This window comes from Pseudoalteromonas sp. T1lg76, from assembly GCF_002964725.1.
In the GTDB taxonomy this organism is placed as follows: Bacteria; Pseudomonadota; Gammaproteobacteria; order Enterobacterales; family Alteromonadaceae; genus Pseudoalteromonas.
In genome coordinates, this window is sequence record NZ_PQCE01000012.1 from 112,978 (window position 1) to 167,418 (window position 54,441).

The 54,441-nt window shown below is 50.4% G+C and carries 43 protein-coding genes and 3 pseudogenes (1 of these 46 only partly in view); 21 read left to right on the top strand and 25 right to left on the bottom strand.

The window, feature by feature from the left end:
* Positions 1 to 3,613 carry the 3' portion of an EAL domain-containing protein gene (locus C2M35_RS05555; RefSeq protein ID WP_158677921.1) on the top strand. 896 nt of this gene lie to the left of the window's left edge, so 3,613 of the gene's 4,509 nt are visible here — the last part of the coding sequence; its start codon lies off the left edge, out of view; it ends in the stop codon at positions 3,611 to 3,613.
* On the opposite strand, the gene C2M35_RS05560 is transcribed toward C2M35_RS05555, so the two are convergent.
* Together C2M35_RS05560 and C2M35_RS05565 are read right to left on the bottom strand one after the other, a co-directional pair.
* Positions 3,573 to 4,526 carry an ion transporter gene (locus C2M35_RS05560; protein WP_199774392.1) on the bottom strand — a complete coding sequence of 318 codons (954 nt, stop codon included), beginning with the start codon at positions 4,524 to 4,526 and terminating at the stop codon, positions 3,573 to 3,575. The genes C2M35_RS05555 and C2M35_RS05560 overlap by 41 nt on opposite strands.
* On the bottom strand, positions 4,519 to 7,206 hold the full coding sequence (locus C2M35_RS05565; protein WP_105264793.1) for a bifunctional acetate--CoA ligase family protein/GNAT family N-acetyltransferase: 2,688 nt from the start codon (positions 7,204 to 7,206) through the stop codon (positions 4,519 to 4,521). The genes C2M35_RS05560 and C2M35_RS05565 overlap by 8 nt, the downstream gene beginning before the upstream one ends.
* 68 nt (positions 7,207 to 7,274) lie before the next feature.
* Between C2M35_RS05565 and C2M35_RS05570 the strand changes: the two genes are divergently transcribed.
* Entirely contained in the window at positions 7,275 to 7,991 is a 717-nt protein-coding gene (locus tag C2M35_RS05570; protein ID WP_105264794.1) for an SIMPL domain-containing protein, read from the top strand.
* 413 nt (positions 7,992 to 8,404) lie between these two features.
* Here the strand turns inward: C2M35_RS05570 and C2M35_RS05575 are convergent, their stop codons facing one another.
* Positions 8,405 to 8,644, bottom strand: a complete 240-nt coding sequence (locus C2M35_RS05575; protein WP_105199599.1) for a hypothetical protein — start codon at positions 8,642 to 8,644, stop codon at positions 8,405 to 8,407.
* 163 nt (positions 8,645 to 8,807) lie between these two features.
* Positions 8,808 to 9,158 (bottom strand): hypothetical protein, encoded by a 351-nt coding sequence (locus tag C2M35_RS05580; protein WP_105264795.1) that lies wholly within the window; start codon positions 9,156 to 9,158, stop codon positions 8,808 to 8,810.
* A 357-nt stretch (positions 9,159 to 9,515) separates the two neighbouring features.
* Here C2M35_RS05580 and C2M35_RS05585 point away from each other — a divergent pair, with 357 nt between their 5' ends.
* Positions 9,516 to 10,067, top strand: coding sequence for a cytochrome P460 family protein (locus C2M35_RS05585; protein WP_105264796.1), 552 nt, complete (start codon positions 9,516 to 9,518; stop codon positions 10,065 to 10,067).
* A 238-nt stretch (positions 10,068 to 10,305) separates the two neighbouring features.
* A complete protein-coding gene (locus C2M35_RS05590; protein WP_105264797.1) occupies positions 10,306 to 11,361 on the top strand; it encodes a PepSY-associated TM helix domain-containing protein in 1,056 nt (351 codons plus the stop codon).
* Between the two features lie 51 nt (positions 11,362 to 11,412).
* Here the strand turns inward: C2M35_RS05590 and C2M35_RS05595 are convergent, their stop codons facing one another.
* From C2M35_RS05595 to C2M35_RS05630, 8 genes and pseudogenes are all read right to left on the bottom strand, one after another.
* Complete coding sequence (locus C2M35_RS05595; RefSeq protein ID WP_105264798.1) at positions 11,413 to 13,254, bottom strand: DUF885 domain-containing protein; 1,842 nt, start codon at positions 13,252 to 13,254, stop codon at positions 11,413 to 11,415.
* A gap of 99 nt (positions 13,255 to 13,353) precedes the next feature.
* Positions 13,354 to 13,878: a DsrE family protein gene (locus C2M35_RS05600; RefSeq protein WP_105264799.1), complete on the bottom strand. Its 525-nt coding sequence runs from the start codon at positions 13,876 to 13,878 to the stop codon at positions 13,354 to 13,356.
* Between the two features lie 23 nt (positions 13,879 to 13,901).
* Positions 13,902 to 15,038 (bottom strand): radical SAM family heme chaperone HemW, encoded by a 1,137-nt coding sequence (gene hemW / locus C2M35_RS05605; RefSeq protein ID WP_105264800.1) that lies wholly within the window; start codon positions 15,036 to 15,038, stop codon positions 13,902 to 13,904.
* Positions 15,039 to 15,041: 3 nt separating this feature from the next.
* Positions 15,042 to 15,626, bottom strand: coding sequence for an RdgB/HAM1 family non-canonical purine NTP pyrophosphatase (gene rdgB, locus C2M35_RS05610; protein WP_105199606.1), 585 nt, complete (start codon positions 15,624 to 15,626; stop codon positions 15,042 to 15,044).
* A gap of 10 nt (positions 15,627 to 15,636) precedes the next feature.
* The gene (locus tag C2M35_RS05615; RefSeq protein WP_105199607.1) at positions 15,637 to 16,074 is read right to left on the bottom strand and encodes a DUF4426 domain-containing protein; all 438 of its coding nucleotides are present in this window, start codon (positions 16,072 to 16,074) and stop codon (positions 15,637 to 15,639) included.
* An 87-nt stretch (positions 16,075 to 16,161) separates the two neighbouring features.
* Positions 16,162 to 16,695: a YggT family protein gene (locus C2M35_RS05620; protein ID WP_105199608.1), complete on the bottom strand. Its 534-nt coding sequence runs from the start codon at positions 16,693 to 16,695 to the stop codon at positions 16,162 to 16,164.
* Between the two features lie 20 nt (positions 16,696 to 16,715).
* Positions 16,716 to 17,537, bottom strand: coding sequence for a pyrroline-5-carboxylate reductase (gene proC / locus C2M35_RS05625; RefSeq protein WP_105213274.1), 822 nt, complete (start codon positions 17,535 to 17,537; stop codon positions 16,716 to 16,718).
* Positions 17,538 to 17,581: 44 nt separating this feature from the next.
* A pseudogene (locus C2M35_RS05630) lies at positions 17,582 to 18,270 on the bottom strand (YggS family pyridoxal phosphate-dependent enzyme).
* 31 nt (positions 18,271 to 18,301) lie between these two features.
* Between C2M35_RS05630 and C2M35_RS05635 the strand changes: the two are divergent.
* Both C2M35_RS05635 and C2M35_RS05640 read left to right on the top strand, forming a co-directional pair.
* Positions 18,302 to 19,354: pseudogene (locus tag C2M35_RS05635) on the top strand (type IV pilus twitching motility protein PilT).
* A 14-nt stretch (positions 19,355 to 19,368) separates the two neighbouring features.
* On the top strand, positions 19,369 to 20,505 hold the full coding sequence (locus tag C2M35_RS05640; protein WP_105199612.1) for a PilT/PilU family type 4a pilus ATPase: 1,137 nt from the start codon (positions 19,369 to 19,371) through the stop codon (positions 20,503 to 20,505).
* 137 nt (positions 20,506 to 20,642) lie between these two features.
* On the opposite strand, the gene ruvX is transcribed toward C2M35_RS05640, so the two are convergent.
* From ruvX to C2M35_RS05670, 6 genes are read right to left on the bottom strand one after another with little or no spacing between them, the layout of a single operon-like run.
* The gene (ruvX, locus tag C2M35_RS05645; protein WP_105264801.1) at positions 20,643 to 21,092 is read right to left on the bottom strand and encodes a Holliday junction resolvase RuvX; all 450 of its coding nucleotides are present in this window, start codon (positions 21,090 to 21,092) and stop codon (positions 20,643 to 20,645) included.
* Positions 21,089 to 21,646, bottom strand: coding sequence for a YqgE/AlgH family protein (locus C2M35_RS05650; RefSeq protein WP_105199614.1), 558 nt, complete (start codon positions 21,644 to 21,646; stop codon positions 21,089 to 21,091). The genes ruvX and C2M35_RS05650 overlap by 4 nt, the downstream gene beginning before the upstream one ends.
* A 13-nt stretch (positions 21,647 to 21,659) precedes the next feature.
* On the bottom strand, positions 21,660 to 22,613 hold the full coding sequence (gene gshB / locus C2M35_RS05655; protein ID WP_105199615.1) for a glutathione synthase: 954 nt from the start codon (positions 22,611 to 22,613) through the stop codon (positions 21,660 to 21,662).
* 56 nt (positions 22,614 to 22,669) lie between these two features.
* Positions 22,670 to 23,404: a 16S rRNA (uracil(1498)-N(3))-methyltransferase gene (gene rsmE / locus C2M35_RS05660; RefSeq protein WP_105264802.1), complete on the bottom strand. Its 735-nt coding sequence runs from the start codon at positions 23,402 to 23,404 to the stop codon at positions 22,670 to 22,672.
* 36 nt (positions 23,405 to 23,440) lie between these two features.
* The gene (locus C2M35_RS05665; RefSeq protein ID WP_105213268.1) at positions 23,441 to 23,863 is read right to left on the bottom strand and encodes a hypothetical protein; all 423 of its coding nucleotides are present in this window, start codon (positions 23,861 to 23,863) and stop codon (positions 23,441 to 23,443) included.
* A 15-nt stretch (positions 23,864 to 23,878) separates the two neighbouring features.
* Entirely contained in the window at positions 23,879 to 24,769 is an 891-nt protein-coding gene (locus C2M35_RS05670; protein WP_105199618.1) for a DUF350 domain-containing protein, read from the bottom strand.
* A gap of 70 nt (positions 24,770 to 24,839) precedes the next feature.
* Between C2M35_RS05670 and glnE the strand changes: the two genes are divergently transcribed.
* Complete coding sequence (gene glnE / locus C2M35_RS05675; protein ID WP_105264803.1) at positions 24,840 to 27,695, top strand: bifunctional [glutamate--ammonia ligase]-adenylyl-L-tyrosine phosphorylase/[glutamate--ammonia-ligase] adenylyltransferase; 2,856 nt, start codon at positions 24,840 to 24,842, stop codon at positions 27,693 to 27,695.
* 129 nt (positions 27,696 to 27,824) lie between these two features.
* Here the strand turns inward: glnE and lpxL are convergent, their stop codons facing one another.
* A complete protein-coding gene (gene lpxL / locus C2M35_RS05680) occupies positions 27,825 to 28,751 on the bottom strand; it encodes an LpxL/LpxP family Kdo(2)-lipid IV(A) lauroyl/palmitoleoyl acyltransferase (RefSeq protein WP_105264804.1) in 927 nt (308 codons plus the stop codon).
* A 90-nt stretch (positions 28,752 to 28,841) separates the two neighbouring features.
* Positions 28,842 to 30,203: an outer membrane channel protein TolC gene (tolC, locus tag C2M35_RS05685; RefSeq protein ID WP_105199621.1), complete on the bottom strand. Its 1,362-nt coding sequence runs from the start codon at positions 30,201 to 30,203 to the stop codon at positions 28,842 to 28,844.
* A 183-nt stretch (positions 30,204 to 30,386) separates the two neighbouring features.
* Here tolC and nudF point away from each other — a divergent pair, with 183 nt between their 5' ends.
* From nudF to parC, 7 genes are all read left to right on the top strand, one after another.
* Positions 30,387 to 31,010: an ADP-ribose diphosphatase gene (gene nudF / locus C2M35_RS05690; protein WP_105257925.1), complete on the top strand. Its 624-nt coding sequence runs from the start codon at positions 30,387 to 30,389 to the stop codon at positions 31,008 to 31,010.
* Positions 31,007 to 31,462, top strand: a complete 456-nt coding sequence (locus C2M35_RS05695) for a DUF1249 domain-containing protein (RefSeq protein ID WP_105199623.1) — start codon at positions 31,007 to 31,009, stop codon at positions 31,460 to 31,462. Before nudF ends, C2M35_RS05695 begins: the two co-directional genes overlap by 4 nt.
* Positions 31,449 to 32,225: a metallophosphoesterase gene (locus tag C2M35_RS05700; protein ID WP_105213264.1), complete on the top strand. Its 777-nt coding sequence runs from the start codon at positions 31,449 to 31,451 to the stop codon at positions 32,223 to 32,225. Before C2M35_RS05695 ends, C2M35_RS05700 begins: the two co-directional genes overlap by 14 nt.
* The gene (locus C2M35_RS05705; protein WP_105264805.1) at positions 32,210 to 32,779 is read left to right on the top strand and encodes a YqiA/YcfP family alpha/beta fold hydrolase; all 570 of its coding nucleotides are present in this window, start codon (positions 32,210 to 32,212) and stop codon (positions 32,777 to 32,779) included. The genes C2M35_RS05700 and C2M35_RS05705 overlap by 16 nt, the downstream gene beginning before the upstream one ends.
* Positions 32,780 to 32,798: 19 nt before the next feature.
* Positions 32,799 to 34,694, top strand: a complete 1,896-nt coding sequence (gene parE, locus C2M35_RS05710) for a DNA topoisomerase IV subunit B (protein ID WP_105199626.1) — start codon at positions 32,799 to 32,801, stop codon at positions 34,692 to 34,694.
* A gap of 84 nt (positions 34,695 to 34,778) precedes the next feature.
* The gene (locus tag C2M35_RS05715; protein ID WP_105264806.1) at positions 34,779 to 35,873 is read left to right on the top strand and encodes a PQQ-dependent sugar dehydrogenase; all 1,095 of its coding nucleotides are present in this window, start codon (positions 34,779 to 34,781) and stop codon (positions 35,871 to 35,873) included.
* Positions 35,874 to 35,889: 16 nt separating this feature from the next.
* The gene (gene parC, locus C2M35_RS05720; protein WP_105264807.1) at positions 35,890 to 38,187 is read left to right on the top strand and encodes a DNA topoisomerase IV subunit A; all 2,298 of its coding nucleotides are present in this window, start codon (positions 35,890 to 35,892) and stop codon (positions 38,185 to 38,187) included.
* Positions 38,188 to 38,230: 43 nt separating this feature from the next.
* Here parC and katG read toward each other — a convergent pair whose 3' ends face one another.
* Positions 38,231 to 40,393: a catalase/peroxidase HPI gene (katG, locus tag C2M35_RS05725; RefSeq protein WP_105264808.1), complete on the bottom strand. Its 2,163-nt coding sequence runs from the start codon at positions 40,391 to 40,393 to the stop codon at positions 38,231 to 38,233.
* Positions 40,394 to 40,698: 305 nt separating this feature from the next.
* Between katG and C2M35_RS05730 the strand changes: the two genes are divergently transcribed.
* From C2M35_RS05730 to C2M35_RS05755, 5 genes are all read left to right on the top strand, one after another.
* Positions 40,699 to 41,403 (top strand): 1-acylglycerol-3-phosphate O-acyltransferase, encoded by a 705-nt coding sequence (locus tag C2M35_RS05730; protein ID WP_105199766.1) that lies wholly within the window; start codon positions 40,699 to 40,701, stop codon positions 41,401 to 41,403.
* The gene (gene rraB, locus C2M35_RS05735; protein WP_105213260.1) at positions 41,404 to 41,739 is read left to right on the top strand and encodes a ribonuclease E inhibitor RraB; all 336 of its coding nucleotides are present in this window, start codon (positions 41,404 to 41,406) and stop codon (positions 41,737 to 41,739) included.
* 822 nt (positions 41,740 to 42,561) lie between these two features.
* Positions 42,562 to 43,821, top strand: a complete 1,260-nt coding sequence (locus C2M35_RS05745) for an outer membrane protein transport protein (protein WP_105264809.1) — start codon at positions 42,562 to 42,564, stop codon at positions 43,819 to 43,821.
* Positions 43,822 to 43,958: 137 nt separating this feature from the next.
* Positions 43,959 to 44,279: a hypothetical protein gene (locus tag C2M35_RS05750; protein WP_105199632.1), complete on the top strand. Its 321-nt coding sequence runs from the start codon at positions 43,959 to 43,961 to the stop codon at positions 44,277 to 44,279.
* 115 nt (positions 44,280 to 44,394) lie between these two features.
* Complete coding sequence (locus C2M35_RS05755; RefSeq protein WP_158677922.1) at positions 44,395 to 45,192, top strand: hypothetical protein; 798 nt, start codon at positions 44,395 to 44,397, stop codon at positions 45,190 to 45,192.
* A 24-nt stretch (positions 45,193 to 45,216) separates the two neighbouring features.
* Here C2M35_RS05755 and C2M35_RS05760 read toward each other — a convergent pair whose 3' ends face one another.
* The 4 genes and pseudogenes from C2M35_RS05760 to pepA form a co-directional block, all read right to left on the bottom strand.
* Positions 45,217 to 46,545: a mechanosensitive ion channel family protein gene (locus C2M35_RS05760; RefSeq protein ID WP_105264815.1), complete on the bottom strand. Its 1,329-nt coding sequence runs from the start codon at positions 46,543 to 46,545 to the stop codon at positions 45,217 to 45,219.
* Positions 46,546 to 46,750: 205 nt separating this feature from the next.
* Positions 46,751 to 49,597 carry a valine--tRNA ligase gene (locus tag C2M35_RS05765; RefSeq protein ID WP_105264810.1) on the bottom strand — a complete coding sequence of 949 codons (2,847 nt, stop codon included), beginning with the start codon at positions 49,595 to 49,597 and terminating at the stop codon, positions 46,751 to 46,753.
* 23 nt (positions 49,598 to 49,620) lie between these two features.
* Complete coding sequence (locus tag C2M35_RS05770; RefSeq protein ID WP_105199768.1) at positions 49,621 to 50,055, bottom strand: DNA polymerase III subunit chi; 435 nt, start codon at positions 50,053 to 50,055, stop codon at positions 49,621 to 49,623.
* A 116-nt stretch (positions 50,056 to 50,171) separates the two neighbouring features.
* A pseudogene (pepA, locus tag C2M35_RS05775) lies at positions 50,172 to 51,685 on the bottom strand (leucyl aminopeptidase).
* Between the two features lie 247 nt (positions 51,686 to 51,932).
* Between pepA and lptF the strand changes: the two are divergent.
* The gene (lptF, locus tag C2M35_RS05780) at positions 51,933 to 53,045 is read left to right on the top strand and encodes an LPS export ABC transporter permease LptF (protein ID WP_105213256.1); all 1,113 of its coding nucleotides are present in this window, start codon (positions 51,933 to 51,935) and stop codon (positions 53,043 to 53,045) included.
* Positions 53,042 to 54,106, top strand: a complete 1,065-nt coding sequence (lptG, locus tag C2M35_RS05785) for an LPS export ABC transporter permease LptG (RefSeq protein WP_105199636.1) — start codon at positions 53,042 to 53,044, stop codon at positions 54,104 to 54,106. The genes lptF and lptG overlap by 4 nt, the downstream gene beginning before the upstream one ends.
* Positions 54,107 to 54,441 lie beyond the last annotated feature (335 nt).

Below are 54,441 nucleotides of genomic sequence, written 5' to 3' on the forward strand. Positions count from 1 at the left end.
AAGGCTGAGCGACAGCCCTTACAGTCTTTCCGACCCCAGTGTGATCAAAATAGTGGAAACAGAGCTGGGCGATCTGTGGCTGGGCACCAAAAGCGATGGCGCCTTTTTCCTTCCCAACAAGCGCTTTGAGTTTCAAAATATCACAGCCGATAATCTCGGTGGCGATGGTTTGTCCCATCATAATATCTGGAGCTCGGTACAAAGTGGCGACACCCTGTATTTAGGCACTCATAACGGTTTAACCCAGGTCAACCTGGCGACAATGCAAAGTGAGGTGAAGTTTAAAAGTTACCTCAGCGATGAACTCGACAACGTCTTTAGCATTTACACCCTGATCCCTTATCGTCGGCAGTTGCTGATGAATACCACCCGTGGTTTATTTAGCTATAACCAGGACACCGAGGAGTTAACTAAGCTGCAGGCCAGGAAGCAAGAAGATCAGGCCTACCTTGAGGGCTATTTACATGGCCTGTATTTGACCCAGGATGGCCGGTTATACGGAGTCAATCAGAATCAGGGGTTCTTCTATTTTGATCTGGGATCACAGCAGGTGCATCCTTTGGGTGGTGACCTGGACAAGCATGATCCGTTTTTGGCCTTGGGGTTCAGCGCTCCGTTAGCGGATAACCCTCTGCAACCCTTGTTTTTCTCCGGCGGTCAGCTGCTGCGTTTCAATGCCCAAACGCAAACCCTGCAAATGCTTTATCGGGTGCCGCAATCTCATGGCAGTTTGGCCATCAACCTTAATGGTTATGTGGTGGATAACAATAATATCCTGTGGCTGTCGTTTTCCAATCATGGTCTGGTGGCCTTAAACGCCAGCAACTTTAATTTTATTAAACACATAGATTTACAGCGCCGCGGTCCGGGTAACCTTATGTATGATCTGGTGCTCGATGATATGGGTATGGTGTGGATGAGTAGTCATAAGGGCTTATGGCGCTTTAACCCACAAAATGAGCACTTTTTTCAGTTCACTAATCTGGAAGGCCTAGCCACCAATGAATTTAACCTGGGCTCGGTCAGTCGTCGTGACGACGGTCGCCTGGCATTTGGTTCGGTTAAAGGCGCGACCTTGTTTTATCCGCAGCGCAATATACCGCAACGGGCCTTGCTACAAGGGGTTAATTTTACCTCGGCAGAGCTGATGTACCGCGCGCTTGAGTTGCCAACCATGGGGCCTTTGACCCAGGTTTACCTTGACCATGATGATGTCGGCTTAGAGATCACCTTCAGCGCCATGGCCTTTAATTATCAGGACAGGGTTATTTTCGAGTATCAGCTCGATGGCAGCCAGAAAAGCTTTACCCGGGATAATAATCGCGTGGTCTTCCCCAAGCTAAATCCTGGGGAGCATCTGCTTCAGGTGTGGGCGCGGGACCCCTTTACCGGCGAGTCGACCGAGCCAGCACGCTTGAGTATTAGCGTTGCCTACCCGCCGTGGAGCTCGCCTAGTTTTATCACCCTGTATGTGATTATTATCGCCAGCCTGATAGCCATGTGGATGTATCGTCGCAATCGCATTCAAAAGATGCTGATGGCGGCGCATAAACAAAGCAAAGAGTCGGCGGCGCGCCTGAAATTGGCGCTCGAAGGCAGTCACTCCGGGGTATGGGACTGGCATCAGCATGAGAGCAAAATTTATCAACCACGGTTGCGTGAGGAACTGGGTTATAGCTATGAGCATTGTCAGCTGGATCAATATCTGGCGTTGATTCACCCGAATGAAAGACAAAAATTCCGTATCGAATGGCTGGAATTTTTATCCACCGATAAGGGTTACTTTAACTGCGTCTATCGCCTGCGCCACAGCAGTGGGCAATGGCGTTGGTATAAAGACTTTGGCAAGGTGATGCAATGGGAAGGCACCCATCCGGTTCAGGTAGCGGGCACCTATACCAATATGACTCGGGAGCTGGTGTTAGAAGAAAATGCACGCATGTTTGGTGCCGCCTTTGAGCAGGCCAGCGACTGGCTGATTATTTTTGACTCCAAGCTGCGCATCGTTGCCACCAATCAGGCGTTGCGGGAAAATTTTGATTACCCCACCAGTAGCCCATCCTCACGACGTCTGAATCTGGGGCTGTCGAAAAATGTGCGTATTAACTATCTGCGTATTTTGAAAGGCTTACGTGTGGGGGAGCATTACCAATGCGAAGAGCAGGTAGTGCTTAAAACCGGTGAGCAGGTTCCCGTGCTGCTGAAGATGAGTGCGGTCGCCGACAGCGAGCAGCACAGCACCAGCTATATAGTGATGCTCACAGATATCAGTGAAGCCAAGCATAGCTTGGAGACCCAACAACAGCAGGCGCACTACGACAGCCTTACCGGCTTTCCTAATCGTCCCTTGTTTATGGATAGGGTTGAACACGCACTGGAGCAAGCACAGCGGGATAACCGCGGCTGCGCATTGCTGCTTATCAATGTGCCCTTGCCGGTTGTGGTTGGCTTCGAGGAGCAAGCGGCTGAGCAGCAACTGCTGAGTCTGGTTTATCGCCTGCAAAGGGCAGTGCGCTCGCAAGACAGTTTAGGGCGCATCGAGGCTGAGCAATTTGCTCTGTTACTTGAAGATATAGATGCGCTGGAGCAGGTGCTGGCGGTGTGTCGTAAGGTACAGGAGGTGCTGATGCGCCCCTGTCATGGCACACTCGGCGCCGCCAACGCCAGTATAGGTGTGGCGCTCTTCCCCGAAGATGGACAGCAGGGCGAAGCTTTGCTTAAAGGCGCCGAATTGGCGCTGTATCAGGCCAAACGCAGCGGTCGCAACCAGTTTCACTTCTTCCAGCCAGACATTAATGCTCAGGTGCAGCGTAGTCTGGCCACAGAGCAAGCCTTAATGATTGCCGCCGATCAGTGCCAGTTTATAAATCACTATCAGGGCATTTACGCCATGCAGGATGCCGAATTACAAGGCTTTGAGGTCTTGCCCTACTGGCAACATGATGAGCAGCTATTGGCACCGCAAGAATATTACCCTCATATACGCCAAATCCGGTTGTGGTCAAAACTCCTATTGCAAACCTTAGAGCGGGCGGTGCTTGAATGTCGCCTCTGGCATAGACAACAACCACTGCTGCACTTGTCTTTAGCTATCAAGGGACGTGAATTCAGCCAACCCGGTAGCATGGGCGATATTGTTCACTTGCTGCACAGCTATGATTTCCCCATCAGCTGTTTGGTATTAGAGATTTCGGTGCATGACTGGCAGCGCCTCGACGCCGATGCCAGGCAAGTGCTGCAAAAGCTGGTGGTATCAGGCATGTGTTTGTCTTTGCATATTAAGACGGTGGACGAATTTTGCGTGCCCGAGCTGGGCGACGAGTTATTTCAACAGGTGAAGTTGGGCGCCGAGCTCAGCGCCTTGTTGTGTGTGGACTATAAAGCCTATAACAAGGTCAGTCGTTATATGCCTATTTTCGCTGCCATGAACATTGAGGTGCTCGCCATGGGCGTGGCCGATGATAAACAGCAGCGTCAGTTGTTAAACCTAGGTTGCACCCTGATGCAGGGCGACGCGTTAGCGCAGCCCTGTCATGGTGATGGGGTGGCCGATTTACTCGCTAAGGCCTGTATTATTCCAAATGATGGCCACACTGGGGACAAAAGCGCTTAAGCAAGGGGTGCTGATCGCGCACTTGCTCTTCCAGGTGCGCCGCCTCTTGCACGCTTAAGCCGAGCTCAAGGCGCAGTTCATTCAGTTTTACCCGCTCTGGATGGCAGATAATGCCGTCTTCCATCAGCTGATGCACCATTTCACTGTAGGCTCTACGGCGCTTGCGCAACTGCTCAGAAAAGCTTGAAGCCAGAATACCGGTAGGGATGGCAACCATGCCCATGCTGAGGATGGTAATAATGCCGCCGAAGATTTTCCCCATCAGGGTGACAGGTACGGTATCGCCGTAACCCACTGTGGTTAAAGTGATAATAGCCCACCACATGGCGGCGGGAATGGAGCCGAATTTATCCGGTTGCACATCGTGTTCGAGCAAATAAATGCCGCTGGCGGCAATAATCAGGATCACCGTCATAATAAAGAATGCCGCCAGTAACGAGCTGGCCTCTTCCTGTATGGTGTTCAGCATCAGCTGCATGGCGCGGGAATAACGGGTGAGTTTGAAAATTCGCAATAACCTCAGCACCCTTAAGAAACGCAGATCGAAAGGCACCAGGAACATTAATAATGAGGGCAAAATAGCGATTAGGTCGATCACCGCCATGGGCGATATGAGATAGCGCAGGCGCCTTTTTGTTGGGCTTAGTGAGCTGTCGGCAAAACGGTTTAAATCGACGCTGGCCCACACTCGAGCCAGGTATTCAACGGTGAAAATAAGTACCGATATCAATTCAAAGTAGAAAAAAAAGCGCGTATGTTCGTGTGCCATGCTGGGCACAGACTCCATCACTATGGCGAGCACATTGGCAAAAATTAAGGTCATTAAAAAGGCATCGAAGGCATAACCATAGCGCTTCGATTTGCCGCGTGCTTCAAACACATCGGCCAGCGTGATTCTTATTTTTTTAATCATCTTCTATTCTTTTATTGAGTTCGCGGCGCATATGAATAGTGCCTTCTTCAAAGTCACGACTGATAGTAAACCCTAACTTACGCGCTAACTCTATCATACCTGTGTTCTCCCACAGGGTCATGCCCTCGATACTACCAACGCCCTGTTGCTGGCAATAGTCTACGGCGGCACCAAGGAGAATGCGCCCCAAACCCAGCCCTTGGGCTTGTGAGCCAACGACTATGGCAAATTCACCGACTAGGTTGTCCGGGTCCATTAGCACCCGGGACACGCCCAGGGTGACATTTTCACCGCCCTGTTTACGGGTGACGATAAAGGCCATTTCTCTGTCATAGTCGATCTGCGTCATCTTGGCCAATTGCTCATGGCTAAAGTGCGGCATTTCGCCAAAAAAGCGCCGGTATCTGTCTTCTTTAGTAAGTGACTCGTCGAAACGACGGTGAGCCTGCTCATCCTCGGGACGAATGGGACGCAACAGTGCCTCGGAGCCGTCTTTTAGGGTGACCCAGCGCTCCAGCTCCTTGGGATAGGGACGAATGGCCAGGCGCTTACGATGGGCAAGACGCTTATAACGGCTGATACCTATGCTGGCATCGAGCACTAAAAATTGACTCTGGGTGGCCAGCAAGGGGTTCAGCTCCAGGCTGTGGATATCCGGCTGATCGACGATTAACTGCGAAACCCGGGTGAGCAGGGCGCATAAGCGATACTTGTCGACCTTCTCCGGCAAGGTGCGCTCTTTAAGCACGCCCTTATCCAGGGCATTGGCAATTAAGTACTTGGCCAGATTCATATTCAGCGGCGGCAGGGCCACCGCAGCCTGGGAATAATCAAGGGCACTGCCGGCCTCGCCAAGTAAGATCACCGGGCCAAATTGTGGGTCGGTTTTGATGGCGATACGCAGCTCATGTGCCCCGGCACGTGGCGCCATGGGCTGAATGGCAAAGCCGTCGATACGTGCCTCGGGATAGACCTGATTAATACGCAGTAAAATGGCAAACGCCGCTTGCTCGACCTCATGCTCATCGCTGATATTAAGCACCACACCGCCGACCTCGGATTTACTGGCGATATCCGGGCTTATCAGTTTAAGCACCACGGGGAAACCGCATTCAGCGGCGACTTCCGCAGCCTCACTGGGTGTGGTGGCAATGTGGGTAGTCACTGTGTCTATGCCGTAATAAGCCAGTAGCGGCGCCGCCTGATGGGTGCTGAGATAGTGCACATTGCGATCCAGATGGGCGCTGATCTCTGCCTGCGCTTCTTCGACCTGAATATCCAGCTCATCAACAATGGACTCTGGGGTTTGCGTCAGGTGTTTTTGGTTACGGCGGTAATTGATCAAATGCATATAGGCACCAACCGCACCTTCTGGGGTGCGATAGGTGGGAATGCCACCTTGGGCACAAATGCGCCTGGCCTCATAGGCGGCGTCTTCACCCATAAAATTGGTCATTACAAAGGGGCGCTTGCGGGCGTCTATTTGCGCCAGGGTGTCGACTATAATACGGGCATAATCGGCGCTTGGCGCTAAAGCCGACGGGGTGTGAATAATCAGCAGGTTTTCCACTTCTTTGGCTTCGAGCAGAATCTTCAGCGCCTGCTGATAACGCATTGGGTCTGAGTCACCAAATATATCCACCGGATTGTGAGTACTGTCCGCCTGGGGGATCACCTTGTTTAATGTCTCTAAGGTGGCCTCGCTAAGCTCACAGAGCTTACCGGAGCTTTGTACCAGGCTGTCGACTGCCATTACTGCCGGACCGCCGCCATTGGTAAGTATGCACAGGGGTTCTACCTTGAGTAATTTTGGATGCAGCGCCAGTGTTTGCGTCGCCGCAAAGAGCTCGCGTAAATCATTTACCCTAAGCATACCGGCGCGCTGGATCAGGGCATCGTACACCGCATCGCAGCCGCTGGCCCCGCCGGTGTGAGCCGATGCGGCCTGGGCACCAGCATCGGTACGTCCAGTTTTAATCACGATCACGGGTTTACTAAAGGCGGCGGCTCTAGCTGCGGAAATGAAGCCGCGAATATCTTTTAGATTATCTATGTATAAGAGCACAGCCTTGGTGCGGGCGTCGCGGCCGAGAAAATCCAGTAGTTCGCCAAAGTCGATATCCAGGCAGTCGCCCACGGAAATAAAGTAAGAAAAGCCAATATCCTTATGTTGTGCCCAGTCCAAAATGGTTGAGCACACCGCCGCCGATTGCGAAATAAAGGCAACCTTGCCGGGGCGGGTCACTGTATGGGAAAAACTGGCATTGACGCCAAGATGAGGGATCATCAAACCCAAACAATTGGGCCCCATTAAATTCACATGCTGAGCTTTACAATGTTGTTGTAATTCGGTTTTTTGTTCTTCACTGAGGCCCGCCGCGACCACGATAACATTACGACAGCCCTGTTTGGCGAGAGCGCTGATAAGTGGTAATAAGGTGGCTTTATTGGTACAAATGATGGCAATATCGGGTGGTTGTGGCAGCGATGCAATATCGGCATAGGCCAGCACCCCGTGTACCGCCTCGTATTTTGGTGTGACCGGCATTATTGGGCCGTTAAAGCCGCCTTGCAGCAGGTTGCGCATCACAATGTAGCCCGGGCGCATGGGATTGTTCGAGGCGCCGACAACAGCTATGGATTTAGGGTTGAAGAACTGACTAATGCGTTTTACGCTCATAGCTTACTCATTTTGGTACACTGGATACCGAAATATAGTCTCATACTTGTTGCAAAAAGGAAGCATCAATGCACAAAAGTATAACGCACATCAATATTTTACCTGCTTTTCTTCTAGCCTTGGGGTTGGCCTCTATCGGCATCTTGCTCAGCAATGCCATCATAGAGTTTAAGGCTATGGATCGCACCGTGGTGGTGAAGGGATTAGCCGAGCAGCAGGTACAGGCGGACACTGCCATTTGGCCCATCGTTTTTACCGAGGCCGGTGAGCAGCTCGAAGAGGTCACCGCCGCGGTGGAGCAAAAACAAAACGCCGTGGTGGCATTTTTAAAGCTGCACGGTTTTAGTGACGAGGAAATCTCCCTGGGGCAGGTCACAGTAGTTGACAAAAAAGCGCAGCAATACGGACCCGAGCAGGTCGGCCTACGCTACCTGGTTAGCGCCAATATGTCGGTGTACAGCCAAGATCCTAACAAGGTACGCCATGCCAGCAGTCAGATCAGCGAACTGGCTAAGCAAGGTATCGCCATAGGCGGTGACCGTTACACCAACCGTATTGAATACCTGTTTACCGGCTTAAACGATATTAAGCCGCAGATGATAGAGCAGGCCACCCGCAACGCCCGCGAAGTGGCGGTTAAATTTGCCCGCGACTCGGACTCGACACTCGGTAAGATTAAATCGGCGCGTCAAGGGCAGTTTAGTATCAGCGATCGAGATTCAAGCTCGCCGCACCTGAAGAAGGTAAGGGTGGTGAGTACCGTTGAGTATTATTTGGTGGACTGATGTCAGGACGCTGACAAGAAGGCACCTTCAGGGATGAATTTCTTGCACAGAGGTTAGTTCATGTCGCGTTGGGTGAGCGCGTTAAGAAAATAGTCCGGTGAACTATTTTTAGCAAGCGAACGCCTTGAGCCAGCGAAAGGCCGGGGACGGCAACCAAAGGGCGGTTTGCGCCAACCGCCCCTTGGAACCCCAAGGCACCCGTGATTCGCTCATGCTTGCGAACTCAGCGTTTTGTAAAACGTTCCGCTTAGTCCTTGAGGCGATTTAACAGCACATCCCTGTGATGATAAATCTAGCTCGGCATCGTGCCTCACTCTCAATGACACACTCCACAACAAAATCTGAGATCGAAAGCGCGAATCTAAACGGGAGGTTCGATACCTGTGAGCTTGGAGTAAATTAACGGGGAAGTTCTAATTTAACGCTATATCCGCTCCCATAGAGCCAGAAAAAAGAACGACTGCAAGTCCAGCAAGCTGAAGAAAGAATGGGTTCTTAGCTTCTGACCAGTGCAAAATTAAATATATTATCGAAACGGGTGAGATAAATAGACACGCCAATCCCCAAAGGATATTGGTTTTAAACGCAGCTATTAGAAAACCTATTCCACCTATGAGAAATATTACAATTCCGATAAATGCCATAATTTCCATATTCTTATTCCATGTTTTTTTAACGTATTAATGTGCATAGTTAATTTTTGAACCACTAATGGCCAGAAACCTTTCTTTTCTAGGTTGACCATTCCCCAATTTGGTACCTATTATTGCCACTTATCCTGGGTTGGGCGCCTAGCCGGCGCGTTTTTGGTGACGGCTATTGGTTGTCAACTCTACTCACCAAGATTGTCAGTTTTTGAGTGCCAATTTCTATACTGGCTTCTTTGCCATAGGCAACCGTGAACGATGGGGTGAGGGTGTCATTCTCAAGGGTAAGTGCCGTAATAATATCTGCCGTTTCATCTTGGTTCGGCTTTACAGTCAAATTGTAGCTAAAGTTCTCGCCAATGGTCATTGAAGTCGCTTTGTCCGCTTCCACTAGCACAACAGGCGAAGCAACCAATTCACCATTTGTATAGACTGAAGTAGTGACTTGGTAAGTCTCTGCAGCGAAGCCCGAGGCAGAAGCCAATAGAGAGAGCGCTAACAAACTCGTGTTAATTTTCATTTTAATTTCCCTATCCTAGTGTGAGGTAAAAAACAGCTTGTCATAATTTGGTAGTGGCAACGCCGGCATTAGTCAGCATGCACCTTTCCCCGTTCGTTTCCACATATATTGATAACAAATCGTTCAAGTTTTTGCCAGCTAGGACTTTTTCATAAGCGTACTTTAAAGATGGCGAGGGTTAGCCGAAAGCCTTGTGTTTCCTCTGTCTTGACGTCGGTGAACCGACCAGATCTAACCTATGAAGCAAGCTTTTTGAGAAGGTCTAATGCAAGCGTTCAAACAGGCCTGTATGAATGATATTGCATGGTTATATTTTAACCTTTAACTATCCTTAGAGATTAACAATAGGAGAGCAATATGAAACCTTATCAAGTGAAAATTGTATTGTTGAGTGGGCTTATCGCAGGCCTGCCCTATGGCGCTTTAGCAAAGGATCTACCTAAAGAATTTGTTGATAAAGAAGGAAATATTACCTTAGCGACCGATTTTCGAACCTCAACCACCCACCTTGGCTCCTGGTTGGTACCCAGCGGTGATGCCAGTGGCTTTCACGGTGTTTATGCCAGCGAGGGCACGTTAGAGCACTATCGCAACACCGGCGAGTTTCCCAACGGGGCGGTGATTATTAAGGAGTTAAGGGTGGCCGATAGCGGTGATTTTACGACCGGCCAAGGCGTCAGTTACGAGAGTGGACAGATCAAACAATGGTTTGTGATGGTCAAGGACGGTAAAAACAGGTTTGCGGACAACCCCTTGTGGGGAGACGGTTGGGGGTGGGCATTATTTAAACCTGATAATCCGACGAAAAATGTAGCCACCAACTACAAAAATGACTGCTTAAGCTGTCATATGCCAGCCAAGGATACTGACTGGGTGTATACCCAAGGCTATCCTGTATTGAAAAAGTAGTTATGTGCTAACGCCCAAATAATGGCTTGAACCGAAAATTGCAATGGTTTCGGAACAAGCCTTTGGTGATCATGCCTTCACCCTAACTCAAGCCTCTGTGCAGAATCCTTACTAGCTTTTAAGGTCAAACCTATTCGTGTTCGCATCAGGGCCGGAGGCAGAATAAACTTCCTCCTCTATAGTAATGATACCTATTATCATTTAAAATGACCGGGTTGTTAGCCAATGGAATTGCAGTTTGAAACGCGTAGCACGAAAAATTCATTTGACCCTGGCGCTGGTGATCAGCGTTTTTTTAGTGCTGATGTCACTCACCGGGGCGCTTTTGATCTATGCCAAGGATATCCAACTGGCGGTGAATCCTGAGCTGTGGCAGCGCGCCACATCTGAGGCGCCCTTGGATCTGGATACCCTGTATCAAAAAGTACAGGAGCAGAGCGGGCAAAAGATAGAGTTTATCAGTATAGAAGAAGATAGCCGCTGGGCCTGGCAGGCAAGGCTGGCCGATGACAGTTATGCGAGCCTGGAGCCAAGCACGGGAGAGGTGCTGCATAGCTACGCTTATTACGACACCTTGTACGGCTTTACCATGGGTTTGCATCGCTGGTTATTATGGCGCGACGGTGAGGGCAAAATGCCGCTGCGCAACTGGGTGTCAACCATGGCGCTGGGCTTTATGCTGGTGCTCTTGGTCGGTTTTTATCTCTGGGCCAAGCCCAAGCAGCGCTTAAAACGCCTGAAGATAAACCGACGCGCCAAGGCCCAGGTGATCAACCGTCAGGTTCACCATGTGCTCGGCGTGTATACCTGCTTGCCCTTGCTACTTATCGCCTTTTCCGGCATTGCCTTTAACTGGAAGGCACCGACACAGGCCGTGGTCAACGCCGTGCTGCCGGGGCAGGTTGAATCCCGCCCTCAGGTTGATGACATTGCCCCCATGGCGCAAACGCACTTCCAAGAGGCGTTTGAAAAGGGCTTGGCCGTGTTTCCTGAGGCTGCCTTGTTTCGCATTTATTTCCCCAAAAGCCCGGAAAAGCCTTTGGCGCTGCGCCTCAAACAACCCGGAGAAAGCCATGCCTATTCCTGGGTCTGGGTGAATCCTTACAGCGCGCAAGTGATTAATAGTTTCGATGGCGCCGCCGCCAATCTGCCTACTCAGGTATGGAATTTTAAATACAAGTTTCATATCGGTGATTTTGCCGGGCCCATAGTGCAGGTGCTCTGGTTGTTGCTGAGCCTATTACCGTTATTCTTTGTGGTTTCCGGGCTGGTGATGTGGCGGGGACGAAAATAAAAAACGCCGGTCACTGACCGGCGTTTTTTCATTCCAATCTCATTAGTAAGATTAGGCGGCTTGCTTCTTAGCAACCCATTCGGCCACCATTTCTTCAAGCAGGTTTAACGGTACCGGGCCGTTTTTCAATACCACGTCGTGGAACTGACGAATATCGAACTTGTCACCCAGAGCCTTTTTCGCTTCTTCACGCAGCTCAACGATCTTCAGCATGCCGACCTTGTAGGCTGTGGCTTGTGATGGCATTACGATATGACGCTCAACCATTTTCACCGCATCCGAGGTGGCATTCGGTGTGTTGTTTACGTAGAAATCGATGCCTTGCTGACGCGTCCAACGTTTGGCGTGGATACCTGTATCAACAACCAGGCGACAGGCGCGCCATAGTTCCATGGCCAGGCGACCAAAGTCCGAGTAAGGGTCTTGGTATAGGCCCATTTCTTTTGGCAGTAGCTCAGAGTACAGTCCCCAGCCCTCGGTGTAGGCGGTGAAGCGGCCAAACTTACGGAAACTAGGTACGCCTTCAAGCTCTTGGGCAATGGCGATTTGCATATGGTGACCTGGGATCCCTTCGTGATACGCCAGGGCTTCCAATTGATAGGTCGGCATGGCTTCCATATCGTACAGGTTGGCATAGTAAACGCCCGGGCGTGAGCCATCCGGCGCAGGCTGCTGATAGAAGGCTTTACCCGCAGACTTTTCACGGAAAGCTTCTACCGCCTTCACGGTTAAATCTGCCTTAGGCTTCACGATAAACAGCTCGTCTAAACGACTCTTCATATCATCGATTACGCGTACCGCTTCGGCCAAGTAAGCATCGCGGCCTTCTTGGGTATCCGGATAGTAGAACTGCTTGTCGGTTTTCATAAATTCCATAAAGGCTTTGAGATCGCCCTCGAAACCGACCTTTTCCTTGATGGCACGCATTTCATCATGGATACGCTGCACCTCGGCAAGGCCAATGGCGTGGATTTGCTCTGCCGTTAGGTCGGTGGTGGTGGTGCGCTCAAGCATGGTGTTATAGAAGGTTTTACCGTCAGGGAACTTCCAGGCGCCGTCGCGCTCATCGGCACGCTTTTCAAGCTGCTGCAAGTAACCGATAAGGCTGGCGTAGGCCGGCTTAACCGAGACCTTAAGGGCTTCGGTGGCCTCGGCGATAAGGGCTTGCTTTTGCTCTGTATCGATCTCTAGCTTTTCGATTTTGCGTTTAAAGTCGGCCAGCAGGGTTGAGTCCTGCTCGCCACCAAACGGCGCGCCGGTAATGATGTTTTGGCTCGCTTCAATCACATGGGGGAACACGAACTTAGGCGCAATAATACCCTTGCTGGCACGGGTTTCTAGGTTTTCTTCCAACTGGGCAAACAGCTTAGGCACGCCGTTTAAACGGGCGATATACGCCTTTGCTTCTTCTACATTGGCAATGCTGTGCTGGTTAATTAAAAACGCCGCCACCATGGAGTGGGTACCATACATCTGGTTTACCGGGTAGGTGTGGTAGCGCCATTGGAAATCATTAATGCCTTCTTCAAGGTTTTGCTGCATCAGGTCGTAGCTCACCTGTGTAGTGGCGTCGAGCTTGCTGCGGTCGATGGTTTTCAGCATTTCCAGATCTGCCTTGGCCAGAGCCAGGTCTTCTAGGGCGCGCTCTTCGCTTTCGTCATCCCACTTATCATAGTCTTTTTTAATACCCATATAAGTTTGGAATGTAGGGCTGCGCATGATGTTGCGGTTAAAGACTTCTTCAAAAAAAGCGTTGGCTTTTTCGACTTCGCTTTGAGCAATCTCTTGTACCGGCGCTGGCGTTGCGGCCGGTGTGCTGGTGTTTTGTGTGTTTTGGCAACCGGCCAGCAGTGTGGCGCTGATGGCTGCGGCGATAAGTGTTAGCTTGCGCATAGTTATTTTACCTATCCTTTCACTTGTTGTTGTGCGAAGGCAGATGCCCCGCGAAAGTTAAAATAATCTTGTTGTTTTAAGGCTCCGATGGGAGCGGTTTTAAAATGGATTTAATGTGTAGCCTTGCTGCTGCAGTTGCGCATGGGCGGTCATGGCGGAAAGCGCCATTTGTACACCGGGGACCAACTGCTCGGCACTGATTTTATAATGGGTTGCAGACTGACCGCACACAAAGACCTGGGTGTTGTTATCCAGTAATTGTCTGATCAGGGCCTGATTTTTGTTATCCACCCCGAATCGCTCTTTATAGAATTTATTGCTCAGCACATCGACCGAGGCGCCACCATGAACAACCAGGGCTAATTCAATGTGTTCTGGCTTAACCCCGTGCGCCACATGCATATTAATAAAGCGCGCCAGGGAATTGATATGGTTATTTTGCTCGCCGGCCTTGGCCGCAGGGGCCACATCGAAGGCGATTTTAAAGCGGGTATCCGCAGCTATGGTGGCATGCTCTGGTACCTGATAAAAGTAACCAAAGTCTTGAATAACAGGGTTTGCTTGTTCACCGTAAGCCCAAGGGCTCAATAAAAAAATAGCTAAAAGCAAACCTGTTAATTTCATTGTCCAAATCCTAGTTATTGTTATTAAACGAACATTTCCAGCAGCTCATTAAGATACCTATGGCCGCGCTCGGTCACCCGAATATGGGTGCTGTCACGACTGAGCAAGCCTTGCTGCTGCGCCGCTTGTAACTGAGTTTCAATCTGGCTTAGGTCTAACCCCGTGTATTGTTGGAACTCTGCAAGGGGGCAGGGCTCAGCTAAACGCAAACGGTTCATCATAAACTCAAAGGGTCGCTCGTCGTCGGTAACGGACCACTGCTTATATAAATAGGGCTTGGTAAGATCCATATAACCGCGCGGGTGCTTCACCTTCTCGGTGCGCACTATGTCGCCATCGGGTGTGGTTATTTTGCCATGGGCGCCACAACCTATGCCTATATAATCGCCAAACCGCCAATAATTCAAGTTGTGTTGGCATTGATGGCCGGGTTTTGCGTAACCAGATATTTCATACTGCTGATAACCAGCCTCGCGCAACAGGTCCTGACCCAACTCCTGTATCTGCCACAGGGTGTCGTCTTCGGGCAGGGTCGGCGGCTTGGAATAAAACTGGGTATTGGGTTCTATGGTCAACTGATACCAGGATATATGCGGCGGATTTAAGGCGATAACCTGACGTAAGTCGCCAAGGGCATCGTCTATGCTCTGCCCAGGCAGGCCATGCATTAAATCAAGGTTGAAGCTGCGCAGCCCCACCTGATGGGCCTGTTCGGCCGCACGCTTGGCTTCATCGGCACTGTGGATGCGCCCCAGGGCCTTGAGCTTATCCTGCTGCATGGACTGCACGCCGATGGAAATACGATTCACACCGGCCTTAACATAGTCGGCAAAGCGCCCGAACTCCACGGTGCCCGGGTTGGCTTCCAGGGTGATTTCTGCATTGTCGGCCAGCGGCGTAAGTTTGCGCACGCCATCGAGCAGGGTTTGCAGTGCGTCGCCCGATAACAAACTCGGAGTACCGCCACCGATAAAAATACTGTGAATAGGACGTCCGGCCGCAAGCGGGGCATCGGTGCGCAAGTCGGCAAGCAGGTGCTGTACATATTCCTGTTCGGGGATCTGCTGTCCTTTTTGACCGTGACTATTAAAGTCGCAGTAAGGGCATTTTTGTACGCACCAGGGAATATGTATGTATAGACTTAATGGAGGCAGGGTCACGCGTTAACCCTGCAATTGAGCAAGTAGCAGCTGTAATGCCTGGCCGCGATGGCTAATGGCGTTTTTCTCGGCCTTGGTCAGCTCGGCACTGGTTTTATTCAGGCCTTTGACCTTAAACACGGGATCATAACCAAAGCCTTCAAAACCACTGCGCTGTTCGGTGATCTCGCCTTCCCAGGTAGCCTGACAGATCAGCGGCAATGGGTCGTCTTTGTGGCGCATTAACACCAGCACGCAGCAAAAGCGCGCACTGCGCTTTGTTAGCCCCTGCATATCCAGCAACAGTTTATCGATATTATCACCGTCGCTGGCACCTGGGCCACCATAGCGGGCACTGTAGACGCCGGGGGCGCCATCGAGGGCATCGACAATTAGGCCCGAGTCGTCGGCAATGGCCGGCAAGCCCGTTTGCGCACTGGCGTGACGGGCTTTGATAATGGCGTTTTCCACGAAGGTGGTGCCTGTCTCGGCTACATCACTAACGTCAAAGTCGCTTTGTGGCTTTATGGTGATATGTAAGTCGCTTAATAGCGCGCTGAGCTCGGCAACCTTACCCTTGTTGCCGGTGGCAAGCACCCAAGTTGTCATCTGTTCTCTCTTAATCTTTGTATAGCTTTTGATGAAAGCGCAGCACTTCCACTGTCGTACCCTGAGTCAGGGTAATTTCAAAGCGGTAGGTTTCTTCATCTTCAAAACGCATCTGGGCGATATAGTAAACGCTGTCGCCTTCTTTGATTTCCTGGAATTCAAGTTCCTCGCTTTGTCCCAGCAGGTTTTTCGCCACACCGGAAATGGCCACGGTTTGCGGCTTGTCGTTCTTGAGCACGGAAATATTAATCAGGGCTCGGTCGCCGGCGCGTTCTAAGTTATAGCTGCGGGCTACCTGAGGCGTAATAGTGGTTGAGGGAAAGGCAATATAGTGAACTTGCCAATGGCCAAGGTTTTTAAACTGACCGCCTTGAACTTCGTTTTGCGCCGCATAGCTTGGTGCCATGCACAGAAGGCTTAAAATTAGGCTGTATAGCAGGGCTTTCATAGCTGCCACTCCTGTGTTGTGAGTACTATAAGGTCTACTCAGTAAGTGTATCAGAAATCGGGCGAACTAGTGCCGCCCGAGACATGATTAACGGGTTAAATCCATTAATAAGAACTGCAAAAATTGTAAGCCGATGATCAGCACCAGGATCGACAGGTCTAAGCCGCCGATGGGAGGGATCACCTTTCTTATCGGCCGTAGCATGGGCTCGGTCAACTGATGGAAGATGGCTTCGATAGGGTTATAGCCCTGGCTCACCCAGCTTAGGATGGCGCGAATGATCAACACCCAGAACAGCAGCTGCAAGGCCTCGCGGATAAGGGTGAACACACCGCCCATCAGCACTAAGCTGGTATTCCAGCCTTCGCCAAACATCAGCAACAGGGTGGCTACCTTGGCAAAGGCGACGATAAAGGCCAGTACCAGGGAAGCAATGTCTAAACCGGCAAAGCCGGGGATCACCTTGCGCAGCGGATTAACGGCAAAGCTGGTGGCTTTCACCACAAACTGGCTGAGCGGGTTGTAAAAGTCCGCGCGTGCCGCCTGCAGCCAAAAGCGCAGAAGCACCACCATAAGGAATAAATCAAACAGGATGCCAACTAAAAAATGCACTGAGTTCATGCGTTCAGCCTTAATAAAAATTAAATTTCTTGTTCCATCTCCTGGGCGCGGGCAATGCATGCATCCATGGCGCCGGAGACGTTTTCAACTAAGCCATGCGCCTTAAGGTGCTCCACCGCAGCGTGGGTGGTGCCGCCTTTGGAGGTTACATTGGCGCGTAACTGGGCGATGCTGATATCCGTTTGCGACAGAGCCATCTCCGCCGCACCCAGAGCGGTTTGCTGTACCAGAGCGCGTGCTTGCTCGGCATTAAAGCCCAGCTCAATCGCTTTTTGTTCAATGGCTTCCATAAACAAGAAGAAATAGGCCGGTGACGAGCCGGTGACGGCTATGATGTCATTGATTTGCTCTTCTTTATCGACCCAGACCACCAGGCCTGTGCTTTTAAACACGGCTTCAATAAACTGGTTCTCATCGTCGCTGGTGCCTTCGGCATACAGACCGCTGACGCCACGACCAAGCAGCGAAGGCGTGTTTGGCATGCAGCGCACCATTTTTACCGGGTGGCTCAGCATTTCCTGTAGACGTTTCACCGTGATACCGGCGGCAACGGAAATAAAGACCTTGTCGCTGAAGTCGACCCCAGCGGCAATAAAGCTTTGTGCCAACTCGGCCATCATCTGGGGTTTAACCGACAAAACTATGATGTCGGCCTGTTGCAGGGCTTCAATATTATCGGCGGTGGTGCGTACACCAAAGTCCGCGGCCACCTTCGCGAGTTTTTCCTGATTACGATTGGTGGCAATGATCTGCTCTTTGGCAAAGCCATTTTTCACCATGCCGCCAATGATGGCGTAACTCATGTTTCCAGTACCGATAAACGCGATGGTTTGCTGTGACATATAGACCTCAAATCTTGTGTTATTCGATGTTCGGCGCCTAAGTGCTATTGCTCACGTTCGCCAAAAATGGCGGTGCCAATGCGCACCATGGTGGAGCCGGCGGCGATTGCCGCATCCATGTCGCCACTCATGCCCATAGACAGGGTGTCGAGCTGTGGATATTGGTCCTTTAGTCTATCAAAGCAAGCACTTAATTGCTTAAAAGATTGTAATTGTGCGTCAAAGTCTGGTGTTTGTGCCGGAATGGCCATCAAACCGCGCAAATTTAACTGTTTGCAGTTCTCGATTAAGGCAGCCAGAGCCGGTACTTCATCAAGCAAGCAACCGGATTTATTGGGGTCTTCGTCTATGTTAACTTGAATTAACACCTGCAGAGGTTTCATGTTACTAGGACGTTGCTCGTTAAGACGCCTTGCTATCTTTTCTCGGTCGATACTTTGCACCCAGCTAAAGTGTTCGGCGATGGCCTTACTTTTGTTGCTCTGAATCGGGCCGATAAAGTGCCATACTATATTCTTATATCACTAAGCTGGCGAACCTTCTCAACCCCTTCTTGCACATAAGATTCTGCAAATTCTCTGTGACCATGCTCAAAAGCCGCTAGAATATCTTCTAAGGGTTTTTTCTTAGAAACGGCGATTAAAGTGATGTCATTATAATCACGGCCGCTTTTTTTTGCCGCATGAGCTATTCTGTCATAGGCGGCATCGAGTCGTTCTGCTATTGTAACCATAAAGTTATCAGTTGGTTGTGGAGTCCTATTTATGGATATTACCGAATTACTGGCCTTTAGTGTGCAACACAAGGCCTCGGATTTACACCTTTCTGCTGGTGTGTCACCTATGATCCGTGTCGACGGTGACGTGCGCCGCATTAATATTCCCGTGCTGGAAGCAAAAGAAGTTAGTGGGCTCGTCTATGACATTATGAACGATAAACAGCGCAAAGAATACGAAGAAAAGCTGGAAGTGGATTTTTCGTTTGAAGTGCCAAATCTTGCGCGTTTTCGTGTTAATGCCTTTAATACCAACCGTGGTCCTGCGGCTGTGTTTCGTACCATCCCGAACGAAGTTCTCACCCTGGAAGACTTAGGTGCACCTGAGATTTTCAAAACTATCTCGGACAACCCGCGTGGTTTGGTACTGGTGACAGGGCCGACAGGTTCGGGTAAATCAACTACCCTGGCGGCGATGATCGATTACATCAACAGCAACCGTCACGATCATATTCTGACCATTGAAGACCCGATCGAATTTGTACACCAAAATAAACAATGTTTGATCAACCAACGGGAAGTACACCGCGATACCCATAGCTTTAACGCCGCACTGCGTAGTGCATTGCGTGAAGACCCCGACGTAATTCTGGTGGGTGAGCTACGGGATTTGGAAACCATTCGTCTGGCAATGACGGCGGCGGAAACCGGTCACCTGGTATTCGGCACCCTGCACACCACCTCGGCGCCAAAAACCATAGACCGTATTATCGACGTATTCCCCGGTGAAGAGAAAGACATGGTGCGTTCTATGCTTTCGGAATCATTGCGTGCGGTTATCTCGCAAACCCTGCTGAAAAAAGTTTCCGGTGGCCGTATTGCCGCCCATGAGATCATGATAGGCATTCCGGCGATTCGTAACCTTATTCGTGAAGATAAGATTGCGTAGATGTATTCATCCATACAAACCGGTGCCGCCCACGGCATGCAAACCATGGATCAGTGTTTACACGAATTATTGAACCGTGGCCTGATCAGTACTCAAGCAGCTAAAGCTAAAGCCCATGATAAAACCCAGTTCGGTTTATCGGGCCGTATGTAGGATAGAAATCAACAATGTTACAGTCATTATCACATCATCTGCATAAGATGGTCGCCCTGGAGGCGTCGGACGTATTTGTTTCTAGTGGTTTACCAGTGAGCGCCAAGGTCAATGGTGAGCTTACGCCGCTAGACGAGCATGTATTGAACGATGAAGAGGCCCTGACTCTGGTTGAGTCGGCCATGACCGACAAGCAGATCAATGAATTCCATAGCACCAAAGAATGTAACTTCGCCATCGCCACCGAAGAAGGCCGCTTCCGGGTATCGGCATTTTGGCAGCGCGATCAGGCGGGTATGGTTATTCGTCGTATTAACACGGTTATTCCTAATGCGGAAGACCTCGGCCTACCATCGGTATTAACCGATGTGATCATGAAAAAACGGGGTCTGGTGTTGTTTGTTGGTGGTACGGGTACGGGTAAGTCGACGTCAATGGCGGCACTGCTAGGTTATCGTAACCGCAATCAAAAGGGTCACATTCTGACCATAGAGGACCCGATTGAATTCGTCCATGAACATAATAAGAGTATCATTACTCAGCGTGAGGTGGGTCTGGATACGGAAAGCTTTGAAGCGGCGCTGAAAAGCTCCCTGCGTCAGGCCCCGGATGTGATCCTTATCGGTGAAATTCGCTCGCAAGAGACCATGGAATATGCTCTTGCCTTTGCCGAAACCGGTCACTTGTGTGTGGCAACCCTGCACGCCAACAATGCTAACCAAGCCATCGACCGTATTATGCATCTGGTGCCAAAAGAAAAGCACGAGAAGCTGAAATATGACCTGGCATTGAACTTGCGCGCCATTATCGCCCAGCAGTTGATCCCCACCACAGACGGCAATGGCCGTGTGGCGGCAATCGAGGTGTTGCTGAACTCACCCATGGTGGCCGAGCTTATCAAAAAAGGTGAAATCGGCTCGATTAAAGAGGTGATGGCCAAGTCGACGCAAATCGGTATGCAGACCTTCGACCAGGCGTTATTCAACCACTATCAGGAAAAACGCATCAATTATGCCGATGCGCTACACCATGCGGACTCGCCAAACGATCTGCGTTTGATGATCAAGTTGCGTAGTAATGACCAACAGGGCGCCGGCTTCTTGCAAGGTGTGACCGTTGACGGCTTAAGCAGCGACGACGATAAGTTTTAAATCAGGCATAAAAACCTGCATAAATAATTAAGGGCGACCGCATGGTCGCCCTTATTGTATCCGTTGTAGGTCGGCCTGCAGGCCGACGAAATGTGTCGTAAATCCATTGTCGGGCTACAAGCCCGACCTACAAGGCTTTATTCGCCGTAGGCGGCGGAAAAATAACTTTCGAGGATCAACACCGCCGAGGCGTTGTCGATATTATCCTTGCGTAGGTTGCGATAGCCGCCAGAGGCAAATAAATGCTCCTTGGCCGCTGCCGTGGTCAGGCGCTCGTCCTGGGTGTCGACCTGTAAACCAGTTTGGTTATGCAGGCGATTGGCAAACTTGCGGGCGCGGTGGGTCAGGTCTTGCTCTGTGCCATCCATATTCAATGGCAGACCCACCACCAGTAAATCCGGTTGCCATTCGTTGACCAGGGCGCGAATATCATCCCAGTTGGGAATGCCGTCACGGGCCTTGATAGCGCGCAGGGCATTGGCGGTACCGGTAAGCTCCTGGCCAATGGCCACGCCTATGCTTTTGGTGCCAAAGTCAAAACCCATCACGCTGCGTTGTCCCTGTGGCGCTCTACTGCTGTTACTCATGCGTGTCCGGCCTCAAGGCTTAGTTTGTCTGCATCTATGCCCACCAAAGCCAGGGCCTTGTGCCAGCGCTCATTAATGGGAGTGTTAAAGATGATCTGCGGGTCGGCCTCTATGATCAACCAGGTATTCTCCAGCAGCTCTTTTTCCAGCTGACCTTCATCCCAACCGGCATAGCCCAGGGTGATTATAAAGTCCTGTGGTGCATCGCTGGTGGTCAGGCTGGCAAGCACATCCTTGGAGGTGGTGATCATGATTTCTGAGCTTAACTCCTGCGACGAAGCATAGCCGGGTTTTGGGGTGTGCAGTACAAAACCACGGTCAGTTTTTACCGGCCCGCCAGCAAAAACTTGATGGCCTGCTGCCTGGCTGCTTTTGTCGTTATCTATCTCGACCTTGTCGAGCAACTCGCCCACGGTCACATCTATGGGCTGGTTGATCACCAAACCCATGGCACCATCATCATTGTGCTCGCAAATGTAGGCCACCGCGTGCTTGAAAAAGGGATCTTGCATCGACGGCATGGCTATCAAAAAGTGGTTCGTTAATGATTGCATAGGCGTACCTTAATTAAGCTGGCGTGAGCTTACGCTCCAACGCATCAAAAAACTGCCCTGTAATAGATATACCGGTTTCGCCCTCGATTTCTTTCACACAAGTCGGAGCGGTGACATTCACTTCGGTAAGTTTATCGCCGATTATGTCCAAACCAACAAACAGCAACCCCTTGGCTTTTAGAGTTGGTGCCAGGGCTTCGGCAATGCGACGCTCATCATCGCTAAGCGGGCGTACTTCACCACGACCACCAGCGGCCAGGTTGCCTCGCGTTTCGCCTTTTTGCGGAATACGGGCCAAACAATAAGGGATCACCTCACCATCCACTACCAATACGCGCTTATCGCCGTCTTTGATCGCTGGGATATAATTTTGTGCCATGGCATAGCGACTGCCGTGCTCGGTCAAGGTCTCGATGATCACCCCGATATTGGCATCATCATGTTTTACGCGGAAAATAGAAGCGCCGCCCATGCCATCTAAAGGCTTAAGAATGATATCGCCATGCTCGCCAAGGAAGTGGCGAATTTGCTTGGCCGAGCGGGTTACCAGGGTATCCGGGGTAAACTCGCTAAACCAGGCGGTGTAGAGCTTTTCGTTGGCATCACGCAGGCTTTGTGGCTTATTCACCACCAAGGCGCCTTCTAGCTCGGCACGCTCTAAAATATAGGTGGCATATACGTACTCGGTATCAAACGGCGGATCCTTGCGCATCAAGATGATATCCAGCTCGCCTAGGGCAATATCGGCCTGGGGCTGCAATTCGTACCACTTTTCAGGATTATCGAACACTGCAGCTTTAGCGGCATGAGCATAGGCACGGCCCTGGCGTAAAAACAGGTCGTCCATTTCAATATAATACAGCTCATAACCTCGCTTATGCGCTTCCATCATCATCGCAAAGCCGGTGTCTTTTTTAATGTTAAATCCAGAAATTGGGTCGCTGATAATGCCCAGTTTTATTGCCATTGCTATGCTCGCTTAAAAAAATTCTAATTATGTAATGGGGTTGGCGGCGGACAAAATCAATTGCCGAGGTCGCCAAATTCCAACTGTAACGCGCTGAGTACGGTTAATGCCGCCGTTTCCGTACGCAGTACCCGAGGGCCAAGTCGGATATCGATAAAACCATTATTGTGGCTTGAGGCGATTTCTTCATCGCTGAAACCACCTTCCGGACCAACTAAAAAGCGCACGCCTGAGCTCGGTGCGGCCAAGGTTTTAATGCTGTGCTCGGCGCGGGGGTGTAAGGTAAGTTTAGTGGCTTTGGTGCTTTGTTGCAGCCATTGCTCTAAAGTCATGGGCTCGTGGATTGTGGTAATGCGGTTGCGACCACATTGCTCCGCCGCGGCGATGGCTATTTTCTGCCATTGCTGATGCTTTTTAGCCAGTCTGTCCGCTGCCAATTTTACCCCGCAGCGCTCGCTAAATAAGGGGGTAATTTCGCTGACTCCCAGCTCTACGGATTTCTGAATGGTGAAATCCATCTTATCGCCACGGGAGATCACCTGACCAAGGTGAATCGCCAAGGGGGATTCGCACTCGAAGTCATTGAATTCAAGCACCTTGACACGAAGCTGTTTTTTACTGGCGATCAGAATTTCACATAAATACTCGCCTCCCTCACCGTTAAACAGGCTGATCTGGTCGCCGCTTTGCATGCGCAGCACGCGGCCAATATGTCCGGCGGCGTCATCACCTAGGTCGAGCTCTATGCCTTGTTCTAGGGATGCCGGTTCATAAATATGCGGAACTCTCATATGAATGCTCTAAAGGGGGTTTTGCGACAGTCTAAACTAGTCGCCTAAATGCGCAAGTGAATCTGGGTCCTGATTGCAGCTTAAGTGGTTGTGGCGAAAGGGAGTGTCTAGAGGTTCAAGGTGGTAATGTTGGTCGTGTTGTTCGATCAGATAGCGCTTGGGATGCAGGGAATCAATTATCCATTTAAAGGTGTCGTTGGCGCTCTTATAGACCTCGGCAAAAATAAGCACACCGGCAATCTTATGATGTCGCGACAGGTAACTGGATAACTCGGCAACGCTGATTTCATTGGTAAAATCACAGTAGCAATAATCCTTGGCCTGTTGGTCAAACATAAGCTTAACCATGTGGCGGGTATTGGCGCCAGCGACAATCACTTGTGAACTGTCAACTCGAGTGCAAAAAGCATTACTAAGCAGGGGATCACCGTCGAGTAGGAGAAAATTGCTTAAGTTCATGGGAGCCCTTATGCACTATGCAAAAAATTGAATCAGTAAATAGCCCATGGCGCAATGCACCGAAAACTCAACCGCGGCTATGCCGACATTATCCTGATGATCAACTTCTACACCGGTATTGACGCGATAGAGCACGATTAAAAGTACTACCCGTGACATTGCCATAACCAGTATCCACATCAGACCACAGTGTACCGCCAATGTAAAAACGTTTTCTACCATCTTGCCGCTGTGGTAAGTCGCACTGGCAAGCCCGGCATAGATGGCCAGAGCCATACCCAGTGACTTGCCCGCATAGCGGATGCCGATAGAGGTGTTTTCCAGGTTAAAGTTATTCTGCAGTGATGCGCCCTGGTTAAATTTAGCAAAGCGCGCCTCGCGTATTTTGCTGTCTAAGGCAAACATGCACTGCAACATTAAAAAGCTGACTGACACCACTAGCAAAGAGTATAGGCTATTGGTTTGCGACCAGTTAACTAATCCAATAACTACTATGCTGTTGCCTAGCAACATGCCGGAGTCGACCATGGCGGCACAGACGTTTTGCTTTAAAATCGCCTTTTCTTCGTTAAAACGATTCAATATCCATTTGCGATGTATGGCCTGACCTACCTTGATAAACAGCATCATCAACAGCAATAAAAAAGGCACCTTCCAGGGTGATTGCTTCATTACGGCGAGGGAGAAGTCGTCGAGTAGATAACCTATGACCAGCACCAGAGAAAGCAAATAACTGGCGTAACTGATGCCGAGGGCGAAGTTATCGCGCTGGGCAAGCTCTTCACTGAGGGTTTGTCGCGCCTTGACCTGGGTGTAGATACGCAGCAGAAACAGCACTAAGGCAATGGCCACAAAGCAAATTGCAAAAGTGTAGAGGGACTCGTTTGACAAGGTAAAATACGTCATACTGACAACATTAGAGTAACTTTGACTTCATTCTAGTACGCTTGGCCGTAACTTAAAAGAGAGCTATTTCATGCCAGCAGCCATAACTATTCCCTCACTATTACAACAACTTGGTGAAAGTCGCTATCAAGAGATATATAACCAGCAGGAAACCGAGACGCCTCAGCAGGCGCCCCTGCGGTCGCCCCTGCAGTTGCCATTGGTGCAATTACTGGCGCTCAGCGACTTTGCCTTTAAGGTACTCAGCGCCCATCCGCACTGGGGTCAGTGGCTGCTCGCTCCCGAGCAACAAGCGTCCTATCCGGCCCCCGAGGTTTTTAGTGAGCCCTTGGAAGAGCTTGATGATGCCCGAGCGCAGCGCCGCTTGCGTTTGTATCGACAGCAATATTGGTTGCATGTAGCCTACCTCGATTTGGTATGTAAAAACGATATTGCCGACTCCATGCGTTATGTATCCGAGTTGAGTGATAAGTTAATCGATGCCGCTAATGGCTGGGCCTATGCGCAGGTGGCCAGGCTCAATGGTGAGCCGCTGGATGAGCAGGGCGAACGCCTGCCTATGATGATTTTAGGCATGGGCAAGCTAGGGGGCTTTGAGCTTAATTATTCTTCGGATATAGATTTGATCTTCACCTATCCGCGCTCGGTACCAACCCAGGGCGGACGTCGTAGCGTAGAAGCTCAGGTGTTTTATACCAAGGTGGCGCAAAAGGTGATTGCGGCGCTGGATCAGCACACCGCCGATGGCCGCGTGTTTCGTGTCGATATGCGCCTGCGCCCCTTTGGTGACAGTGGCCCCTTGGTGATGAGCTTTGTTGCCATGGAAGATTATTATCAGGAGCAGGGCCGTGAGTGGGAGCGCTACGCCATGCTTAAGGGCCGTCTGATCGGCAACGCAAACGCTTACCATCAGGAATTTTATACCTTGCTGCGACCCTTTGTTTATCGTCGTTATATCGATTTTTCTGTGATTGAGTCACTGCGTAAGATGAAATCGCTTATTGCTCAGGAGGTAAGGCGTAAGGGTTTGGTCGACAATATTAAGCTCGGCGCCGGTGGTATTCGCGAGGTGGAGTTCGTGGTGCAGGCGCTGCAGCTGATTCGCGGTGGCCGCGAGCGACAATTGCAAACTCCGGGGCTGCATCAGGCGCTTAAGGCGCTCACCGCATTGACGGTATTCAACGATGACCAATATCAGCAGCTTTGGCACGACTACGCCTTATTGCGCCGAGTGGAGCAATATTTACAAGCCTTTGCCGATCAGCAAACCCAGCAGTTGCCGGATAACGATCAAGATTGGCTGCGCTTAAGCTATTTGCTAGAGCAGCCCGATGAGCAGGGGGCTCGGGCACTGATTGACGCCGCCATGGTTCGCATTCGCACTGAATTTGAGCAGGTCATAGGGTTTGAGCAGGAACCCAGTGCCACAGTGGACAGCGGGTATGTATTGGCCTGGGAGCACGGCGATATTGAGGCGCTCAGCGATGTTATTCTAGACTCGGAGCAAAGGGCGAGCTGGCAGGCGCCTTTGCAGCATTTTCGTGAGCGGGTCAGCAAGCAGCCTATCGGCAAGCGCGGCCGGGATACCCTAGACAAGCTGATGCCTCAGGTTTTGGCGCAGCTACAAAAAATCAGCGCCAGCGGCGAGGTATTCGCCTTGGTCGCTAATGTGCTCGATAAGATCATGTCGCGTACCACCTATTTAGAACTTTTATTGGAAAACCCAGGCGCCCTGCAGCAATTGGTGCGTTTATGTGCCCACAGTCGTTGGATAGGGGAGCAAATTGCTCATCATCCTATTTTGCTCGATGAACTGATCGACCCGGCAGAGCTCTACAAGCCTTTGCCCTTGGATGCCTATGCCAATGAGATCCGCCAATATTTCCTGCGGATTGATGAGCAGGACCTTGAGCTGCAAATGGAAGCCCTGCGCCAGTTTAAACAAACCCAGCAGCTGCGCATTGCCGCCGCCGATGCCACAGGGGTATTGCCGTTAATGAAGGTGAGCGATCACCTGACCGCCTTAGCGCAGGCCATAGTTGAGCAGGCGGTAAATCTGGCCTGGCAGCAAATGGTGGCGCGTTTTGGTCGTCCCGAGGGCACGGACGATGAGCACAAGGATTTTGCGGTCATCGCCTATGGCAAGGCTGGCGGCTTAGAGCTGGGTTATGACTCGGATCTCGATCTGGTGTTTGTCCATAACCATGATGGCGACTCCAATACCGATGGCGATAAGCAGATCTCCTCCCGCCAGTTTTATTTAAAGCTGGCGCAGCGACTAATGCATTTGTTTAATACCCGCACCAGCTCCGGTATCTTGTATGAGCTGGATACCCGTTTACGCCCCGAGGGCTCATCAGGCCTGCTGGCCATTAATATCGAAAGCTTTTTGCATTATCAGCAGACTCAGGCCTGGACCTGGGAGCATCAGGCCCTGGTACGCGCGCGGGTGATTTATGGCAGCCAGGATTTGGCGACGCGCTTTGATGAAATACGCCACAGCATACTGACGCAGAGCCGAGAGCGGGTGCAATTACAACAAGATGTACAGCAGATGCGCGAGAAAATGCGCCAGCATCTGAGTCGGGATAACGAGCTCTTGTTCGACCTCAAGCAAGGTCATGGCGGCATGACGGATATAGAGTTTATTACCCAGTATCTGGTGCTGGCTTATGCCGCCGAGCATCCGCAGCTGGTGACCTACTCGGATAATATCCGCATTTTAGAAATCGCCGCGGCCTATGATTGCATTCGCGAAGGTGAGGCGCAGCAGCTGATCCATGCCTATTGCCATTACCGCGGTCTGTATCATGTATTGAGTTTACGTAACCAGGATAAGCTGGTGGCCAAGGCGGACGTGCAACAGGAAATAACCAGCGTTAGTGATGTATGGGCGGCCTTGTTTGCATCGTCCTTAGTTGACTAGCCTGGCTTAGCGGGCAATTGTTTTAAAGCACTTGCCCGTCTATAGCCGCCAAAGTCGTTGTCGATGACTCAGCCTACCCGATGCAAGTTGGCTTAAGGGTGTCATCGACGCGAAGCTTATGTTTAATCGTTAGCGGTAATATGAGGGGGCATTCTCATCAGGTCGCGTCTTAAAGCGTCTATGCAGCCACATATACTGCTCAGGCGCTTTATTAATCGCCTCTTCCATACGTTGATTGACCGCTGTGACATCGGCCACCTCATCGCCGCTTGGGAAATTCTCAAGCGCAGGTTGTACAGCTAAATGATATTTACCCTTTTCATCACGACGGCTGTGGATACTTAGTGTTTTACAGTATTTCGCAGATGCAAAGATAAGCGTCCCTGTTGTACTCGCGGCCTGTTCAACAGCGAAGAATGGGGCAAAAACGCTGCGTTTTCTGCCATAGTCTTGGTCCGGCAGGTAATAACAGAAATTTTTGTCTTTTAGCGCTTTCAAAAGGCCTTTGATATCACGCTTACCAACTAGATATTTGTTTGAGCGTAGTCGACCTTTGGTGGTGAAATAATCCATCAAGGCGTTGTTATGGGGTCGGTAAAAGCCAACGGCTTGGCGCTGTGTGCCCATGATCCGAGATGACATTTCAAGGTGTAAATAATGCGGTGCCATTAGTAGTACACCACAGCCTTCTGCATTGGCCTTATCAATGTGTTCCAAACCCGTGATTGAGCCAACAATACGCTTAATACGCCAATCGGGCCACCACCAGGCCATGGCGCTTTCAAAAATGGCCATGCCAGTGTTTTCCATGTTTTTAAGCACCATAGCGGCTTGCTCTTGGCTGCTAAGCTCTGGATAGCACAGGGCGATATTCACTTCGGCGATTTTACGGCGCTTTTTCATTAAGCGGTAAACCAGGCGGCCAAGTGCCCTTCCTAGCGCCAGTTGCCAGGATTGGGGTAACCAACTGAGGGTATAAAGCAAGAAAATGGATAGCCAGCTAGGCCAGTATTTTGGGGCAAAAAAAGCCAGTTGGAAGGATGTTTTGTTAACCACAAGCGTTGATATTTATCATGACGAATGGCGCCCAGTATACGTTAAATTGACAAAACAAAGCCAGCGCTGAGGCTGGCTTTGTTTATTGGCTTAGTTTTGTGCTTTTAAGCCCTGATTGATGGCTTCTAAGTCTTGCGCCGTCAAGGTGCCTGCCGCTTGTTTCAGCGCCAGGGTTGATACCACATAGCGATAACGCACGTTAGCTAGGTTACGCTTAGCGTTGTACAGGTTCTGCGTGCTGACCAATACGTCAACTATGGTACGAGTACCTACTTCAAAACCAGCTTCGGTTGCCTGCAATGCACTTTCCGCCGAGATCACCGCTTGCTCAAGGGCCTTGTAGGTGGCGATATCCGATACTACCTGGTTGTATGAAGTGATGGTCGAGCGGGTTACCGCACGTAGTGTCGCCTCTAAGTCTTCGCTGGCGGCCACGTACAGAGAACGCGCTTGCTTGGTTGATGCAACTGTGGCACCACCCGAGTAAAGCGGTAAGTTAAAGCTTAGGCCAACGGTGGTTTGATCTTCACGGGGCACATGATCACGGTTAAAGGTGGTGCCCATGGTGTTGATTTCGGTATCGGTTAATGAATCGCCGTAAGACGCGTTCAAAAACAATGTCGGGTAGTGACCGGCTTGCGCCAGATCGATCTGCTGCTTGGCGATATCAACAGTGGCCTTAGACACTTGTAACTCTAAGTTGTTTTGCTTGGCCAGCTCAACGAAATCGATGTTTTGCTTGGTTGGCTTTACGGTCGAGAAGGTCTCTGTGTCTAGCGTATCCAGTTTGGCATGGTATTTACCTGTGATTTCACGTAGTTGCTCACGGGCTGTTTCCACATCATTGGTGGCGACGATTTCACGGGCTACCGAGTTATCAAACTGTGCCTGTGCTTCGTGGACATCGGTAATAGCCGTAAGACCCACGGCAAAACGTTGCTTGGTTTGCTCTAACTGACGCTCAATGGCGCGCTTTTCCGCTTGCACAAATTCCAAGGTGTCGATGGCGCTAAGCACATTAAAGTAGCCTTGCGATACACGCACGATCAGGGCTTGTTGTGCTAGGTCGTAAACGGTTTGCTGTTGCAGCGCTTGCTTGTCGGCGATATCCAATGAACGCCAGGCATTCAAATTGAAAATGGCTTGGTTAAGGCTGATCTGACGAGAAAAAGTATCGCGCTCGGTATCAAGAGACATTAACTGGCCCGAATCTGTGTCGATATCATAGCCGTCACTGTCGGTCTTGCTGTAGCCCATAGAGAAGTCGACTTGCGGCAACAAGGCGCTTAAGGCACGGTCTGTGTTATGCTGTTGCGCTTCGGCATTGGCCTTGGCTTTAAGAACCACGGGATCATTTTCAAGAGCAATTTGATAAACCTGGAGCAGGTCTTCAGCATGACTGTAAGAGCTAAAGCTAAGCGCTAGCAATGTCGTTAACAGTGTCTTTTTCATTATCAGTACAGTCCTTAGGAATATATTGCGAATTATCTGCATGTTATCGTGTTTGGGCACGATATTGAAAAGCAAAAGCGTAAATAATATATGCTTAAGTGTAACAGAATTTATATTTTGAGGAAGGGTAAACGGTATCGTTTATTCTTGTTTTTGTGACTTAACGTAATCGGTCTGTTTTATATGAATAAAATCAGTAGTTTTAAAAACCAGGACGTGCAGATTGAAAGCACCGAAAGAGTCTTCGATGGCTTCTTTAAAGTGGATAAGTACCGATTTAACCATGCCCTCTTTGCCGGCGGTCGCAGCGATACCATAGAGCGGGAAATATTTGAACGGGGTCATGCGGTGGCGGTCTTACCCTATGATCCCCGCAGTCGTCAGGTGCTATTGGTTGAGCAGATCCGTATCGCCGCCATGAACAGTAAAGACAGCCCCTGGTTACTCGAATGTATTGCCGGCATGGCCGATGGCAGCGAAGATTATCAAGCCGTGGTGCGCAAAGAAGCACAGGAAGAAGCCGGACTGGAGCTTGGCGAACTGGAATTTATGCTCTCGTATTTATCCAGCCCAGGAGGCACCAGCGAGCGCCTGTATTTATATTTGGCGCAAACAGATCTCAGTGCAGCCGGCGGAATTTTCGGTTTGGATCATGAGGGCGAAGATATCAAGGTGCATGTGTTGGACCTGGATGACGCCCTGGCCCGCTTAAGCAGTGGTGAAATAGATAACGCCGCGACCGTGATCAGCCTGCAATGGCTGGCACTGAATGAGCAACGTATATTAGAGCAGTGGAATAAACCGTGACGGTACAAAGAAAAGCCGGGTATATACAATCATTACCCAAGTATCTCACTCTATGTGAGCGCAATTATGCCAATGTGCTGCGTATTCTCCCTGAGCAGCAAAGCCGGGGTGCGTCGCGCTTGTTGGATATTCGTCATGAGCGCTACCAAGTGGACATAGAGCAGACGGCTAAGTACACCACGGATATTTGTATTACTCAGGTGCGTGGCGCTATCGCCGGTATGTTTACGCCGCCGATGAATGTGCGCATCTATCACGATGCCCGGGTGGCCGAAGTGGTGCACCCGGATTACCACAGCCGCATTAAGCCGACCTATGGCTACCCCAATGCAAACATGCATCAAAAAGATGAAAAGTATCAGGTCAATGCGTTTTTACACGACTGGCTGACATTTTGTATTTCGCACGGCGAAGCGGTATTGGATTGGGATTGTGGCAGTGATCTGGTTTAAAGAACATCTTATCAGCGCGGCCAAGCCGCTGCATTTCGGTCACTTTACCGACAGCCATGTGTTTGCCGATAAAAACGGCGAATACTTTAATGTCAATTGCGCCGAGCATCTGACGAAAACCCTGGCGGCCATGGCCGAAGAGGAATTTGATTTTGTGGTCTTCGGTGGCGACTTAACCCAAGACCATACAACTGAGTCGTATCAATTGTTTGCCGAACTGGTGGCACAGAGCCCACTGACCTGCCCGGTATTCTGGGTACCCGGCAATCACGATGAATTAACCCATTTGCACACCATAAGCCAAGGGCAAATACAGGCCTGTAAGCGTATAAATCACCCTTACGCCCAACTGCTTTTGATCAATACCAAGGGCACCACGCCAGCGGGGTGGGTGAGCAAGTCGCACCTGCAAGAGATTAAAGAAACGCTGGCCGAGAGCGACGCCCCGCATATTTTAATCGGTCACCATCATCCCTTGCCGGTGCGCGGTTATATCGACAAACATATCCTGGAAAATGGCGCTCAGCTGTTGGAGTTACTCAGCGAGTATCCTCAGGTTCAGGCCCTGTTGCACGGCCATGCCCATAACGAGTATGAGCGCGTTTATGAAGGGGTGACCATATACGGCACACCGGCCACGTCGATTCAATTTACCAAGCACACCCAGGACTGGCAGCAACAAAGCATGGGCCCGGCCTATCGCCGTCTGCGGGTGGAGCAGGATGGATTACTTAAGACTCAGGTAGTATGGCTAGCAAATTAATCTATATCCATGGCTTCAATAGCTCGGAGCTGTCGCAAAAGGCGGTGCAATTAGGCGAATATCTGGCGACCTGGTCCGGACAATATCTGGTGCCGCGTTTAAGCCACGACCCAAAAACTGCCATCGCTCAGCTTGAAGAGCATCTTGATCAAGACACCGCCTTAATTGGCAGCTCCTTGGGCGGCTTTTATGCCACCTACTTATCGCAAACTCATGGCTTGCCTGCGGTGGTGGTCAATCCTGCGGTGCACCCGGCGCGTCGGTTTAGTGAGTATTTAGGGCCGCAATACAATCCTTATCAGGATTATCACTACCAGTTGGATAAAACACACTTACAAGCGCTGGACGAACTTTATTTAGAGCAATTAACTTCCCCCGAGCTATTGTTTTTGTTACAACAACAAGGTGATGAAGTGTTACCCTATAGGCAGGCCGTAGACTACTACCAAGCCTGCCAACAGGTTGTTGAACCCGGCGGCGAGCACCGCTTTGTAGGATTTGAGCGCTATTTTGGCGCCATTACGCGATTCTTAAATATCACCCTAACCACATAGGCTGTTAACGAATAAAAATATGAGCCAGCAGAACTATAACGCCGAAGCAATTGAAGTATTAAATGGTCTGGATCCGGTAAAACGCCGTCCGGGCATGTATACAGATACCACCCGTCCTAATCACCTGGGCCAAGAAGTGATCGACAACAGTGTCGACGAAGCCCTGGCTGGCCATGCCAGTAAGGTGGATGTGATCCTCCATGAAGATAATTCTCTTGAGGTTATCGATGATGGCCGGGGTATGCCGGTTGATATTCACCCAGAAGAAGGGATCCCCGGGGTTGAGCTGATCCTCACCAAGTTGCACGCCGGTGGTAAATTCTCCAATAAAAACTACCAGTTCTCTGGTGGTTTGCACGGTGTGGGTATTTCCGTGGTGAACGCCTTATCGACCCGAGTTGAAGTCACGGTGCGCCGCGATGGCCAGGTGTATGATATTGCCTTTGCCAATGGTGATAAGGTACAAGATCTGCAAGTGACGGGCACAGTGGGTAAGCGCAATACCGGCACTTCGGTGCGCTTTTGGCCCGACGCCTCTTATTTCGACTCGGCCAACTTCTCACTGACCAAATTAAACCATGTGCTTAAGGCCAAGGCGGTACTGTGCCCGGGTCTGCGCATTCGCTTTATTAATAAGCAAACCAAAGAAACCCAGGAATGGTTCTACGAGGCCGGCCTTCAGGACTATATCAAGGACGCCACCAAGGGCTATGAAACCCTGCCACAACAGCCCTTTACCGGTGAATTCAGCGGTAATACAGAAGGAGTAGACTGGGCCTTGTTATGGCTGCCGGAAGGCGGTGAGTCTATTACCGAAAGCTATGTAAACCTGATCCCCACCGCTCAGGGCGGTACTCATGTTAATGGTTTACGCCAGGGTCTGCTTGAGGCCATGCGCGAGTTTTGTGAGTTTCGTAACCTTTTACCACGAGGCGTACGCCTAACTCCGGAAGATATCTGGGATAAGTGTTCCTACGTGTTGTCGGTTAAGATGCAGGACCCACAATTTGCTGGGCAAACCAAAGAAAAACTATCGTCGCGCCAATGTGCGGCCTTTGTTTCCGGCGTGGTAAAAGACTCCTTTAGCCTGTGGTTGAACGAACATACAGACGTGGCCGAGCTCTTGGCGGAGCTATGCATCAGTAATGCCCAGCGCCGTATGCGCGCGGCGAAAAAAGTGGTGCGTAAAAAGGTCACCCAGGGACCGGCATTACCGGGTAAGCTCACCGACTGTAGCAGCAGCGAGATAGAGCGCACCGAGATCTTCCTAGTGGAAGGTGACTCGGCGGGCGGCTCCGCTAAACAGGCTCGTGATAGAGACTTTCAGGCGATCATGCCGCTGCGCGGTAAGATACTGAACACCTGGGAAGTGGAGTCGGGACAGATACTGGCATCCCAAGAGGTGCACGATATTTCCGTAGCTCTGGGTATAGATCCAGACAGTGAAGACTTAAGCTCGCTGCGCTATGGCAAGGTCTGTATTTTGGCCGATGCGGACTCCGACGGACTGCATATCGCTACCTTGCTGTGTGCGCTGTTTGTAAAGCATTTCCCATCTCTGGTGCGCCAGGGCCATGTGTATGTGGCCATGCCACCTCTGTATCGAATTGATGTGGGTAAAGAGGTCTTCTATGCCCTCGATGAAGATGAAAAAACCGGGATCCTGGATCGTATCGAAGCAGAGAAAAAGCGCGGCAAGGTGAACGTGCAGCGCTTTAAAGGTTTGGGTGAAATGAACCCGTTGCAACTGCGTGAAACAACCATGGATCCCAATACCCGTCGCTTGGTGCAGTTAACCTTGGACGAGCCGGAGCAGACCGAAGAAGTAATGGACATGCTGCTGGCGAAAAAGCGCTCAGGCGATCGCCGCCAGTGGTTGGAAAACCATGGCGACAAGGCCGAAGTAGAACTGTAAAAAGTCGAACAGTAAGAAGTTGAACTGTAGATAACAGCAATCTGGGCGCCGTGTTGCGGCGCCAATAAACAGAGAGAGGTTTCCATGGGTAAGAAAATTTTAAGCACGCTAATGGGTTTGGCCTTTGTGAGCAGTGCCCAGGCCACGGACATTACCGAGCGCCTATCGGTCCCCGAAGGCTTTAGTATCAAGCCATATGCCTTAAACGTAGATAATGCCCGTCAGCTGGCGTTATCAGATAGCGGCATCGTCTATGCGGGCTCGCGCAAGGCCGGTAAGCTGCACGCGTTAATCGATGCGGATAAAGATGGTCGGGCGGAGCGCCAGGTATTGATAGCCAAGGGCTTGAATTTACCTTCAGGCATTGCTTTTAAAGACGGCGACTTGTATGTCGCCGAAGTGGAGCGCATCGTGCGCTTTAAAGACATAGACACCAAGCTGGATAAGGCCGAAATGGAAGTGGTATTCGACCAGCTTCCCGATAAGCGCCATCATGGCTGGAAATTTATTCGCTTTTCCCCCCAGGGTGATTTAATCATTCCGGTTGGTGTGCCTTGTAATGTCTGCGCCGAAGACCCGGAATTTGGTTTGCTTTATTCGCTGGACTTAAAGAGCAAAGAAGTGACCACCATCGCCAAGGGCGTACGTAATTCGGTGGGTTTTGATTACCACCCGACAACCGGTAACCTCTGGTTTAGTGACAATGGCCGCGACATGATGGGCGATGATATCCCGCCCTGTGAGATCAATGTGATCACCGAGCCCGGACAACATTTTGGCTTCCCGTATTTTCACGGTGGCACCATTGCCGATCCTGAATTCGGCAAGGGCAAAAACATGAGCGATTATGTGCAGCCGGCCCTTAATTTGGGTGCCCACGTGGCGCCGTTGGGCATTCATTTCTACACCGGTGAGCAGTTCCCGGCCAAATTTAAAAACCAGCTATTTGTGGCCGAGCACGGCTCGTGGAACCGCAGTAAAAAAGCGGGTTACCGAGTGATGGTCGCCACTATTGAGGGTGATAAGGTGACGGGATATACGCCGTTTATCACCGGCTTTATGGAAAATGAGCAAACCTATGGTCGCCCGGTGGCCATGGTGCAAATGCCCGATGGCAGCCTGCTGGTCTCCGACGATTACGCCAATGCCATCTACCGTGTGCAATATAATAAAAAGTAAGTTTGGATAACGAGCAATGACACAAATAACGACCTTGTCACAACAAGGCATAGAGCAGCTTACTATGGGGCGTTTTACCGAAGACGCCTATCTTAACTATTCCATGTACGTGATCATGGACCGCGCCTTGCCCCATATTGGCGATGGCCTGAAGCCGGTACAGCGCCGTATCGTTTATGCGATGAGCGAACTGGGCTTGTCTGCGGCGGCAAAATATAAGAAATCTGCCCGTACCGTGGGTGACGTTTTAGGTAAGTATCACCCTCATGGTGATAGCGCCTGTTATGAAGCCATGGTATTGATGGCACAGCCGTTTTCTTACCGCTACCCACTGGTAGATGGTCAGGGTAACTGGGGTGCAGCGGACGATCCCAAGTCCTTCGCGGCCATGCGTTATACCGAAGCACGTTTGTCTAAATTCTCCGAGGTGCTGCTTAAAGAGCTAGGCCAGGGCACGGTAGACTGGACGCCAAACTTCGACGGTACCATGAAAGAGCCCCAGGTGTTACCGGCTCGTTTACCGCACATTCTATTGAACGGGGTGACAGGTATCGCCGTTGGTATGGCCACGGATATTCCCCCTCATAATGTGCGTGAGTTGGCTGAGGCCTGTTGTCTATTGCTTGATAAACCAAAAGCCGAATTAGCCGAGCTGTTACAGCTGGTGAAGGCGCCGGATTATCCCACCGAAGCGGAAATTATTACCCCGCAAGCGGACATCGAGAAGATGTACACCACAGGTCGTGGTTCGCTAAAAATGCGTGCCAAGTACCATGTGGAGCAAGGCGAGGTAGTGATCACCGCGCTGCCGCATCAGTGTTCGGGTGCCAAGGTGTTGGAGCAAATCGCCAATCAGATGACGGCGAAAAAGCTGCCCATGGTGGCGGATTTACGCGATGAGTCGGATCATGAAAACCCGACCCGCATAGTCGTGGTGCCGCGTTCGAATCGCATCAAGGTCGAGCCGCTGATGGCGCATCTGTTCGCGACCACGGATCTTGAGAAAAACTATCGCGTTAACCTCAATATGATAGGCCTGGATGGTCGTCCTCAGGTTAAAGACTTGCGCAGCATCTTGGCTGAGTGGCTAGAGTTCCGCCGTGATACCGTGCGTCGCCGTCTTCAGTATCGCCTCGATAAGGTCTTGGCGCGCCTGCATATACTTGAAGGTTTGATGATTGCCTTCCTCAATATTGATGAAGTGATCGCCATTATCCGTAACGAGGATGAGCCTAAGCCGGTATTAATGGAGCGTTTTGCTTTAACGGAAACGCAAGCCGAAGCCATTTTAGACTTAAAACTTCGTCATTTAGCCAAGCTAGAAGAAATGAAAATCCGTGGTGAGCAGGATGAGCTGGCCAAAGAGCGTGACAAATTAGAGCTGACCTTGGGCTCGGAACGCCGCATGTCGACGCTGATGAAAAAAGAAATTCAGGAAGCGGCAGAGCTGTACGGTGACGAACGTCGCTCGCCCGTGGTTGAGCGTGAAGAAGCCAAGGCGCTGAGTGAGAAGGATCTTATTCCTTCCGAGTCGGTAACCGTGGTGCTTTCTGAAAAAGGCTGGGCCCGTGTGGCCAAGGGCCATGATGTGGATGCCGAAGGCTTGAGTTATCGCTCCGGCGATAAATTTAAGGCCAGCGCTAAGGGCAGGAGTAACCAGCCCGCGGTGTTCCTTGACTCCAGCGGTCGCGCCTTTGCCACTGACGCCCACAGTCTGCCGTCCGCGCGCAGTCAGGGTGAGCCCATGACCGGGCGCTTTAATATTGCCGCAGGAGCAACTCTTGAGCATGCGGTCATGGCCGATAACGAGCAGATGCTGCTGATGGCCAGCGATGCCGGTTATGGTTTTGTCGCCGAATTTAACGATCTGGTCAGTAAAAACAAAAACGGTAAGGCCCTGGTAAGTATTCCTAAAGGTGGTTTACTGCTGCAGCCTATAGCCGTCGGCAATATTGCCAGCGACTATTGTATGGCGATATCCAGCGAGGGTCGCATGCTGTTGTTCCCACTAAGGGATCTTCCTAAGCTGGCTAAGGGTAAGGGCAATAAGATTATTTCCATCCCAAGCGCCAAGGTACAGGCCCGTGAGGAATTTGTGAAATTGCTGGCCGTGGTGCCCGAGGGGGCTAGCGTGACCCTGCTCGCCGGTAAGCGCAAGCTGACGCTAAAACCAAGCGATTTAGAGCACTACCATGGTGAGCGAGGCCGCCGAGGTAATAAACTGCCCCGAGGTTTACAAAGAGTAGATGGCTGTGAAATAGAGCTCACAGGCAATACAGCAGAGCCGGAAGTGGTGGAAGCCACGGAAGAATAAAAAAGAGGGCAGTAGCCCTCTTTTTTATGTTTAAGCAAACACCTTACAAATCAAAGCGGTCGGCATCCATTACCTGGCACCAGGCCTTGATAAAATCGTGCACAAAGCGGTGTTTGTTATCGTCCTGAGCGTAAAACTCCGCGTAGGCGCGCAGCACCGAGTTGGAGCCAAAGATCAAATCGACCCGGGTCGCCGTCCATTTGGCTACCTCGGTTTCGCGGTCAACCAGATCGTAAAGGCCGTCGCTGCGCGGCTGCCAACGATAGGCCATATCGGTGAGGTGAACAAAGAAGTCATTGCTTAAAACGCCCACGCTGCTGGTAAAGACGCCATGTTCGCTGCCGCCGTAGTTGGCGCCGAGTACGCGCATACCGCCGACCAGCGCCGTCATTTGGGGTGCCGTCAGGCCCATAAGTTGGGCACGGTCGAGCAGCAGCTCCTCGGCGGACACCGCATAGTCCTGTTTTAACCAGTTGCGAAAGCCATCGGCTATGGGCTCTAAGGGCGCAAAGGACTCCACGTCCGTCATTTCAATACTTGCATCGCCGCGACCCGGCGAGAAGGGCACGCTGGTGGCAACGCCAGCGGCATGGGCTGCTTGCTCCACCGCTGCACAGCCGCCAAGCACGATTAAATCAGCCAGACTGATGGGTTTACTCAGCTCTTTTTGTAATTTTTCCAGCGCTTCAAGAACACGCTCAAGGCGTGCCGGCTCGTTGCCCGGCCAATGCTTTTGTGGTGCTAAGCGAATGCGGGCACCGTTGGCGCCGCCGCGATGGTCTGAGCCGCGATAGGTGCGGGCGCTGTCCCAGGCGGTGGTGATCAAGTCGCTGTGACTGATACCACAATCGAGCAGCTTGACCTTAAGCTCGTCTATTTCATGATTGCTAAGAATGTAATTCACCGCGGGGATGGGATCTTGCCAGATCAGATCCTCATGGGGCACATCGGCGCCTAAATAACGGGCTTTGGGGCCGAGATCCCTGTGTGTTAGCTTAAACCAGGCGCGGGCGAAAACCTGGCTGAAGTAGTCAAAGTCCTTGGCGAAGCGCTCAATGATCTGACGATAACTGGGGTCCATCTTCATCGCCATATCCGCGTCTGTCATAATCGGGTTGTGGCGAATGCTGGGGTCTTCGGCATCGACGGGTTTGTCTTCTTCTTTAATATTGATGGGTTCCCACTGCCAGGCGCCAGCCGGGCTTTTTTTCGACTCCCACTCATAGTTCAACAGCAAATAACAATAGCCGTTGTCCCAACGGGTAGGGTGGCTGGTCCAGGCGCCTTCCAAGCCCGAGGTGACCGTATCGGCACCGATACCGCGCTGAGTATGGTTATTCCAACCTAGTCCTTGTTCGCTGATATCGGCGGCTTCGGGCTCTGGCCCTATTTGGTTGGCATCGCCGTTACCATGCGCCTTACCTACGGTGTGGCCACCTACGGTAAGCGCCGCGGTCTCTTCATCGTTCATGGCCATGCGGGCGAAGGTTTCACGCACTTGTGCCGCAGTTTTCAGCGGATCCGGCTGGCCGTTGACCCCTTCGGGATTGACATAGATAAGCCCCATTTGTACCGCCGCTAAGGGGTTTTCCATGGTCTCGGGCTGAGCAACATCTTCGTAGCGTGCATCACTTGGCGCCAACCATTCCTTTTCTGCGCCCCAATAGACGTCTTTTTCCGGGTGCCAGATATCTTCGCGACCGCCGGCAAAACCAAAGGTTTTTAAGCCCATGGACTCATAGGCCATATTGCCGGCAAGAATGATCAAGTCGGCCCAGGATAAACGGTTGCCGTATTTTTTCTTAATAGGCCAGAGCAGACGCCGGGCCTTGTCGAGGTTGGCGTTATCCGGCCAGGAATTAAGTGGGGCAAAGCGTTGATTGCCTGTGCCGGCACCGCCACGACCATCGGCAATGCGGTAAGTGCCAGCCGCATGCCAGGCCATGCGGATCATCAAGCCGCCATAATGCCCCCAATCCGCCGGCCACCAAGGCTGGCTATGGACCATAAGGGCTTTAAGGTCTTGCTTCACCGCTTCGAGATCCAGCTTTAAAAACTCCGCGCCGTAGTCGAAGTCCTTGCCATAGGGATTGGATTTACCATCGTGCTGGTGAAGTATGTCGAGATTGAGGGTAGTTGGCCACCAAGCTGTGTTGGCCTCGGCGTTATGGGTCAGACCGCCGTGCATTACGGGACACTTAGTCATTTTGGGTTCCTTTTTAGTAATCAAAATCTGGACAACATCCAACAGCGGTCATAGATGAAGCAAGAAAGTGTAATTACTCAAGTGTAGCCAATTGAGGTGCTAAAGGTGGGATATTAACCAATAAAAACTGCAACCTAAGCAGTCATGTATAGGCAGCGACCAGGGCCGGCCTGTGCTATGTTTACGAAGGTAATGGCCCTGGGTATATTGGCTGCAGCGAGATAATAAAAAGCGGCGTACAAGTGTTCGCTAAAATAAATCAGCCTATGTATAATGCCGGCCAATCTCGAAAGTTGGAGTTAATTGTGCTGGCATTGTTACGCTTGTTGGTGATTGCGGTATTTATTCCTTGTAGTTTTATTGCAGGTTTTTTGTTGTGCCTGGTGCGTCCGTTTCATGGTGATAACGTGCGGGTAATAGGTAGTTGGTATGCGTCGATGTCACGTATATTTGGCGTTAAACTAGTGATCGAAAAAGACGAGTCAATCATCAGTGGCGAGCCGGCTGTGTATATCGCCAACCATCAAAATAACTATGATATTTTCTTCTTGCCGGGGGCTTTGCAGCGCAATACGGTAAGCCTGGGTAAAAAGAGCCTCAAGTGGATCCCCTTCTTTGGTCAGCTGTACTGGCTCTCGGGCAATATCCTTATCGACCGTGGTAACCGTAAAAAAGCCATGGCGACCATTACCAAGACTACGGAAAAGCTTAAAAAGGGCGGTTTGTCTCTGTGGATGTTTCCCGAAGGCACACGCAGCTATGGTCGTGGCCTGCTGCCCTTTAAAACTGGCGCTTTTCATACCGCCGCCAATGCCAATATTCCTGTGATCCCCGTGGTGATGAGTGATACCCATAAATGTATTAAGTTAAACCGCTGGGATAATGGTACTATCTACATCAAAATGTTAGCACCACAGCTGTTAGACGCATCCATGAGTGTTCGCCAATATGCCGATCACTTCCATGAGGTGATGAACGAAACGCTGACACAATTAAACGAGAGAAACTAAATGGAAAACTGGCGCGAAATAAGCGAAGAAATTGTTGAGTCTCTACTTGAAGACGGCTCCAACCCTGAACTCCTGTATGAAGTTGAGCACCACTTTGTGTGTGAAGACTTTGCCGCGCTGGAGAATGCCGCCTTGGCCGCCTTTAAACTGGGTTATGATGTAGAAGAGCCGGCTGAGCTGGAACTTGAAGAAGGCGGTACCATTTGGGGCTTTGATGTAGTGGTTGAGTGTGAACTTAACACAGATGCTATCATGGAAGACGTGGATAAGCTGGCGGCCATCGCCGAGCAAAACCAGGTCGAATACGATGGCTGGGGCACCTACTTCCAAGAGTAAAGGTGGTTTAGCCACTTTTCTCTATTGTAGGTCGGCCTTTAGGCCGACAAAGGAATAAAATTGGTTAAATTTGTCGACGCAGAGCATCGACCTACAGCCGACAAAAGGGCACATCATCTCTCCTTGTCGGCGCAGAGCCTCACCTACACGCCGACAAAAGATAAACCCGCGCCACATTGTCGACGCAAAGCATCGACCTACAAGGCTATAGCCTCTCCTATAACATCAGCCGATGTCCTTGTGCCAATTCTTTTCTATATACTTCAGAAGTCCTTGGCGTATAAATGGCCTTAACTTGGGCTTTTATCCGCGCACTCAGTCGAGTTTTCAGCTTAACCCTAAGCCAGGCGCCAGCTAAGCAACAGGCGACCAGAGAAAACCACAACAGAGATCCTAAGTGGCTATGTAGAGCCAGGACACAACACCCTAAACTAGCTAGCTGACTCAGCATGGCTAGCAGCCAATACCTGCCTATGGGGTTATCGCTTTGTCCGTGGAGCGTGCAAGCACAATAACTGGCGCATAAAAAGGCATAGACGCCGATGGTGCATAATAAAAAGGCCGCGCCGATAAGGGCAATAACGTAAGGCATAGTCAGCTCGGGAAATTGATCATGGCATCAGTGTAACCCCTTGGTTTATTTAGTCAATACAAATGAGAATTGTTATCAAGTGGTATTTGCGAGGACATACCAGTGTTAATTTGGTTGCAAAAATGCTCAATTACGCACCTAAATTACGCGTTGTTAACTATAATTAACAGATTTTTATCATTGAATAATGTACTGTGTGCCGGTTAAATAAATAACAATGAGAATGAAGTATGCAATTTAAAAAGACCCTTTTAGCGGCATCATTGGCGCTATTATCAACTGAATCTTTTGCCGCTGCCTTCCAGTTGGCAGAGCAGAATGTATCAGGCCTGGGCCGTGCCTACGCCGGTGAAGCGGCGGTTGCAGATGACGCTTCTGTGGTTGCTCGCAACCCAGCGCTTATGTCGCAGTTCGATAAGGCGCAGCTAAGCATTGCCGCCATGTATGTAAAGCCGGACGTAAGCCTTGAAGGTGAAAGCACCAACAATGGCCTTGACGCCGATGTACTTGATGACAGCAGTATCGCTCCAAGCGCAGTGATCCCGGCGGGCTACTTTACTATGCCGCTGAACGAGAAGGTTAGCCTGGGCTTTGGCGTATTCTCAAACTTCGGCCTGTCTACCGAGTTTGCTGACGATTATGCCGCCGGTCAAATTGCCGGTGAAACCGAAATCGTGACCATTAACACCAATGTATCAGTTGCTTATCAGCTTGATGAGGCCTGGACCCTGGCCCTGGGCGTCAACCATATTTATGCCGATGCTAAGGTTAAGCGTACCTTGGGTGCTAACCCACTTGGTGCCCCTGCCAGCCTTGAAGCGGCGCACCTTGAGGGTGACGACACCGGCTTTGGTTGGAACCTGGGCGTGGCTTACAGCCTGGATGAAAATAATCGTTTAGGTTTCCACTACCGTAGCGAAACCGACCTGACCTTTGACGGTGAATACCGCAACTCGCTTCCTGCCGCCTTTGGTGGTCTTGAGGGCCGCGAGCTGCCAGGTTCTCTTGAGCTAACTCTGCCTGCGATCGCCGAGTTCTCTGGCTCACATCAGTTGAACAAGGAATACGGCCTGCACTACAGCCTAGTATGGACCGGCTGGAGCAGCTTCGACAAGCTGGAAGCCTTTGTACCAGGCATTGATCAGCCTGTGTTTGCTAAGCAGGAAGACTTCTCCGATTCAATTCGTGTTTCTGTAGGTGGCGATTACCAGCTAAATGAGCAGTGGAAATTGCGTGCCGGTTTAGCCTTTGACGAGTCACCTGTATCACAACAGCATCTGTCAATTTCTATCCCGGATACCGATCGCTTCTGGTTCTCATTCGGCGCCGAGTGGCAGCTGGATGAAGCCTCAAGTGTGGATTTGGGCGCCAGCATTATCCGTGGTAAGAAACAGGACTTTGTTGAGAGCGATTCGCTTGGTCAGCAATGGGGCTTTGAATCCGAAGGTAATGCCTACCTATTCGGTGCTCAGTACAACTACAGCTTCTAAGCCTTGTTGAAACTCTGATACGAAAAGCCAAGCATTTGCTTGGCTTTTTTTATGGGAGCCGTTCTTCTGGCTTGACGCTTCATGGTCTGTTCATTAAACATTGTTAGGCTAACAAAAAAAATAAAAGGGATATTGGTATGAAGACCTACTTATGTGTTGCCGTAATCGGCCTTAGCCTAGTGACGGGAATGGCGAACGCCAAAGAACATCATGACAAGGGTAAAGGCAAAGGCTCTCTACCACCTGGTCTGCAAAAGAAAGTCGATAACGGCGGCTCATTGCCTCCGGGTTGGCACAAAAAATATCGCCAGGGTGACATTCTTGATTATGATATTTATCGCCGTGGTCGAGTGATCGATACCCATGGCCATGATGGTGTTATTTCAATTGAAGTGGATAACCGCATTATTCGCTTAATTAAAAATACTCGAGAAATTGTTTCAATCCTAGGTCACTAAGACTTTAGATGGGATAACAAGAACGCGAGCTTAGGCTCGCGTTTTTTTGTGCCGATACAAAAAGTTAATGCCATGGGGAAATGTACTGCGATTTAATGTAGATTGTTGTGGGGATGTGTTAGAACAATTCAATTTCCGCATAATTAAATGTAAGAATAAAAAATCCAGTCAAGAAGATAAAAGGGAAGGCTCATTTTTGAGCTTTATTAGGGAAATAAAAATGATAAAAAATGTAGTTATTTTAGCCTTGGTGTTAGCTTTATTTGGCGCTTATGTTCTGGGCCAGAGGTCATCAGAGCCTGCATTATTAGAAAGCCCCAGCACAGCTATTGATATCAAAAATGAGCAATCAAAATCCAGCGTCTTAACGGATAATACGCAAGCTGACTCAACTGTCGAAACTCATCATAAAGAAACTGCACAGAGTCATAAGCCTGCGGATATAAAAAAAGAATTATGTGATGAATTATCGCCTGAAAATCAATGCATTCTGATTCCAGGTCTAGATATTCAAGAGCATATTTTCGATAAAAATACAGGTAATGCTAAGGCGCAACAAATATCCTGGGTTTTGAGAGCAAATGATTTCCCTACTTTTTTGGAGAAACTATCTCTAAATAAAAACAAACCAGAAAGTTACATCGCAGAACAAAAGCTCAATGAGAGCCTCTACAGCAACCAAGCAAATTATCCAGGTATCAACAGCAGTGACATTGCATGCAGTGATTCAATATGTGCTTTTAGTGTCACCTACTCGGAAGATGAATCTTGGAATGGATTCAGCAAAGATTTCTTCTCCGCAGATAACTCTTTGATCGGAAATTTATTTATTCAACAATTGATGCAAGAAAACGGTCAATATGAAAGCCGCGTTATGTTTTTACCTGGAAACACCCAAGGAGTGATAAGGTAAAATTAAGTTCTCACAGCACGTACTTTATTTCGGCGTTGTATTTCTTATCGACGGCGCGTTGTTGTCGAGTATGCGCACTTCTCTTTGTGGGAATGGGATCTCGATATTGTGCTCTCGCAGTGTTTCAAAAACGATCAGCAGCAGATCGCCACCGACACGGTTTTTGCCGTCATCTATGCCGAACATCCAGAACTCGACGAACATATTCACACCAAAATCTCCGAATGAGTCGATTTCACAATCGGGACGCTCTTCAAAGGGGATATCCTCGCCGCTGATAACCTGAGGGTGCTCGGCAACGGCTTCTTTGATTATCTCGCACATGGCCCGGATATCGGTTTTATAGGCGACGCTAAAATCAATGCGGTAGCGCTGCTTGGGGTCCTTGTGGGTCCAGTTGGTCATCAGGGAATTGATAAACTTTTCATTGGGTACCAGTATGTCTTTACCGTCATAGGTCTCCAACACCGTATAACGCATGCGAAACTCGCGTACAAATCCCTTGCTGCCGTCTTCTAGTTCTATAAAGTCGCCTATGGTTAATGAGCGATCCACTAGGATAATAATGCCGGAAATGAAATTTGAGGCAATCGTTTGCAGGCCCAACCCCAGGCCCACACCCAAGGCGCCCCCGAATACCGCAAGTGCCGTAAGGTTGATACCCATAATGTTGAGCAGCAGCAGAAAACCAACACAGAAGAGGGCGACTTCAAACACCTTGGTGAAGACTTCCTTGGTGGTGACATCCAACTTTTTTTGATTACGGATCAGCTTCTTGCCCGTCATTCTAAAGGCCTTGCCGAGCCAAAACAGGATCACGCCAAACACCAATACCCGGCCTATGCCATAAAAAGACACCTCAACATTACCTACTGTGATGGCGATTGTTTCCAGCACGGCGATAATATGCGGGAGTATCCCTACCAGATGCAGGAACACCAGGGGGAGCACCACCCAGCGCATAAAGGCGGCAATATGTTCGCCGTCTACCACGGCGCGAATAACAGTGTTTAAAAACAGCAGCACGGCGATAATTAACACCGCATTGATTAACCAGGTATCAATCTCATATTGCTCCCCTAGGAGTAAGGACAGCGTTAGAAATGAAATGGCGAGCATGGGAAAGACCACCGCCAGTAGTTTATTAACTACAAATTCCAATGCATGGCTTGGGCTTGCCGAGGGTTCTTTTACGGGCGTGACCTTTCTACGGAGCTTGGCGGCGATGAGAAAGGAGCACAAATAGATGGTTAGAACTATAGATAACTGGATCAGGAAACCCGTGCTGGTGAGCGCGTCCTGTGCGACAACAAAATACTCATTCATTGTCTGAGTCAGGGGCTCGGTCGTCATGTTCAAGATGTTCGCAGTATCTTTTGTTGCCGCCATATTTATTTTACTTTATCAATCAATGCACTTTGATAGTAACTATACGCCAATAATTCAGCTCTAAAATGACAAACCGTAAAAATAAAAAACAAGAAGCGAAATAGCTTTTTCTTCGCCCATAAAAAAACGCGAGCTGGGCTCGCGTTTTTCGGCTTAACCAAAAGGCCAATTACAGGCTTTCGATTTTCGCTTTTTGCTCAAGCAGTTTGGCTTTTGCTTCACTGTACTCGGCCAGTTTCGACTTTTCTTTGTCCAGTACCGCTTCAGGCGCGTTGCTGACGAATTTCTCGTTCGCTAGCTTCTTCTCAACCTGTTCCAGGCCTTTTTGTGCCTTCTCAAGTTGCTTGGCGATACGGGCAAGCTCGGCGTCAACATCAATCAGACCCGCCATAGGGATCATGATCTCAAGTTGGCCAACAAGTGCCGTGGCACAGGCTGGAGCTTCATCGGCGCTTGCAAGTACGGTTACTTCTTCAAGCTTCGCCAGCGAGCTTAGGAAGGTACGGTTTTCTTCCAGACGACGGGTGTCTTCGCTACCGGCATTGGCCAATAATACATTCAGTGGCTTGCTTGGGCTGATGTCCATTTCACCGCGGATGTTACGAATGGCAACGATGAATTGCTTCAGCCACTCCAGGTCGGCCATGGCCGTTGCATCTACCTTGCTTTCATCAAACTGCGGGAAGGCTTGCAGCATGATGGTATTGGCTTCCATACCCGCGATTGGCGCTACACGCTTCCAGATGGTTTCTGTGATGTAAGGCATCAATGGGTGCATCAGGCGCAGCAGGCCTTCAAGTACGGTGATCAGCGTATGACGCGTACCACGTTGCTGTACTTCGTTACCCTTGAATAATACCGGCTTGGTAAGTTCTAAGTACCAGTCACAGAACTGGTTCCAAGTGAACTCATAGATGGTATTGGCAGCCAGGTCAAAACGATAGTTATCCAGATGCTCGGTGAAGGTTTTCACCGTTTGCTGGAACTGACCCTGGATCCAACGATCCGCCAGCGAGTATTCGCGCTCAGCATCGTTAAAGCCACAATCCTGCTCTTCGGTATTCATCAGCACGTAACGGCTGGCGTTCCAAAGCTTGTTACAGAAGTTACGGTAACCCTCAAGACGGTTCATGTCCCAGTTGATATCACGGCCGGTTGAAGCCATGGCCGCCAGAGTGAAGCGCAGCGCATCCGTACCGTGCGGCTCAATGCCATCGGCGAATGTCTTACGGGTGTTTTCCTCAATCTTCTGTGCCAGCTGCGGCTGCATCATGTTGCCGGTACGCTTGGTAACCAGGCTTTCAAGATCGATACCGTCGATCATGTCTAACGGGTCAAGCACGTTACCTTTTGATTTTGACATCTTGTCGCCGTTCTCATCACGGATAAGACCGGTCACGTAAACTGTTTTAAATGGCACTTGCGCTTTACCGTTTTCGTCTTTGATGAAGTGCATGGTCATCATGATCATACGCGCAACCCAGAAGAAGATGATGTCGAAGCCGGTAACCAGGACATTAGACGGATGGAATACTTTTAGATCTTCAAGGTTATTCGGCCAGCCCAGTGTCGAGAAGGTCCATAGCGCCGATGAGAACCAGGTATCAAGTACGTCATCGTCTTGAGTCAGTGTTACGTCACTGCTCAAGTTGTTGTCGCGGCGCACTTCGGCTTCATCGCGGCCAACATAGACGTTACCTTCGTTGTCATACCATGCCGGGATACGGTGACCCCACCAAAGCTGACGTGAGATACACCAGTCTTGAATATCGCGCATCCAGGCGAAGTACATGTTCTCGTATTGCTTAGGAACGAATTGGATATCGCCGTCTTCAACCGCTTTGATCGCAGGCTCAGCAAGAGGCGCAACGCGCACATACCATTGGTCTGTAAGCAGTGGCTCGATGATCACGCCCGAGCGGTCACCGTAAGGTACGGTCAGGCTGTGGTCGTCGATTTTTTCAAGCAGACCGGCTTGCTCAAACTCTTCAACAACCTTGGTGCGGGCATCGAAACGGTCAAGGCCGTGGAAACGCTCTGGAAGAGGTGCATCCAGCTCAAGAGGCTTGCCGTCGAAGGTGAAGGTTTCACCTTCGCTAAGAATCGCCGCATCCTTGTCGAATACGTTGATCATAGGCAACTGATGACGCTTGCCCACTTCGTTATCGTTGAAGTCGTGTGCCGGGGTGATTTTTACACAGCCCGTGCCTTTTTCCATATCGGCGTGCTCGTCGGCAACGATAGGAATGCGACGGTTGACGATAGGAAGCAGAATTTCTTTACCGATAAGGTCCTGGTAGCGCTCGTCATCCGGGTTTACTGCAACACCTGTGTCGCCCAGCATGGTTTCAGGACGGGTTGTTGCAACAACGATATAGTCTTTACCATCTTGGGTTTTAACGCCATCCGCCAGCGGGTAGCGCAGGTTCCACATATGGCCTTGCTTGTCTTTGTTCTCTACTTCTAGGTCAGAGATGGCGGTGTGTAGTTTCGGGTCCCAGTTAACCAGGCGCTTACCACGGTAGATCAGGTCGTCCTTGTACAGGCGAACGAAAACTTCTTTAACCGCTTCCGACAGACCGTCGTCCATGGTGAAACGCTCACGGTCCCAATCAACAGAGGCGCCAAGGCGACGCAGTTGCTTGGTGATGGTGCCACCTGATTGCTCTTTCCATTCCCAGATCTTGTCGATAAAGGCGTCACGGCCCAGGTCATGGCGAGTTTTACCTTCTTCCGCGGCCAGCTTGCGCTCTACAACCATTTGCGTGGCTATACCGGCATGGTCGGTACCTACCTGCCATAGGGTGTTGTTGCCCTGCATGCGCTTAAAGCGAATAAGGGTATCCATGATGGTGTCTTGGAACGCGTGGCCCATATGCAGGCTACCTGTGACGTTCGGTGGTGGGATCATGATTGAGTATGCATCGCCTTCGCCACTTGGTTTGAAGTAGCCGTTTTCTTCCCACTCTTGATAGAGGGATTGTTCAATATCTTGCGGATTGTAGGTTTTATCCATTGCCCAGGACCTTTAAATTCTATCTAAACTTTTTGTGTGCTTAGCTGCGCGCCAATATCGCGAAGCTGCTTGTATTTTGCTCGTGCCATTTGTTTGCGTCGCTCATCGGCGGGCACAAAATCTAAAATGGTGTCGAAGCGGCGTATAAAATCGGGCACCGTGGAGGCTAAATTAATTAGCACAGTGCGCTTGGCAACCGGCGGTGTTTGTCCAATTTCTACGGCGGCGCCGCCACGAGAGCCTTCGCCTTGAAGGTTGTGGGGCACAAAACTATCGGCGTCAAACGCCCATAAATGTTGGTCGATAAGGTGCGCATCGTCACGGTTATCAACAAAAATAAATACCCTTTTGCCCTGGCGGTATTGCTCCGCTGCGAGGCGGGCACCAAGATCAAAATGAGCCGGCACGTCATGGTCCGGCTCATCGGTATTTTCTAGCAGGTAAAATAACGCGTGCATTGCGTCCTCTACGCGGCTCGTTAATGCGCCAATTTTGCCACAATCGGCAGTTTGCATCAATGAATAAGCCCCTATAAAAGGGGCTTAACAGTACTAAGGCTGATTAATCGGGAAGATTAATCTTGCGGGTTTTCTGAAACGCCAGCGCGATTAATCAAATACTGGGTCAGCATAGGCACAGGACGACCGGTTGCGCCCTTGTTTTTGCCGCCACTACGCCAGGCCGTACCGGCGATATCCAGGTGCGCCCAGTTGTATTTCTTGGTGAATTTAGACAAGAAACACGCCGCCGTGATGGTACCGGCTGCACGACCACCCAGGTTGGTGAAATCGGCAAATGGGCTGTCCAGCTGCTCGTGGTAATCATCCCACAATGGCAACTGCCAAGCGCGGTCGCCACTTTGCTCACCGGCTTTAAGCAGGTCATGGGCCAGCGGGTTGTGGTTTGACAGCATACCGGTAGCATGGGCACCTAAGGCGATAATACAAGCGCCTGTTAGGGTGGCAACGTCGATAACAGTGTCTGGGTCGAAGGCTTCAACATAGGTCAGCGCGTCACACAGTACCAAACGGCCTTCCGCGTCTGTGTTAAGTACTTCAACGGTTTGCCCCGACATAGTAGTAAGAATGTCACCCGGGCGATAGGCATTGCTGCCCGGCATGTTTTCACAGCCGGCTAATACGCCGATCACATTAATGGGTAGATTCATCTCGGCGATAGAGCGCATGGTGCCGATAACACCGGCGGCGCCGCCCATGTCGTTTTCATTTCATCCATGCCTTCGCCCGGCTTGATAGAAATACCGCCCGAGTCGAAGGTCAGGCCCTTACCCACAAGTACGATAGGTGCTGCATCTTCAACACCACCGTTGTAGTGGATCACCGACATCACCGACTCATTGGCGCTGCCACGACCAACGGCCAGGTATGAGTGCATGCCCAGCTCTTCCATCTCTTTTTCGCCAACCAGGTTCACAGTGACTTTGTCGAATTCCGTTTCCAGTGCTTTGGCTTGCTCACCCAAATAACGCGGGTTACAGATGTTTGGCGGCATGTTGGCCACGTCTTTACACAGCTTAGCACCGGAAGCGATGGCCAGACCATGTTCGATGGCGCTTTCGCCTATGGTCAACTCGCGACGAGTTGGCACGTTGAAGACGATTTTACGTAGCGGTCGACGCGGGTCGCTCTTTTTGCTTTTTAATTCGTTGAAGGTGTACAGGCAATCCTGGGTAGTTTCTACTGCCTGGCGCACTTTCCAATAGGTATCGCGGCCCTTAACATGCTGCTCGGTTAAGAAACAAACGGCTTCCATCGCCCCGGTTTCGTTCAGGGTGTTGATGGTTTTGGAGATGATTTGTTTGTATTGTTTGTCATCAAGTTCGCGTTCTTTACCACAGCCAACCAGAAGTACGCGCTCACTTAAAACGTTAGGTACATGGTGTAGTAGCAGGGTTTGGCCTGGCTTGCCTTCAAGGTCGCCGCGACGCAAAAGATTCGAAATATAGCCTTCGCTGATCTGGTCCAGCTGCTCACCTATGGGTGATAATCGGCGTGGTTCATAAACACCCACCACGATACAGGCACTGCGCTGTTTCTCTGGACTTCCACTCTTTACGCTAAATTCCATTGTGACTCCTAATTAGAGGAATAATCGGTACTTCTGGCGTGTTGTTCAGCAACAGGCCGAGTAAGTACTTATAATATGCCAGTGAACTATTTACGTTTTACTCAATCCACTAAACTAAAGTGTAGACAATTACATGCCTTAGGTAGGATATTTGATCCGCTTGACATATAATAAAGTGACTAAAATAACTAGTTTACTCAAATTTTCCCACTATGCCAGTGAAACACGACGTTTTTAGGGGCGCACATTGCTGATTTTTAGATACTTAACCGCAGAAGTTTTGAAGTCGCAGGTGGCTGTTTTTGTTACCCTCATGACGATATTCGTGAGTCAAAAATTCGTTGTCATTTTAGGCGATGCCTCTGAGGGTAGTATTCCAGCAAAACTGGTGCTTTCTGTGGTTGCCTTAAAGTTGCCGCAACTGGCTTCCTTGATTCTCCCTCTAAGTATATTCCTAGGTATTATTCTCGCTTATAGCCGAGTGTATGCCGACAGCGAAATGACGGTTTTAAAGGCCTGTGGCGTCAGCGAATGGTATGTGGTGCGGGTGACCTTAATCTCCAGTACCGTGCTGGCCATCTTAGCCGGGGCCATGACCCTTTATCTGGCGCCCTGGGCCAGTGAAAAAGAGTATCAGTTGAAAGAGCGAGCCGAGGCTGAAGCCGGTTTGTCTGCTTTACGTGCCGGGCGCTTCCAGGAAACCGGTAACGAAAAAGCCGTGGTTTTTATCCATAACATAGATAACGGTGGTCGGGTGCTTAATCGCGTTTTTGTGGCCCAGTTGCTGCGCGGTGAAGATGTGCAAAAATCCTTGATCGTTTACGCCGATATGGGTCAGGTAGAAGAGCATGAAAATGGCGAACAGCAGCTTATCTTAAGCCAAGGCCAACGGGTGGAATTAAAAGATCAGGGGCTTGATTTACAACGCACCGAATTTGACAGTTATCAGGTGCAAATTCGCGACCAGGCCATAGAGCATAAGCGACGTAAGCTGGAAGCCGTGCCCACCTCTGAATTATTAAAACAAGATAGCAATGAGGCTGTGTCGCAATTCCAATGGCGCTTGGCCATTCCCTTATCTATTCCATTGCTGACCTTAATTGCGGTGCCGCTCAGTGTGGTTAATCCACGCCAGGGGAAGTTTGCCAAGTTGGTGCCCGCCATCGCCTTATATCTGGGTTACTTTATCTTGCTTAATGCCGCCAAGTTTGCCCTTGAAGACGGCAAGATCCCGGTCTCCGCAGGATTATGGTGGGTGCATTTAAGTGCTTTATTTATAGGTGCATTTTTGATTATTAAAGGACGCCCCCTGGGTGCCTGGCTGCGCGCCAGCTTTAAGCGCAGAGGTGCCACAGCATGAAAACATTAGACTGGTATCTAGGGCGCAGCATATTACAAACCACAGGGTTTGCCTTGCTGGTCTTGGTGGGTATTAGCACCCTGATCAAGTTTATCGAACAATTGAAGTCGGTGGGGCGGGGCAGTTATGACATCATAGACGCCATGCTCTACACCCTGTACAGCATCCCCGGTGATGTGGTGGTTTTCTTCCCCATGGCGGCACTGATCGGCGGCTTGACGGGTTTAGGTGCACTTGCATCTAACAGCGAATTGGTGGTGATGCAGGCCGCCGGTATGTCGCGTCTGCAAGTAATTGGTTCGGTAATGAAAACTGCCATAGTGATGGCCCTACTTATGATGGCCATGGCCGAGTGGGGCGTGCCCAAGGCGGAGCAAACCGCTAAGCAGCTGCGTTCACAAGCCATATTCGGGGGGGAAGTTTTCAGCGCCCAACAAGGGGTCTGGGCCAAAGATGGCGATGTCTTTATAAATATTGAGGACGTTGATCAACAAGGCCAGCTAAACGGCATTCGCATGTATCATTTTGATAAGGAACTGCAATTGCAGCAGGTAACCTTTGCGGCCAATGGTTTCAGCCGTGACGGCGGTTGGATGCTGCGTGATGTAAGAACCCTGCATATGTCGGAGCAGCAAATTAGCGAGCAGTCTCAGGACGAATACTTTTATGCCTCGCAGCTAACTTCAGAGAAGCTGGGCGTGGTGTCGGTGAAGCCGGAAACCCTGTCTTTTACCGGCCTTTGGTCTTATTTGCAGTACCTCAAGCAAAATGATCAGGATACCAGCACCTATGAACTCGCCCTGTGGCGCAAGATCATGCAACCGGTGGCGCTTGGGGTGATGTTACTGGTGGCACTGTCGTTTATCTTTGGGCCGCTGCGTACCGTGACCATGGGCGCGCGCATCGTTATGGGGGTGATCACGGGTATCGTGTTCCACCTCACCGACCGCATTTTTGGGCCGATAGTATCTGTTTATCAGATCCCAGCCTTTATCGGTGCGGTACTGCCGAGCCTGCTGTTTATCATTTTTGCCAGTTATCTACTCAAACGCCGCAATTAAAGCTACTGCGCTCACAATTACGGTGTTAAAAATGGTCTCAATGTCCTCATTTACTCTATGTAAACTGCGGCATTTTGACCATTTTTGCCTTGTACTTGCCGCGCTCGTCACGCTCGTCACGCTTAATTATTTTGGCTGATTCTGCCTAAACGCATCCTGCTCTTTGTTGCTCGCTGTTTATACCAATTCTGTTAAGTATGTGATCAGATATAGCGCTGGATAAATGAGATGATCACAAGGCGGAATTTTTCTTATGTAGTTATTCTACATAGAAAAATTCCAACACAGTGAGCATGATATTTAGCCCGCTAGAATGATTAGCTATTTAAGTGAAT

Excerpts from the sequence above, each read along its gene's own strand:
- C2M35_RS05600 (WP_105264799.1), bottom strand. The coding sequence starts at position 13,878 with ATGAAATTAACAGGTTTGCTTTTAGCTATTTTTTTATTGAGCCCTTGG.
- proC (WP_105213274.1), bottom strand. The coding sequence starts at position 17,537 with ATGTCACAGCAAACCATCGCGTTTATCGGTACTGGAAACATGAGTTAC.
- nudF (WP_105257925.1), top strand. The coding sequence starts at position 30,387 with ATGAATAAAATCAGTAGTTTTAAAAACCAGGACGTGCAGATTGAAAGC.
- C2M35_RS05560 (WP_199774392.1), bottom strand. The coding sequence starts at position 4,526 with ATGATTAAAAAAATAAGAATCACGCTGGCCGATGTGTTTGAAGCACGC.
- ruvX (WP_105264801.1), bottom strand. The coding sequence starts at position 21,092 with ATGAGTAACAGCAGTAGAGCGCCACAGGGACAACGCAGCGTGATGGGT.
- tolC (WP_105199621.1), bottom strand. The coding sequence starts at position 30,203 with ATGAAAAAGACACTGTTAACGACATTGCTAGCGCTTAGCTTTAGCTCT.
- C2M35_RS05770 (WP_105199768.1), bottom strand. The coding sequence starts at position 50,055 with ATGCACGCGTTATTTTACCTGCTAGAAAATACCGATGAGCCGGACCAT.
- C2M35_RS05650 (WP_105199614.1), bottom strand. The coding sequence starts at position 21,646 with ATGCAATCATTAACGAACCACTTTTTGATAGCCATGCCGTCGATGCAA.
- rdgB (WP_105199606.1), bottom strand. The coding sequence starts at position 15,626 with ATGACAACTTGGGTGCTTGCCACCGGCAACAAGGGTAAGGTTGCCGAG.
- C2M35_RS05665 (WP_105213268.1), bottom strand. The coding sequence starts at position 23,863 with ATGAACTTAAGCAATTTTCTCCTACTCGACGGTGATCCCCTGCTTAGT.
- C2M35_RS05615 (WP_105199607.1), bottom strand. The coding sequence starts at position 16,074 with ATGAAAGCCCTGCTATACAGCCTAATTTTAAGCCTTCTGTGCATGGCA.
- C2M35_RS05670 (WP_105199618.1), bottom strand. The coding sequence starts at position 24,769 with ATGACGTATTTTACCTTGTCAAACGAGTCCCTCTACACTTTTGCAATT.
- C2M35_RS05580 (WP_105264795.1), bottom strand. The coding sequence starts at position 9,158 with ATGAAAATTAACACGAGTTTGTTAGCGCTCTCTCTATTGGCTTCTGCC.
- C2M35_RS05765 (WP_105264810.1), bottom strand. The coding sequence starts at position 49,597 with ATGGATAAAACCTACAATCCGCAAGATATTGAACAATCCCTCTATCAA.
- katG (WP_105264808.1), bottom strand. The coding sequence starts at position 40,393 with ATGACTAAGTGTCCCGTAATGCACGGCGGTCTGACCCATAACGCCGAG.
- C2M35_RS05750 (WP_105199632.1), top strand. The coding sequence starts at position 43,959 with ATGAAGACCTACTTATGTGTTGCCGTAATCGGCCTTAGCCTAGTGACG.
- C2M35_RS05745 (WP_105264809.1), top strand. The coding sequence starts at position 42,562 with ATGCAATTTAAAAAGACCCTTTTAGCGGCATCATTGGCGCTATTATCA.
- C2M35_RS05620 (WP_105199608.1), bottom strand. The coding sequence starts at position 16,695 with ATGAACTCAGTGCATTTTTTAGTTGGCATCCTGTTTGATTTATTCCTT.
- rraB (WP_105213260.1), top strand. The coding sequence starts at position 41,404 with ATGGAAAACTGGCGCGAAATAAGCGAAGAAATTGTTGAGTCTCTACTT.
- C2M35_RS05760 (WP_105264815.1), bottom strand. The coding sequence starts at position 46,545 with ATGACGACCGAGCCCCTGACTCAGACAATGAATGAGTATTTTGTTGTC.
- C2M35_RS05565 (WP_105264793.1), bottom strand. The coding sequence starts at position 7,206 with ATGAGCGTAAAACGCATTAGTCAGTTCTTCAACCCTAAATCCATAGCT.
- rsmE (WP_105264802.1), bottom strand. The coding sequence starts at position 23,404 with ATGAGAGTTCCGCATATTTATGAACCGGCATCCCTAGAACAAGGCATA.
- C2M35_RS05705 (WP_105264805.1), top strand. The coding sequence starts at position 32,210 with ATGGCTAGCAAATTAATCTATATCCATGGCTTCAATAGCTCGGAGCTG.
- glnE (WP_105264803.1), top strand. The coding sequence starts at position 24,840 with ATGCCAGCAGCCATAACTATTCCCTCACTATTACAACAACTTGGTGAA.
- parC (WP_105264807.1), top strand. The coding sequence starts at position 35,890 with ATGACACAAATAACGACCTTGTCACAACAAGGCATAGAGCAGCTTACT.
- parE (WP_105199626.1), top strand. The coding sequence starts at position 32,799 with ATGAGCCAGCAGAACTATAACGCCGAAGCAATTGAAGTATTAAATGGT.
- C2M35_RS05715 (WP_105264806.1), top strand. The coding sequence starts at position 34,779 with ATGGGTAAGAAAATTTTAAGCACGCTAATGGGTTTGGCCTTTGTGAGC.
- C2M35_RS05570 (WP_105264794.1), top strand. The coding sequence starts at position 7,275 with ATGCACAAAAGTATAACGCACATCAATATTTTACCTGCTTTTCTTCTA.
- lptG (WP_105199636.1), top strand. The coding sequence starts at position 53,042 with ATGAAAACATTAGACTGGTATCTAGGGCGCAGCATATTACAAACCACA.
- C2M35_RS05585 (WP_105264796.1), top strand. The coding sequence starts at position 9,516 with ATGAAACCTTATCAAGTGAAAATTGTATTGTTGAGTGGGCTTATCGCA.
- C2M35_RS05640 (WP_105199612.1), top strand. The coding sequence starts at position 19,369 with ATGTTACAGTCATTATCACATCATCTGCATAAGATGGTCGCCCTGGAG.
- C2M35_RS05575 (WP_105199599.1), bottom strand. The coding sequence starts at position 8,644 with ATGGAAATTATGGCATTTATCGGAATTGTAATATTTCTCATAGGTGGA.
- C2M35_RS05595 (WP_105264798.1), bottom strand. The coding sequence starts at position 13,254 with ATGCGCAAGCTAACACTTATCGCCGCAGCCATCAGCGCCACACTGCTG.
- gshB (WP_105199615.1), bottom strand. The coding sequence starts at position 22,613 with ATGGCAATAAAACTGGGCATTATCAGCGACCCAATTTCTGGATTTAAC.